The following is a 57,671-nucleotide window of genomic DNA, read 5'->3' on the forward strand; positions in this document are numbered from 1 at the left end:
CAACAACATCCTGACCTTTGCTCCGGCAAAAGATTATCAATCCGTTGTCATCAGCTCTCCAGACCTGAAAGAAGACGGCTCTTATGAGATCTACTCCGGCGGAACATCGTCTGGTACAGCCACAGATGGCCTATACACAGACGGTACGTACAGTGGCGGCACCAAAGTGGTTGCATTTCAATCCACTAGCAACGTTACCTGGGTGAATGAATCTGGTGTAACTACTGCAAATACCGGCATGGGTGGTCCTGGTGGAGGCCGTGGCCAAGGTGGTTTCGGAGGCGGACGAAACAGAACAGAGTCCGGTACAACGACAGACAGCACAAGTACCAACGCGACAGACTCCGAAAACTCCGCAAAATAAGTAATGATGCACGGAACGGAGCGGTATAAAACAAATCGCCTGTTCAGAATAACAATAGAAGGCGCCGAACTCACTGTAGAAGTGTGGGTTCGGCGCCTTCTTTCGTTCTCTTCAAAATGTGTAAACATAAACCTTCGTACGCAAAGCATCCTTGCACGTAATCGTTCGGAGAGGAACTTTGCCCGGAAGTGCGAAACATACACTGATAACCCGTGCCCCCGGTGGAAGCTCCCCGCTAAACTTGTCCACGAGCCGGGTCATGGCACCAGGAAATAGGTAACAGACCACACCGTCTGCGTGTTCATAGGAGCTCTTGTAGATATCGCCGCGTATGAACCGCAGCCGTCCCTTCATTGAATTCCGCTCGCCCTTGGCTTTCCTGAATCCAATCATCATGCTGGACATGACTTGAGAGAACCAGAAGGGAATGACCGAATTCTCAATGCCCGTAACACGCTTGCCCGGACAATGACGGATGATGTCCACGCCCAGCGTCCCCCAGCCGGAACCTGTCTCAATGATATCCCCATAACCCGGAATGCGATTAACTTCCTGAATGACCACCTGCCGGACCATTCTGGATGTGGGCATGGGCGAGATTCCATTTTTCCAGCTGACCAGCACAATCGATATTACGGCGATTAGCGTCACCACGGCAATCAGCCATGGAATGAATTGAATGATCAATATGGCCTCATCCCTTTGTTCATACAGACTGGTTACATCATGCCGCCCATAACACCAGGCACATGTGACTTCATGTATACACCCTTTTTGTAAACGGATTTGATCGTAAAATGGACACCCAACTTGCGATTGGTCCGATAGATCAGCGAGTTGATCTCATCGATTCCTACCGAATCGCTCTCCAGCATGCTTCGTTCAGGCCATACCTGGCTAATGATCTGCTCTCTCGTCACAAAATGATCCAATTGACTGTACAGCAGCTTGAACAGCTGGAACTCCTTCTTCGACAGCGGAATTTCCACCTCGCCAATCTGTACAGTCTGCAGATGATCATGCACCCGGACTCCCTCACCCAGCAGATCGGATATACGGTATTCGCGTGTTTCTTCGAGATCACCCTCCGTCCGAAGCTGGATCAAACCATTGACCATGGTCAGAATGTCTCCTTCGGCAAACGGGTATTTCTCATAGGGAACGAGCCGCTGTCCGTTCAATTCGGTGCCATTTTTGCTATCCAGATCCTCCACCCACAGCTGACGCTGTGCATCATAATGAATGCGGCAGTGCCGCTTCGATATCAACTGATTATACACGGACAAGTCCGATTCACCGCCGCCCGTATAACGTCCCACCGTGATGGAGCGTCCCTGGCTTACGTAAGCAAATGAACCGTCGCTCTCCTGCCCAGGTGTACGAATGACGATTTTTGCCGTCTCCCGCATGTTCATCTCCCACCTTCGATTTTCACTCTAGCTCTATACGTTTCATGAATAATGATAACTTCATCAGATTTGTTCCATTGTTTGCATCCCTGGCTATTTATATAGTGTATACAGGCAATGATGTATTCGTTTCTCTACTATACCAGACGTTGTGCTTTTTTTCTCATAACGGTCTTACATCCAGCCTAATCAACAAGAGAGGGTTATCATCATGAACAAAAAGAACATTTTCATATACGTACTGCTCGCCTTTGCTCTGTCCATCACACTTACTGTGCTATCACGCCAAACGGACGAACGGAGCGAATTATTGAACGGCACACCCGCATCTGAAACATCATGGCTACATCTGAACACACAGCCGTGAGCTTACTCTATTATAACGCGATCCATGTCATAAACGTTTCACCAATGTCATAATCACCGCTTGGACAGAACATAACTCCCTGCCCGCATAATTGCATAAGTTCACACGAAGAAGCCCCTTACACGCTGACATCACAGCGGGAAGAGGCCTGTTTGCTTTGCTTAGAAAAATGTACCATTGAAAATGTGATCTGACGATTGTTCATATTTTAAAAAGCACTTAACTTACTCAGACCGATCCGATTCTTCCACCTGTGGGGTCTTCTTGGCCTGAACTTCCTCCATCCGACTGGATACCTTCTGATACAGATAGGAAATGCCCAGCAATAACACACCGAAGCTAAAGTAGGCGATGATTTTGCTGCCCGTTGTCAGCAAACCGACATCGTAGAACACCATTTTCCCTGTGGAGAACAAGGTCAGACCGAGTCCGAGACGACGAATCATGACGTACCTTCTACGGAATCCGTACGCAATATAGAGAATCGCAAGCAGCAGATACATCAAGCTGAACATCAGACCGATGTCTCCCCATTGGAACTGCACCGTCAGGAAGACCGTGATGACACCCAGCAGGTAGATTCCCGCAATGACCGGGTACCACTCCACACTCTTGAACTGTCCGCGTATGCCCGCAATCAGCAAGTCTCTTCCAGCGAAAAACACGCCAATATTAAAGATAATCAGAACCAGCAGTCCCACAATCTCCGCAGCCGTATGCTGCTCCGCTCCCGGATCGAGTGCCGGCATGGACAACGTCACTGCAAGTGCAATACAGCAGCCTGCTGCATGCAGAAAGGTTGTGTAGTACTTCACCATCTGGTCATGAAATAACTTAGCTCGGCTTAAGCCATACGCCAGTGCCATGGTTAATGCAGCAAACATCAGCCATTTGTAGAACAAGTAGAGCAGGAAGGTCTCATCAACCGCTCGGGTATAGAGTTCATTAGACTCGTACAGAACATATATCCATAGGTTGCCGAGGGTAACGTACTTGAATATGTTCAGCGCGCCAAGCTCCAGCACACTATGATGAATTTTGGTTTTGGACCATATCCCTTTCCCGCTGCCAACCATGGCATAATACGATGTAATCAAAAGCGCACCCAGGGTAATGCAGGAGTATTTCAGCATAAAATAGGATTGCTCTCCCACCATGTACAGCACCAGCACATCATAATATACGAAAGTGAACACGCACAGGAGCACAACGCCCCAGCCCGCACGTTCTACCGACCTGAACTGTTTCAGGTGACCTAGGATAACAAGCAAAATCCCCTCAATTAGCCACCCCATGGACAGCCACTTCGCCCCAAACTGGAACGGAATCATCAGAATGGCAAAGGTTAAGGATGTGATATAGAACAGTAGTATGGTTTGTTTCTCCTGAACCATATTGCGCTGTACCCACCCGGCGAGTCCAACATACACTAGCGAGAATACAAGCGCCAGCAATCCCTGCGCATCCTCCCAGCCTTCTGCGTCAAAGAGTACATACAGCATCAGACAGCTGATGCTCGTATTCATGGCCAGCAGAGCGAAATCCCACCAGGTCAGCTTGACCCGATGTTTGAATGGATACGCGAGTGTAATTCCCAGATATAATGCAAACGTAGCAACCGAATACATCATGCCCACAATGTTGTTCGGCGATAGCCACAAGAGGATTAACATGGACGGTGTATTAAACAGAAAACTGATATAATGCACGATCGGCCAACGTTTGCCGAAGGATATAAGTACAATAATGCCATTAAGAAGCAGCAAATAGACCATGGCAACATACACGGAGTTCCCGCTGAGACCAAAATAGGCCATGTACGAGAACAGGGGCAGATAACCGCCCACCAGACCAAGCGAGCAGATCGTCCTCGACTGATATCTTAGCGATAGCAGGACGGACACCGCCGATACAAGGACAGAAAGTCCAAGACCCGTATATAGACCGATAATATGGAGCAGAAAATAACTGTAGAAAATAGAGCCAAACAGTACCGAGATTCCGCCTCCAAGCAATCCCATCGCAAACGTCTGACGTTTCCGCTGAAACAGCCACTCCCCTCCGGCAAGCATCAGCATGCCGAGCAGGAAGAATGCACCGCCCTTCATCTCATCATTGAACCACGTGGAATACGAATACTGGAACGCTGCACCAACGCCAAGAATAATAAGCAGGATGGCGACCTTGTTGATCCAGCTTAGCCCGATCTTCATCTCCATCCGGTTCTGACGAATCCGGCGCTGAATGGTTTCTTCACTCAATCCTTCCTCCGCCATATGCTCATAGCCAAGCTGCATCTGCTGACGAACTGCTTCTTCCCGTTCCTGCAGCGTTTGTCTATGCCGTTCGATGCGTTCCTTCACCTCTGCAGCTAGATAAGCAATCCTCTCCTTGAACTCCATCGCATCTTCCTGAAGCTCCTCCGAAGCCTTATTGAATAGAGCGTTCATGTTTATTTTGGTACGATGTTCGTGAGCTTCCAACCGGTCATTATGTACCCCTGTTTTTCCGCGAAAATATGTCTCCATTTTCTTCTGAGATACGCGAATAAGGTTCAGCTTCTCATCCAGCATCTGTTCGGACAACGCCATCCGAAGCCGGGCATTCTCCTCCTCCATCTTGCGTGCACGTGCCTCGATCTGACGCAGCTTCAGCTCGTGTGCATCCACCTGCTCACGAAGCTGTTCATTCTGCACAATCAGGTCATCGGACTGATAGTCCTGAAGCAGCGTGTTGTAGTCTTTCACCAGCTGCCTTTGATGTTCCTGGACCTGGCGAAGTCGGTCTTTGAAGTCCTTCATAAGGCTCCTCCATTGGTTGATGTTGATGTGTTTACCTATATTTTACTATACATATGCCATGAAATGATCCTATAGATTGTGATGGGTTGCAATAAATGCACAGCAAAAAACCCGGGAAGCAAGCTCGCTTCTCGGGGTTACACCATTTAAAATAAGACTACTTGATATACGCTTTATGCGGCATCTTTCTCTTCCCCATCTGCAGCTTCGGGTTCGATGATTTCGGTGGCATCCGGGTCCAGCCAATTGCTGAGCATGGTCCGTACATGCTGCAGATCATCCTCCGATAGATCATAATACCAAGTTCCACTGCGGGTTGCGCCTTCACCCTTCAGCATATAGTTGCTGATTGTTGGTGCGCTGTCTTTCATATATAACGACTCGGCAAAGTTCACGATGAAATCCGAGCTCATGTTGGTTGTAAAGTTCGATCCGGCAATCTTGATGACGTCCGGGATCTTGGTCAGATTTTTGACCTCCAATGCACGATTCATGAACGCGCTCAGGAAAATCCGGTGGCGCATCGTCCGGTTAAAATCGGAGTCCTCCCGGTATCTGACATAGCCAAGCGCTTCTTCGCCGCTATATATGGGTTTGTTTGCTTCCACAAACAGCTTCTCATGACTCTTGAGCTTGTTCTCGATATTTTTCTTGATCGGCAGTTCAACGCCGCCAACCGCATCGACAATATCCTTGAGTCCGTTAAAATTAATCGCGGCATAGAAGTCCACCTTGTTCCCCAGCAGATTCTCCACCGTATCCATAGCCATCTTGGCTTCGCCATGGGCATAGGCTGAATTAATCTTCGATTTCACATCCCGCCCGACAATCTCGGTATAGGAGTCTCGCGGAATGGACAGCAGCAGCACTTTATTGTCTTCCGGACGCACGACGGAATAGATGATCGTATCCGAACGGCTTGGTTCATTATCCCGTTGATCAATCCCCAGCAGCAGTAGCGAGAATGGGTCAGTGTGTTGTACCACAGGGACTTCTGCATTCTGATCTCCAACCGGCTTAAAGGAATCATCAAGCGCTTCCTTCACCGTACCTGAGGCAAATAGGTTAAATGCCAGCAGTACAAGTTGTTTTTGGTAGACATATCCGAGTCCTCCCAGCACGATCAGCACGCTTAGGGTAATGATTAGAGGTTTCTTCCATCTCTTCTTCGGTTTCTTCGGCTTCCGGCGGGTTAAATGTGCAGCACTGTTTTCCATCATATCTCCTTTAATAACGGGTTCTTAGAATCATTTAACTATATTAATAACACGTTTTCAATAGATTACGTTATAATCTGCTATACAAGAACTGACACAGAAGGAGCGATGATGAATGGAATATCGACGTTTGGGCAACAGCGGCTTGCGTGTATCCGCACTTGGGCTCGGCACGAATGCTTTTGGTAAACGTGCAGATGACGCGGCTTCAACCCGCATTATTCATGCAGCACTGGATCAGGGAATCAACTTTATCGATACCGCCAACATCTACGCCGGAACCGAATCGGAACGGATTATTGGACAGGCCCTCCAGGGTCGTAGGGAAAACGCTGTGCTTGCAACCAAGGCCGGACTTCCCCGGCATGATGGTCCGCATGGGCGGGGTTCCTCCCGCTATCATTTGCAGCAAGAACTGGAACAGAGCCTCCGGCGTCTGCAGACGGACTACGTGGATCTGTATCAGATCCACACGTTTGATCCGCACACTCCGCTGGAGGAAACCTTGCGAACGCTGGACGATATGGTGTCCTCCGGTAAAGTTCGCTATATCGGGGCCTCGAACTATGCGGCCTGGGAACTCATGAAGGCTCTCGGCATCAGTGAAATGAAAGGTCATGTGCGCTATATTTCCACTCAAACCAGCTACTCCCTGGCAGACCGCACACCAGAGCTGGAACTTGTCCCAATGTGTCTTGATCAAGGTGTCGGAATCATCCCCTACTTCCCACTTGCGGGTGGCATTTTGACTGGCAAATATAACGGACAAGCGGGTATTCCTTCGGGCTCCCGAGCGGATACAGATCCATCCTTCAACCGATTCCTGCTCGAGCACAATGTCAGACTAGGAGAGCAGGTAAGCGAGAAAGCAGCAGAATACGGCTGCTCTCCAAGTGTTCTGTCGCTTGCCTGGTTGCTGGCTCGTCCAGCTGTTTCTACCGTTATCGTTGGTGCCACGCGTACCGAGCAGCTGGAGCACAACCTGGACAGCTTGAATCTGAAGCTTACACCGGACATGATTACGGAGCTTGATCAACTTAGTGAATCGTTCCGTCATGGCGAGCCGTTCGCCTCGTACCGGCTCGAATAGAAGCTATTAAAAAACCTCCCGGCTCATGGTCTGGGAGGTTTTCAATATCTGTATGTAGAGAAGGCCAGGTGCCAACTCATCTTACGTTGCTTCGATGGGTATATCATCTATGAGTTCAATAAATTGTGGGATGCCCTAGAGCAACTATTCCGATTTATTTTTGATAAGCTTCCGCATAATGTCCATATACTCTTCCTTATGATCGCTTACCAGGTCAAAGAATTGTCTGTCAGCCTCTTCAACAAGCTGAATTCCCCGATTGGCCAGTTCTGTGCCTTCCGGCGTTGTAGCAATAATGTTCGCACGGGTATCGGTCTGATGGCGACTGCGATGGATCAACCCCCGCTTTTCAAGCGCTCGAAGAACCTGAGAGGTCACATTCACATCCACGTTGGCAAAATGCGCAAGCTGAACCTGCGTTACGCCTTTCCCTTCCGTATCTCTCTCATTCAGCCATAAGCAGCCATGCAGAAGTACAAATTGCGGCGGGGTTAATCCCAAGGGATCAAGCACCCTGCGCACTTCCTTCTGCCACATCGTTGTAACCTGCCACAGCAGGTGTCCTGGACTTTCATGTGCGTTTTTATACTGTGAACTCATCTCATTTATTCCTCCATCACTGATGCCTTGGGACTTGTTGTATGCCGTGCACTGTAGAGATAATCGGATGGCTGACTGATCGTCAGCGAGAAGGGATGAACTGCTTCACCCATTGTCCGAATCCCTGCGGATTGCGGCTCTGGATCAGGACTGTGCCCTCGCCTCTGAATCGGCATACCAGTCCTTCACCACTGGTCACACTGGATAACCAGCCCTGCGATGCTTTTTCGATATGATACTCCATATATTGAGGCCAGGCAACCAGGTGTGCGTTATCCACAATGACTTCTTCTCCAGCTGCCAGATGAACGGCGTGAATTGCACCATAAGAGGACAGGAATACCGTGCCTCTTCCGCTGATCTCAATAATGAAGAAACCCTCTCCCGAGAAGAGGCCTTTCTTCAGGTTTTGCATTTTACTATTTACCTGGATGCCTTCCGTCCCCGCCAAAAAGCCATCCTTCTGCACATACAGCGAATAGGAGCCATCCAGTTCAACAGCCTCAACACCGCCCATGGTGGAAGGTGACAACAAAATTTCTGCAGGCCCTCCGGCAGCGGTTAACTCTTGAAAGAAAAATTTCTCACCGCTGATCATTCTTCCAATGCCGGCAAACATACCGCCTTCCGCTGACCCCTTTAGCTGAACCGTTGGCGTCATGGATACCATGGCGCCGCTCTCAGCCTTGAATCGCTCTCCGCGCTGCAAACGAACCTTGAGCATGGCAAAAGCACCCTCATGCAAAATCTCGTAAATCATTGCTTGATCAGCTCCTTGTTCTCATCCGAATCAAAATGGTTCAGTCCATTGTCCTCGAGCATTGCTGATTTGTCTCCGTACTCCTTTACGATGTGCTGCTCTCCCCAATTGCATAGTGCATTCAGAATCGGCTCCAGACTCCAGCCATATTCACTGAGCTCATACTCTACCTTGGGCGGGACCTGATTATAGACAATCCGGTTCACGATTCCGTCATCCTCCAGCTCCCGGAGCTGTTGGGTTAACATCTTTTGGGTAATGGCGGGCATAATACGCTTAAGATCACTGGTGCGCTTTTTGCCATGCGTGAGATGACAGAGAATGACACACTTCCATTTGCCGCCGATCACCTCAAGCGTAGCCTCGACCGAGATATTGTATTTTTTTCTGTTCATTATATGCTTCCTCCCCTAATCATCTGATGAACTTACCAAGATTAGCTATATAGGCACCAAAAAGTACGTATGGTACTAAAAAGTACGTACTATTCATTTTATACCGAATAATTCATAATAGCATTTGCCGGTACGTAAATCTACATTCGGGGAGTTGAACAAGAAACATGGTACAAGATTCAAAACGCAGCACCTGGGCCCTACTCGCACTGGCCATTAGTGCATTTGCCATCGGCACCACTGAGTTTATCAGTGTTGGACTGCTGCCACTCATTGCGGGTGACCTGGGCATTTCCGTAACTACAGCGGGACTGACCGTTACTTTATATGCACTCGGTGTAACCTTCGGGGCGCCCATCCTGACCTCATTAACTTCAACCGTGTCACGCAAGACACTGTTGATGGCCATCATGGTTGTTTTCATTGCAGGCAATACGATGGCCGCGCTATCCAGTGGCATCACTATGCTGCTTATAGCCCGGATTATTTCAGCCCTGTCACATGGGGTGTTTATGTCCATCGGTTCCACTATTGCAGCTGATCTCGTGCCAGCAAACCGCCGGGCCAGTGCCATTGCCATCATGTTCTCGGGCCTGACCATCGCTACTGTGACCGGGGTGCCTCTGGGTACACTGATCGGTCAACACTTAGGCTGGCGTGCTGCTTTTATTCTCATTGTTATTGTCGGCATCATTGCCTTTATTGGTAATATGGTACTTGTTCCTTCCACCCTGCAGCGCGGAACACGCACAGCATTCCGTGACCAATTGAAGCTTGTAACGGGAGGAAGGCTGCTGCTGGCGTTTGCGATCACAGCGGTCGGGTATGGAGGGACTTTCGTCGTTTTCACGTACCTGTCTCCGCTTCTGCATGATATCAGCGGATATTCCGAGAAAACTGTGGCTGCCATTCTATTGTTATACGGGATCGCCATTGCGATCGGCAATATCATTGGGGGCAAAGCGGCCAACCGCAATCCGCTGAAGGCATTATTTTATATGTTTATCGTTCAGACCATCATTCTGGGCATACTGTACTTTACCGTACCGTTCAAGCTGGCAGCACTGCTCACCATTCTCGGCATGGGTCTGCTTGCCTTCATGAATGTACCCGGACTTCAGATGTATGTCGTCACGCTTGCAGAACGCTATGCACCACAAGCTAAAGATGTAGCTTCTGCATTCAACATCGCTGCCTTTAATGCGGGTATTGCCATAGGCGCATACCTGGGCGGGGTCATTACCGACTCCATTGGGCTCGTGCATACGACTTGGGTTGGAGCAATTATGGTTCTTGCCGCCGTTCTCCTGACAGGATGGGCCAGAGTCCTTGAACGCAGATCATCAGTTGCATAAGCATTCGATATGAGAACGGGCTACACCGAATAATTTCAATTCTCAGACGGATCACGTTCAGCGACTCAGGAAGCCTTTATTTAAAGGAACCGGTTTCGCATGGTATAGTATTATAGTACGTTGGACCCTATTTAATCTACCCTCATTTAATTTTGGGGGATCAGATTGAACGTTTTGAGAATTACTTTTTTTGAATTACGAACACACTTAGGAGGACATCACATGACAGCACAACACTTACAATCTACAGTAGCTTTGCATAACGGCGTTCAAATGCCTTGGTTTGGACTAGGGGTATTTAAGGTAGAAGAAGGCGCAGAATTGATCGAAGCGGTTAAAAAAGCAATTCAGCATGGCTACCGCAGCATTGATACTGCCGCAATATATGGTAACGAATCCGGTGTTGGACAGGCGATTGCCGAAGCATTGAAAGAAAACAACCTGAAGCGCGAAGAACTGTTCGTCACATCCAAAGCCTGGACTGCAGACCTTGGATATGAAGAGACTCTTGCAGCCTTCGATACAACTTTGAACAAGCTCGGTCTGGAATATCTGGATCTGTACCTGATTCACTGGCCAAAAGCAGGCAAATACAAAGGTGCATGGAAAGCGATGGAAGAGCTTTATGCTGCAGGACGTATCAAAGCGATTGGTGTAAGCAACTTCCAGATCCATCACCTTGAAGACCTGATGCAGGATGCCCAAGTGAAACCGATGGTTAACCAAGTCGAGTATCATCCTCGCCTTACTCAGGTTGAACTGAAAGCCTTCTGTGAGAAACATGGTATTCAGCTTGAAGCCTGGTCCCCGCTGATGCAGGGTCAACTGCTGGACAACACGGTACTTACTGAGATTGCTTCAGCCAAAGGCAAATCCGTGGCACAAGTCATCCTGCGCTGGGATCTGCAAAACGGTGTCATCACCATTCCGAAGTCCACTAAGGAAAATCGGATCATTGAGAACTCTTCCATCTTCGACTTTGAATTGTCCAACGACGAGATGGATCGAATCAGCGCCCTCAACGAAGATGTTCGTGTTGGACCAGACCCGGACAACTTTGATTTCTAATTTAAATGAAGCAAAAAGCCTCCATTCCCTCGCCCTATGCGAGGTATGGGGGCTTTTGTGTATTGCGGTTTGCAATCCTTCTCAAGGAAAAACCTTATCACATAGAGGACGCTCCGAGTTTATCAGGAGTGTCTCTTTTACAGGTATATTACGTTTGAAGCTGCCACAATGCAGCCACATTGGAAGGTTCCCACCCCGTTAAGGAGGTATGGGATTGCAGGCATTTATACGTTTTTCCATTATACGTAACCAGCTGCCCTACGACATAAGCCGTATTAGCCTGCCAAGCGGAAACGCCGGGATTCGTCGTACCCACTTCGGTTTTCACCGTCAAGGCACTGCTCGCAGCAGACACGTTGCCTGCCGCATCCTTCGCTTTTACTGTAAAAGTATAAGAGGTGTCTGCCGCCAGGCCTGTAACAGTTGCCGATGTTCCACTAACGGTTGTCACCAAAACGGTTCCGTTGTATACCTCATATCCGGTTACACCAACGTTGTCCGTGGAGGCTGCCCAGCTAAGGGTGACCGTGGATGATGTTTTTGCAGTTGATGTGAGGTTCGTCGGCACGGTTGGTGCTTGGGTATCTCCCCCCGGCTGAACCGTAGTGCTTACCGTAACGCTATTACTAGCTGCGGATAGATTACCTGCGGCATCCTTTGCTTTTACCGTGAAGGTATAGGAAGTACCTGGTGCAAGCCCGCTAATTGTTGCAGTTGTTCCAGTAACGGAAGTCACAAGAGTAGTGCCATTGTAAACGTTATAACCGGTAACGCCAACGTTATCCGTCGAAGCATTCCAGGCCAAGGTTACGGAATTTGCGGTTACTCCTGTCGAACGGGCATTACCCGGTACACTCGGTGCCGTCGTATCCGCAGGAGGCACTGTGCCTCCGGTTGACAGATCCGATTTCAACTTGTTTTGGAGTGTCTTGTTGCGGTCCCCACTGAGCTCCCAGAACATTGCTCCGCCAAGCCCTTTGCTCTTGATATATGCGGTTTTGTGTCCGATGGACTCCGCATCGTCATAGCTGATGAAGCGTTTGTTGGAGGCGTTATACAGAAACGGTACTTTGGCTGTATCGTTCCAATAGCGTGTGTATCCATTTTTATTAATGTAGTTCGCTTCCAGATCATAAAAGTCAAAGGAACCTGCCTCCCAAGTTCCTATAGAAGAACCACCCGAACACGTTTGATACTGGCCGTTATTCGCCTGTGCGCATCCATCCCAGCCCCGACCGTAAAATGGAACACCCAGCACCAGCTTGGCAGCCGGTACTCCTGCATTCAGATGCCCTTGTGCTCCGGCAGCCACATTAAATGTATTACTATCCGGTACTCCTGCACTTGCAGCGGCAGGATCCGCATTCAGTGGTGCATTGTGTGCACTGATTTTCTGCCAGGCTCCGTTAAAATCGTAGGTCATGATGTTAATCCAGTCTACGATGGAAGCGATGTTCGCAAGCTCCGTATTGGCAGCATAGGTTGGAGATGCTCCGCTTGCAATCGTAAGCAGATACTCTTTGCCGTCAGCGGCTTCCGCTGCATCCAGCTTCTCGCGGATTTTGCTTAGGAGAAGGGTATAATTTTGCTTATCTTCTGGACGTTTGCTGTTACCATCCAGCCCGCCTGATACCGGGTATTCCCAGTCGAGATCCACCCCGTCAAAGTTGTATTTCCGCAGAAAATCGACGGCAGAGTTGGCAAAGACCTCACGGGTAGCTGATGTTGCGGCTACATCAGAGAAACGGTTGGACCACGTCCATCCTCCAATGGAGATGATTGTTTTCAGATTCGGATTGACCTGCTTCAGCTTGTTGAGCTGATTGATATTCCCTGCATAGGGCTGATCCCATGTGTCCCCTGCAAATTGTTTGCCTGTGTCGATCCAGGGGTCTCCCAAAACAATCGTTCCATTCGGTACGTTGATTGTCTGGCTCTTCTCATTCTGGCAGCTCCAAGTCACCGGATTGGGGCCCGAAGGATCTGGATTTCCATGAATGCCGTTCCAGCAAATATCGGCAAAGGCATAGTTGATATGCGTCACCTTGGTGGGATCAATATCCGTTACATTGTAGTTTCGTCCGTATGCCGCCCAGGCAGGATAGTAACCAACAATTTTATAGGCATCCGCTGCTTCGGCCGTTCGGGATTGAAGTATAAATGAAGGGATGATGACAGATAAGAGCAGGACCAGACCGAGGAGAACCTTACCGACTTTTTTGAAATCCATGGGTTTGGCTTTATATGACATTAGTACACAACCTCCTTCGTCGTTTGCGTGCTGAGCCCGTTCAAATACGAACGATGTGCGTTTGAAAATTGATGGTTTGTATATGCATCCCAGTTAATGGACCAGGTCATAATGCCCTTAAGGCCCGGATATCCCGCGGGTTGGCGCAAGGTATAAGAACCGCCGTAGGATACACCCTTGATCAAGTAATTCAATGCCTTCTGCAGCTCGGCAGGTGTTGTATAGCCCCCACCGGCTGCCTGCTGGGATGCCGGTACACCGATCGCAATCTGATCCAGACGCAATGGACTGAAGAATGAACCCGAGCTTCCACCTACCTGAAAGCCCTGAAGCAGCATCTCGGCCATGGCTACGTGGAAATCTGCTGTCCCCTGAGCGTAGGAGCGTCCGTCCAGCCCGACCATGGAGCCACTATTGTAGTGCTGCACGTGGAGCAACGTCAGGTCGTTACGCAAGGCATGAATTACCGGCAGATATGCCCCCCAGGGACCGCCATAGGACAGATAACCACCTTGGACATAAGCCGTCTCCGGTGCTGCTGTAAGTATGAACTCACTGCCAAAATGTGACTTGACCGCCTTGACACCCTGGATGAGATTAACGATCTTGGGTGTCGTCGGATTACGGAAATCGGTATCCCCTGCATTCAGGGAGAGGGAGCTTCCTTCTAGGTCGATATCAAGACCATTGAAACCATAAGTCGAAATAATGGATTTAAGTGACTCCTCGAACTGCTGCCTCTTGCCTGCATCGGTAAGCTCAATCGTTCCATTGGCTCCTCCCATGGACAGCAGTACTTTTTTTCCCTGACTCTGAAGATAGGCAATATCCGATTTGAATTCGGCCGTCGTTGCGTTATACGGAGTAAAAGCGAGCGTGCCGCTGCCGTGCGAAACCGGTTCGGCAAATGAGACATTAATGATGTCGTAAGCTGTGGACACGTTGCGAAGTCTAATATTGGTAGAGCCATTATCGAAGTTGTGCCAGTAGCCGATCAGCCATTTGTTACCGATTGGCCCTGGATTCGGAGTTCCGGTGGAAGTCGTAACACTAAGGGGATTGCTTGCAGCAGACACATTGCCTGCAGCATCTTTTGCTTTTACTGTAAAAACATAAGCAGTGCCGCTGGTTAGCCCACTTATTGTCGTTGTTACAGCTGAGGTGCTCTTCACGAGAGCCCCATTTTGGTACACGTCATATCCGGTCACTCCCACATTATCCGTGGATGCATTCCAGGTAAGCTGGACTGAGGTTCCCGTGATCGAAGATGAGGTTAAGCCTGCAGGAATGGAGGGTGGGGTTGTATCCGGAACAGGTGTCTCTCCTCCCTCCCCGGGACCATCCCCAACATACGTCCACAGTGCAGGAACTAGAGGAGGCTCCCAGCCGTTCAAAGCCGTATGGGACTGAATGCATTCATAATTTTTGTTTTGATATGTTACGAGGTCTCCTTTCTTGTATGCGGTGCCGGCCTGCCACTGGGCAGCGGCGTCTGCTCTTGGTGCAAACCAAGAAATGATCAGAAGAAATGCCAAAGCGACTATGATAACCGGGCGGACTCGAACAGCTTGATTCAAGCAAAATCCCTCCTGTACTCAGCTTGTGTTCACCTTGCAAAAGCTTCTCCGTACACTGGCATGTGATCTGCAACGATAGGGCTTAATTCGTGATCCAGATTTACGTTTGTAACCTCCTCCTCTCTTCGACATCGGATCTTCCCTCAATTTACGTTTGAAATTAATGACATCCAGATTTTACAGGGAATTTACAGATCCTCAATTGTATTTAATCAGTAAACTGCAAATGAGATAAGGGATAAATTATTCTTTTGGAGGGCGAAAATTGAATATGCTGCAAAAAAAAGGCTGTCTGCCAAGCCCCTAACGGACTTGAAAGACAGCCTTTTATAAGCTCCTGCAACAGGTAGTAAAACGTTACCTCCTGAGGAACTAGCTATTATTAAGCTTCACAAAGGGTGCCCAATCATCCTCTCCGGATAGCACCCTAGATAATGAATATTCCCCTGCCTGCTGCTCATTCAAAATGGTTGCCCACGGCTTCTCGATATGCAGCTTCTCAACATAGACACCTGGTCTAATACGAACAACAAACTTACCGCTATTTTGGTCCGGTATGGCGTCAATCGCAGCCTGAATCGTAGCAAAATCACCGCTCCCCTCCGCAGCAACTAGGTAACCATTCATATGCAGATCCATTTCCTGTACGTATTCCAATTCTACATCTGGTTCCGATACTCCATCGGTGTTACACCCTTTATTCGCTGAAACACTCTATAGAACTGACTGACATTGGAGAATCCCAGCCGAAAGCTAATTGTGGTCACTGAATCTGTCGTAAGACGCAGTCGTCTGGTTGCTTCCTCCACACGCAAATGCAGCACATACTGATACGGTGTTGAACCTGTCAATGCTTTGAAGGAGCGCATAAAATGATATCTGCTCTGATGCGCTATTGCCGCCATGGAATCAATGTCCATCGAACTTGTATAGTCACTGTGTATATACTCCAGCACGCGCCGGAGATGGGGGTCAATGAACGCGCTTCCGTTGCTGGTTGTTCGCTCAAACCAATTCTGAAGTTGCTCGCAAACCAGATTCGACCCAGCACCCCCAGTGGCATCAATTCCTGCAGTTGCTACCGTCAGGCTACCTCTATTCTGTTGTCCACCAGACAGCACTTGTGAAAGATATGCCTCTACGGCTAGTTCGATTTCCTGTATTTGCAACGATTCAGGCGCGTCATCCAGCAAAAGGGCGCTCCAACCTCGGAAAAGTCTGCTGATTTCAGAAGGGTCGAAGATTTGTGTGGGCCGAAATTCGGTCTGCGCCCTTCTTCGATCTAAATCCCCCAAGCCACCTCTTGGTGGATTACGGAACTTGATAACGATAACTGCTGAATCTGAACCAATCTCGAAAAAGTGCTCCATCTGGGGATGGGCAATTATGCCCTGTCCTGCTTGCAGAGGATAAGCCTGCTGTTCCTGCACCAGATGACACTCGCCTCTTACTGGCAACGTAACCTGATACCAGTCATCATGCACATGGGGTTCATTGGAGAAACCACCTGAAGCCTTCCACAATTCCAATCCATTCAACGTCATGTTTAATTCCATCGTTTCCTCACCTGCAGACATTATAGCAAATCGTGCTCACTTTCCAAGCACTTTTCGCAAAGACAATAGCTGCCTGGATCTTTTATCATGGTAAAAAAATAATTCGAGGTGATCTCCCGTGGCTCAAGCCGCTGTAAGCAAAATGCAAATCAATCACTCCGCCAACTGGGCGCTTGCCGGAGTCAGCTTCGCCCATTTGCTGAATGATGCGATGCAGACCGTTGTTCCGTCTGCCTTCCCGCTGTTCCAGCAAACCATGCAGCTCAGTTTCGCTCAAATGGGCTGGATTGCCTTCACATTGAACATTACCGCATCTGTTCTACAACCGCTGATCGGTTATATGTCTGATCGCAAGCCGATGCCGATCCTGCTTCCCGGAGGCATGTTATTCTCCCTGATTGGTGTTCTCGGCTTCGCCTTGTCTTCCGAGTTATGGATGCTGCTTGTTTCCGCAGCATTGATTGGCATAGGCTCGTCCATTCTCCATCCCGAGTCCTCACGTGTCGCCCATCTGGCAGCTGGTCGCGGACGCGGAATGGCACAGTCCATCTTCCAGGTCGGTGGCAACACGGGTCAAGCCCTCGCGCCATTGCTCGTTGCCTTTATTCTGCTGCCACACGGGCAGCTTAGTTTCTTATGGTTGATGGGTTTTGCCCTCATCGGGATTGTTATCCAGTCTTCCGTTAGCCGTTGGTACAGAGACAAGCTGGGAGAAAAACACACCCTTCAGCAGCAGCCTGTACAGTCCAATCGCATCGGGCAGCCTACTTCCCAGCCTGCAAGTAGGGGATTTATCGCTTTTACAATGGGGATCCTCATCCTGCTGCTGTTTTCCAAATTTGTATATATTGCCGGCATGAGCGGGTACTATGCCTTTTATTACGCGGATGCGTACAACCTGCCTCTTTCGCAGGCACAGATCTGTCTGTTCATTCTACAATTTGCGGGGATGATCGGAACCTTGCTCGGCGGCCCGCTGGCTGATCGTTACGGACGTAAACCGATGATCTGGTTCTCCATCGCGGGTACCGCACCATTTTCATTACTGCTGCCATATGCCGGACCTGCTCTATCCATGGTATTATGCGGCATCATTGGACTAATTCTCATGTCAGGCTTCAGCGTCATTATTGTGTATGCGCAGGAACTACTGCCACGTCATATCGGAACGGTGTCCGGATTGTTCTTCGGCTTGTCGTTCGGCATGGCGGGACTTGGGTCTGTTGTGCTCGGTTCGCTGATTGATGTGACCAGCATTTCATTCGTCATCAAGCTATGTTCCTTCTTGCCCCTACTCGGGGTGTGTGCTGTATTCCTGCGCCGAGATCGACCAAAAACGGCCTAATACATTGAAACGTCAGTAATTTTGTGACTACAATAAGGTCAGGATAATCGAGACAGAGGTTAAACAGAAGGAAGGAATACGACATGATTATTGATGTACAGCACGTGACTTGGAAAAGGGGACCGATCACCCTGCTGAATGATGTCAGCTGGCAGGTTAATGATGGAGAACACTGGGCACTGCTCGGCCTCAACGGCTCTGGCAAGACCACGCTGCTTAACATGATCACGGGTTATCTCTGGCCTACCGAAGGCACGATTTCGGTGCTTGGACATCCCTATGGAGAGGTCGACCTGCGTGAACTGCGTAAAACCATCGGCTGGGTTAGCTCCTCGCTCCAGGAAAAATTACATGGAACGGACCGAACCCAATATGTCGTCATTAGCGGCAAGCATGCCACAATTGGTCTCTATGACAAGCTATCCGATGAGGATCTGGATCAGGCCCGGGAACTGATGACCACTCTTGGCTGTCAGCACTTGTGGGATCGAGAATATCGAACCTGTTCACAGGGCGAGAAGCAGAAGCTTCTTATTGCCAGAGCCCTGATGGCGAATCCGCGCATTCTTATTTTGGACGAGCCCTGCAATGGGCTTGATCTATTCTCCCGTGAGCGGCTGCTGGAGAGTATCGGCGAATTATCGCAGAGACCAGACTCTCCTTCCCTGATCTACGTGACCCACCATACCGAAGAGATTCTGCCCATATTTAGTCATAGTCTCCTGCTTCGGCGAGGTGAGGTTGTGAGCAGCGGGTTAACCTCTGAGGTGATGAACACCGAAGTGTTGAGTAACTTTTTTGAAGCGCCTGTAGATGTAGATCAGCATGGAGATCGTGTCTATGTGAGAGCAGCCGTTAATAAATAGCTCCTCTGCACACAGCCTGAGTTCCTAAACAGCCAAAAAACTTATCCACATGTGGATAGGTTTCTTGGCTGCTTCAGGTTATTCCATCTATCCACAGCATGCTGTGTGTTATTTGCTTGCAGAGAGAGGAACAAAAACAGCGGAATTCGCTGTCTGCGCAGATAGGTTTCCTCATTCAAGAAATATTGGCGCTGCCATAAAAATCGGATCCATGTTCGCTCACTACGCAGCCCTCCATTCGTATTCTCCGAAAGATTATACCTATTGTGCACGTGTTCTTCCATAAAAAAAGGACTGCCTCTGAACAGGTCAGAAACAGCCTTTGTTTTAACATGAATGAACTCAGCCGAATCGCTGCGTTTTATACCATTTGGTTTCTCTGCGGAACAGCTTGTCCCCAATGAGAGAGACAAATGCCTTAACAGAGATAACCAGAAACAACTGGGCATATGTGAAGTAGGAAAGGCAAGCCACAATGAAGTTTTGGGTATTGCTCTGTCCAATATCCGCGGAGAGCGCCAGATTAATTTGCAGTACATAAATGTAATACATAAGTGCCCAAGCGATAACCAGATATACGTATACGTCTCCGGAGAACTGGAATGGAGAAATAACGTTGGGATTAAACAGTGCGATAACTTGGTATACAAGGTTAGAAACAAAGATAATATCCGAAACAATAATGGCAATCATAAACCAGAAATAACTCGCAGCATAGTACAGGACATGGAGTTTAATTCTCCAGCTTGTACGGTCGAACAGATGCTTAATATTATCAATAACGACCTGATAGTTTCCCTTGGACCAGCGCTGGCGCTGTTTCATATACACTTTCAGCTGCTCTGGCTCCTGCTGATAGGCTTCCGCTTGCGGCGCTAATGCAATAAGCTGACCACGGGTAAGAATATCAAATGAAACTGCCGTATCTTCTGTAATGGCGTCGGGATCCCATCCGCCAATTTCGCGAATCAGATTGGCCTTAATGATATAGTTGGTGCCTGGAATCGTCCCGAGTTTGAATAACTCCCATAGCCCGGTGTGGTGAACGCGCTGAACGGTTACAAGCTCCAGATTAATACAGCGGGAGAGAAAATTCTGCCCCCGGTTACGAGCCTTATTACGTCCAAATACAGCACCATGCTTCTCTGGATTCTCCAGCGCTTTCTGTGTCAGAAACATTAATGCATTTCGTTCCGGTGCCGCATCTGCATCATAAATGCAGATCCATTCGCCCCAGGCAAGTTCTAGACCATCATTCAGGGCCCCGGATTTCCCTCCTGTTCCTTTCCGCTCCAGAATCGTGAAATCCCGGTCTGCATAGCTGCTCTTAGCTTTAAGCGTCTTCAGCCGTTCAGCTGTATCATCCGTGCAATTATCTGCGATGACGATGACCTGAACTTTATGTTCGGGATAGTTCAGACGCAGAATATGCTCAACCGTGGAAACGATAACTACACCTTCGTTATGTGCAGGCACCATAACCGTTACCGTTGGATAGTCATCCATGTTCTCCGGGATTTGAATTCCCTTTTTCTCTTGTTTATTGATGAATCGAATAGCCCCGGCCATAATGACAATAGATTCAGTGACCGATATCCAGATACTAAGAATGGACATCAGCAGCAGGAAATCAGCCATTCAACTTCCTCCGATCATATTTCCTGTTAATCTTCCCTCGAAAACGCAGCGTTGCAACGGTTAAAATAAGTATGGTAATCATGAAAAAGCTGCTGACGATAATGCAGAGCGGAACAAACCATGTTAAATAATTCACCGGACTATGCCTCCTCCTGCATCTAGATGTATTCTCCAATGAGATCTGTCTCTGTATTCCGTTCTAGTGCAGCAATTACAGCATCGATATCCTCGTATTTACTGAACTGTTCCTTCTGAAAAACAAGGGCACCGGAGCGAATAACCGTCTGCAGCTCGTTTCCCTTTTTATCGATAAATTGCAGATCCATCATAGCCTTTTTGATCCTTGCTGTAAGCACAGGCAAATATTCTACATTGGTCATCGGACAGAGAATGACGAACCGTCCCCGGTCTACAAAAAATTTATAATCTTCGAACCGAATTTGCTTCTGAATGGTGTTCGACAGCTCAAGCAGAAACTGTGCATACCGGACGGATCCGAGTGATTCAAGGACCAGCGGCAGAAATTCAATCTTGAACATGGCCATGCTGAATCCATACTGCTCCGAGTATCTTCTTGCCAGGTTACTCTGCTTGATAACCGTATCTGCAAGGGCCTCCTTATTGCCGAGGGTGGTATCCAGATCCAGCTCAGGATTGCGATCCTGCAGTTCCTGCAGTCGCTCCATCACACGTGCGCTTCGAACCAGACTGGCTTTAATGAAGGCAGCAACTGCCACATTGGCCGGAATCAGCAGCCACCATGAGAACGTCAGTACATCCACGTTCGCGTAGGTCACAAGCCATACAAAATAAGAAACCAGGTATACAAACCCGGCAACAACAGACACTCCGACAGGTATCACAAAACCAAGGACCAGCGCGCCAAGCGACACAATGCTGAATATGACATCAAGCGTGGTAAAACTCTGATTCATGTAGATTTTGAGATAAATGACGAGCTGCTGAATAACAGCTAATCCAATCAGACTGGCATATCCCCATGCGATACGCTGGATAGGTGCTTTGTTTCTCATAGTTTCCTTCTCTCCGATGGTTTAAGTTATGTCTTCTAGTAATCCGCCAATTTATGACATCATTAGACAATGGTATCCTATCATATCTATACCCAAATAAGAATACAAATCTATTACTTTTTAAGGAACTTCTGTAATTCAGTCTCTCCAAGCAAAGGGAACAGATTATCAAACATATGGGTGTTCCCATCAAACACATATCCTCCCGGATAAGCCCCATCCTGACCACGCATCGTGATCATATGGTTATACAGCTGTTTGGCCCATTTTGGATCACCAGTGCGCACGGCAAGCAAGATGGCCAGTCCATATACGGAAGGCGATTCATAGTTTACCGCAGGTGCACGATTGTTACGAACATACTGTCCGGGCAGCTGATGACGGACTTTAAATTCCTTTTTCAAAAAAGAAATCAACTTATCCGGTTCCCGGCTGGTCTGGGCCAGGTGGTTCGCTACGATGAGCTGATCGATCAGGTTTACCTTGTCATCATAAGTATACTCCTCGGTTACAACGTTGAATGTTTTGGGATAGAATACTCCGTCATCGGGCATGTTTCGAAGCAAATTCTCATACTTGGCGTATGTCCCAGGCTGCAGCATCTCGTGTTTCTCCATCTGCTCGAGAGCCGGTAAGTCCACATATACCAAGCTCAACGTATCCGGGGAATACCCTCCTGCAAAGTCATGAAAATCAACAAAGTATCCTTCATTCTGTACGGATTGGCTCAAGGTACGAGAGATCTCGGCAGCCGTGGTCAACTTCGCATCTCTGCCCTGTTCCCATTGATCCGCAGCCTTTAATAATGCGTCTATAATTCGAAAATCATCACCCAGTGCATTCGTCGTTACGTGGGACTTGCCTTCCTTGTCCAGTTTCCAGGCAATATACTTTTGAGGCATTAGAAAATAAGTCGTGAGCAGTTCATAGCTCTGTTCAAACAATGACTGATCGTTCTTGGCCACCGCATATTGCATCCACAAACCCAGTGATTCCGACAACGCCTCCCTGCCGGCAACAATGTCTGCCTGCTCTGAAGCAGCATCCTGCAAATAGGAAGCCAGCGTGCCATTCGGATTGGTCATATGGTTCTGGACAAATGCCACCGTCGGGGACACCTCGTTCATCACAAACCTCTCCTTCATGTACAGAAACGACAAGGCTATAATACTGACTGCAATAACGGATAGTGCCACCAGCCACGTCAGTCTTCTACGCTTGATGCTCTTCATGATTGCCTCCTGTGCGATTAATCCTGTGGAATATTGATTCTTTTCCTTGAAATAAGCTCGGCTATGGTCTGGGATGCAGGAATCAAGGATAGGGGCTCTGCTCATTCGGACTCGTTCATGTAGGCCCGGCGGCCGCCTTTTTTGACAAACTTCCAATCGACTTCAATATTATGACGCATCCGCCGCAGAAGGTTGACCGCCAGCTCAATCTCTTCCTCTGTCAGTCCTTCCAGCGTAACCTGGTCGGAGTGCACTCCCTCTTTTTGAATAAAAGCCCAGGCATCCAGTCCGGCCTCTGTTGGATATAATTGCTTGTTCTTTTTATTACCCAATGCCGACTTCTTGACGATAAACCCGTCTGCCTCCAACTTGCTGATCGCTCTGGCTGCCGTGGTGCGGTCCACTTTGATCATCTCAGCCAGCTGGTTAGGAATGATGCCAGGGTTCTCGCATATGCGATACAGATACAAATACTGTCCACGAGAGAGGTTCAAATGTTGAAATTCAACATTGCTGATGGAATCCAAACAACGTGCGATCATGCCGATCTCGCGCAGCACTTCTTTTTTCTCAGTCATTGTACGCACACCCTCTTATTATTTTGTTGCATACGCAACATAATTAGTGATATAACTAAAATTAACTCATCTTAAAAGTGAACGATGGAATTTTGCTCTTTTGAGGATCGCATTTTGCTTTTGTATCAGTTTACCATGTCAGAATGACATTACTATCGGTTAAAGGAGAAACATTCATGAATACCACTATTGTAGAAGTTGATAATCAGGAACTGCTCGATGCCTGCTTCGCCATTCGTACCGCTATCTTTGTAGAAGAGCAAGGGGTTTCTGCAGAAGAGGAATTCGACGCCTATGATGCACTCGGTACTGAAGCCCGTCATATTCTCCTCTACGTAGACGGCGTACCTGCCGCTTCCTCCAGATTGCGTATTGTGGAGAATGTCGCGAAGCTGGAACGGATCTGTGTGATGATGGATTACCGCAAACATGGCCTCGGCCGGGTGCTGATCGATAAACTCGAGCAAATGGCACTGGATCAAGGGCTGAAAAGGGCCAAACTGCATGCTCAGGTTCAAGCTTCCGGGTTCTACGAACGTCTTGGATATGCCGCAGCCTCCGATGTGTTCATGGAAGATGGCATTCCCCATCTGTTAATGACCAAACAGCTCCAATAGATATTAAAAAACGCCTCTGTACTCACTTTTTCAGTGAGATACGGAGGCGTTTTGCCTACGTGCACTATAACGATGCCGCACCAATCATCTCATGGGAAGTTACCCCATAGCCAGACGGTCTGGCTGTGATTCAGCCGCATTATTTTTCATCTGTTTACTGCGCAGTTGACCGCAGGCAGCATCGATGTCGGTACCGTGTTCCATACGTACCGTGGAGTTGATGTTATTTTTCTTAAGTGTGTCATAGAAGCCCAGAATTGATTCTTCGGTACTCCGCTGATATTGACTATGCTCGTCAACCGGATTGTATGGAATCAGATTGACGCTGACCATGCTCTTACGACTGGACAACAGTTCAGCCAGCTCGGCTGCATGCTCCCGTTGATCGTTAACATCCCGAAGCAAAATATACTCAAACATGATGCGTTTGTTCGTGGTAGCCAAATAATAATCCACTGCATCCATCAGCTGTTCAATCGGGAAGGCCCGGTTGATCTTCATGATGTGTGTACGCAGTTCGTTATTCGGTGCATGCAAGGAGATTGCCAGATTAACCTGCAGACTGCTGTCTGCAAATTCTTTGATCTTGTCAGGCAGTCCACTTGTGGATACAGTGATACGTTTGGCAGCAAGGGCCAGCCCCTTACGATCCTTGATCACTTCAATGAAGTTGCTCATATTCTCGAAATTATCAAACGGTTCGCCAATGCCCATCACGACAACGTTGGTTACCCGCTCGCCTTGACCCGCTGCATCCAGGTGCCGCTGTACATGCATGATCTGTTCCACAATTTCTCCTGCGGACAGGTCACGGCTTTTCTTAATCAATCCGCTCGCGCAGAAGCTGCAGCCAATATTACAACCCACTTGGGTTGTAACACAGACGGTAAGACCGTATTTTTGACGCATCAATACCGTCTCAATCAGGTTGCCGTCCTGCATCCGCAGCAGAAACTTCACCGTACCGTCTGCAGACTCCTGCTTCACGTGTTCACTCATCGAGTTCATCGTGAAGTGTTCAGAGAGAACATCCAGACATTCCTGACGCACATCGTTCATCTCGGGAAAATCATGTACGCGCTCTTGATATAACCATTCCCAGATCCGGGAAGCACGGGATTTCTTCTGCCCATGCTCCGGTAACCAGGAACGAAGTTGCTCTAATGTTAATCCATAAATGGATGATTTGTTCATTGTATAGTCCTCTTTTCGCAAAAAGCATATGGCTTATCGGTCCTACCAAAAAACCTCTACTCTGTATTGTCCCAAAATTATCGAGGGAACACAAGGGCTTTTGCATTTCTTCCAAGAGGTTTTAGCTATGGCAAATCTGCACAATGCACATCGTTTCCTCTTACCCGGTCTTCACGGTTAGAAGTGAATGATACCAGATGTGTGCAGCAGCACGAGAACGACGAGAATAGGTGCCACATAACGCAGCATGAACAACCAAATCCGGAACCAGCCTGCATTCAGGCCTGAAGCCTCTGCAGCCTTTTTCCAGAAGTAACCCGCAAAGATCGTCACAAGCAATCCGCCGATTGGCAGCAGAATGTTGGACGCTACAAAATCCATCCAGTCGAATACACTCTTCGAACCAATGGTCCATTCAGGCAGCAAGCCTAGAGACAATACAGAAGGCAAGCCAACGATGAAAACAGCCAGTGAGATCACCCATACGGCACGGTTTCTGCTCCAGGACAACCGTTCCATGAAGTATTTCACCGGAACTTCAAGCAAGGATACGGCTGATGTCAGTGCAGCGATTGCCAGCAGGATGAAGAACAGTCCACCAAACAGAAATCCAAGCGGCATAGCCGAGAACGCAGCTGGAAGAGCCACGAAAATGAGTGAAGGTCCTTGGTCCGGTGCAATTCCAAACGAAAATGTCGTTGGGAAGATGATCAGACCAGCAATAAATGCATAGATCAGGTCACCCGCGCCGACAGCGACAGTTGCCGCACCCAGCGATTGATTTTTATCTACGTAGGAACCATAAGTCACCAGGATACCCATCCCGAGCGACAGGGAGAAAAAGGCATGTCCTAGTGCAACCAGCGCTGATTCAGTCGTAAGCTGCGAGAAATCGGGATTCAGGAAAAAAGAAACTCCCGCACCCGCTCCAGGCAGAGTCACTGCCCGAATCATCAGGATAATGAGCAGAACCAGCATGGCTGGGATCAGGACCTTGTTGAATTTCTCGATCCCGTTGGAAACCCCTTTGGCTACTATCCAGCCCGTAATCAATACTGCAAGCAGTTGCCACATGATCGGTAGATATCCGCCTACAAAGGAACCAAACTGCCCGGCATAATCCGGATTGTCGAACAACCTACCGCTAAATGTGGTCACAGCATAGTGCAGCGTCCACCCTGCGATAATAACGTAGAAGGAAAGAATGATAAATGGTGTCAGTACTTGCAGTAAACCTGCCGCAAGCCAGCCCTTATGTCCACCAGCCTTGATAAATGCCGTAGCGGCGCTGCCTCTGCCACTGCGTCCGATGGCAAGCTCTGCAAGCAGAACCGGCAGACCAATAAGCAATAAACAGACGATGAAGAGCAGGAAAAACGCAGCTCCCCCATTTTCCCCTGTAATATAAGGGAATTTCCACATGTTGCCCAGACCAACCGAACTACCGATGGCGGCTAGGATAAACCCGGCGCGTGAGAAGCGCTCACCTTTGCCAGTATTGTCTTGCTCCAGGTTTGACTTACTAAAATTCATCGTATCTACTCCATCACTTTAAAGTTTTCCCGTAATTATATAACACTCCTCGTGTCAGGTCATTCGAAAATCGAAATTTATCGAAATGTTATTTATTTACATTCGAGCGAAAGGTTATTTTTATTAATATTCCCCTACATTTCAGTATGGGTTAAATTCAGACACTCCAACCCCTTGCATTATATTACACATAATCAAGACTTCCGATAACCTTCCAAATGACTGTTTTTGGTTACAAAAAAGGATTACGCACGCCACCCCATGGCAGCAACGTAATCCTTACTGGATCTGTAGTTAATTCGATCTGATCTCAAGCAACTCATATTTGATGACACCCATCGGTGCATTGACATGAATGACGCTGCCTACTTCTTTGCCCATAATCTCCTTGCCGAGTGGGCTTTCGTAGGAAATTTTGTTATTCGCTACATCGGCCTCAGCTGGGCCAACCAGTTGATATTCAATCTTTTCAGCAAATTCAATATCATTCAGCATCACGATTGAGCCAATGCTCACCTTGTTGGAGTCGATATTATCCGAACTAATCACTCTTGCTTTGGTCAGCATCTTCTCCAGAATCAAAATGCGGGTTTCCATAAATGCCTGATCATCTTTGGCTGAATGATACTCACTATTTTCCTTCAGGTCACCGTAACTGATCGCAAGCTTCAGACGCTCAGCCAACTCTTTACGCTTCACCGTCTTCAATTCCCTCAGTTCGTCCTCCAGCTTTTCCAAGCCTTCCTGTGTCAAAATTACTTCATCATTAGCCATTTTTCCATCTCCTAATCCTGCTTTCTATCTATATTCTAACCTATATCCACTCCAAACGGTTAACATACCCCCGAAAAAAGAATTTCATCCCTCCACGATATAGATGCTGTCTCAATTGTACCGGTACAATCCGTGTAAACGTGAGTATCCCTTTTCACTTGTCACTTTTACAATAAAATCATGGCCTTTTTGCTTCCTTGTAAGAATGGCCGACTAATCGATTTGAGGTGATTCCGCTTGAACACATTGACAGATTCAGAACTGAAGTCCTATCTGAAACGAATCCACATTGATGATATTAAACCGCCAACATTGGAATTTTTGTCAGAACTTCATCGTGCACATGTACAATTCCTTTCATGGCAAACGATAGATATCTTTACAGGACGCCCGGAAGCAATCGATCTTGCCAATTCAGTCCGACTTGTCCTACAAGGACGCAGCGGGTACTGCTTCCATCTCAATGGCGCATTCAGTGTCCTGCTTCGTTCTCTCGGCTATGAAGTACAGTGGCATCGTGCCGGAGTCCAGCCCCATGGTGAGCAGCCGCGTGTAAATTCGTTCCATCTTGGGCTGTCAGTCCTCCTACCTGAAGCTGGTCCTGAGACCGAACGCTGGATCGTCGATGTTGGCCTGGGTGGCATGCCCTTCGATCCTCTGCCGCTTCGTTATGAGGTTTATGGAGAGGCTCCTTTCACCTACAACCTAACCTCATCCAGCGTTGCTTCTGAGGGATGGCGGCTTGAATACGAACCTCATGGACCCAGTGAGGGCGTAGACTACGCTCCGGAGGTGCTCCTTACCCTGGATGAGTTTATCCCCAAACATCATTTCTACAGTCAATCGGTGGAATCGCCATGGCATCATGTTTTCCTGCTTCGCCAGAGGGATGCTGTGGCCAGCAACGAGCTGCGTGGATGCATGCTGCGAACCCATACTGCTGAAGGCACTCATAAAACCGAAATACAGAGCTATACCGATTGGAGAGAGTTGTTGGACGGAGTCTTTCATGAACCGTTGGTACGCTACAGTGAACTGGAGCGCGTGGCGATGTGGGAACGCATTCGAGCCGGGCATGAGGAGTGGAAGAGAAAGCAACAGGTGTAAAAGTGGGCAAAAACGCAGTGGAGAACTAAGGAATATAAAGGGGATTTCGCTGAACATGCCGAATATTTCGTCAGGTGATAAATCATGATAAACATTCAAGTTCTGCGCATTCCAGCAGAAATCCCCAATGAAGTTTGGCATTGGCTCCTCGCGCTCGTCTCGGCTGAGCGGCGACAGCAAGCGGCACGATTTGTCCATCAGGCCGATGCGTATCGTTCGGTGCTTGGGGAGGCGCTGGCTCGTGTGATGTTGGGCAAGTGGTCTGGTTCGAGACCGGGCGATCTTGTCTTTATCCGCAATACATACGGTAAGCCTTCACTTATCAGCCACCCTGACCTGCCCTTCAATGTATCCCATTCCGGTGATTGGGTTGCAGTAATTTCAGGAGGTGAAGCTCCACTCGGTGTGGACGTAGAGAAAATATCCCCCATCGACATGACGATTGCCGAACGTTTCTTCACTCCGTTGGAGAGCCAAAACCTGGCAGCCGAGTCTGCGGAACAGCAGCTGGAAACCTTCTATCAGCTGTGGACGCTGAAAGAAAGTTATATCAAGGCCATCGGTATGGGGTTATCCATGCCGCTTAACTCCTTCTCCATGCTGCGTGGCATGGACGGACACTGGTATTGTCCCGAAGCACCGACGTATCAATTCCTCAGCCAGCGTCTGGATGAGGGGCATATGCTGGCTGCCACCGGTTCTGTGGCAATGGAACTGCCAACCCAGCCTGATGTGATTACTATTGAGGAGTTATATTCATTACTACTGTGAAGGAGGGAATTTTCATTCCTTCCTTCTTTTTTTATTTTCACCTTTAAACACATAATTTTTCAAAAAAATGATTACATCCTGTCCAATTAATGGTACTATAGAACCACTTGGACGAGAAATAGGAAAAACAGATCAGGCTTTTATAACTAGATTATACCTTACATACTTTTGTCGATCCCCGATTCTCTCTCCGATTCATTATTTTAGAAGGAAGTGGACAAATGCATATCTTTTTGCAAAACAGTGCCGGTGTAACCAAAAACGTCAAAGTTGGTTTCAGTTGGACAACATTCTTTTTCGGATTTCTCCCTGCTCTGTTCCGGGGTGATTTGAAATGGGCTGTTATTATGTTTTTAATCGCAGCAGCTATCGGAGCCTTCACTTTTGGTATCGGGGCTTGGGTTAGCGGAATCGTATTCTCGTTCGTCTACAACAAAATTTATATCAAAGAATTGCTCGAAAAAGGCTACCGCCCTGCAAATGCTGAATCTCAAGCCGTTCTTGAGAGAACTCAAATTGTTGCCCCAGCAGCATAATCTATCCTTTAAAAGAAGCTTAGCAATACTGTTTTTCTAGATTCAACTTGTAGATAGTAAATAGTAAATATGTAGAAACACCAAAATCCCTGGCAAATTAGCCAGGGATTTTCGATATTTATTTTATACTGACAATGGCCTTGGGATGCAGCCTGAGTCTCATCCGCCAGCCTCTTGGACCACACCGGGCATCCCCGTTTCATCACAGAGGCTTAGTGGCTTCAGGTCTGTCCACTGCTCCGCAATGTAATCAAGACACACCCGGCGTTTTGCCTTGCCCAGCATCTGGGTCCAGCCTGCAGGGAATGGAATGGATGCAGGCCAGAGCGAATACTGCCCTTCCTCATTAATTAATACCAGATAATTGCTGTCTTCCTGTTCAAAAGGGTTGCTCATCGGCTTATCCTCCTATTTAAGATGAACTTGGCGCTGATTCAGCTTCTCCAGCTTGGCCGTCAGCGTCTGGCATATTTCAGCCAGTGGTCCAGGCTGGCAGAGATCCTTATGGCGGCAGGCAATATCATGCCTTTCCATTTGGCCTCCAATATAGGCATTCCACATTTCAGGTTCAATGGGGTCAAACCAGTCCGGAATGACGGTAGAACGAAAGAATATCAGATCCCCTTCGAATCGGGAAGGCGTGTACGCCCCCAGAATGCGCACGGAATTTTCATACGTTTTCCGCAGTTTCATGATCGTCTCCTCATCCAGACTGGCTAGCGCACTTCCTTCACTGCGAAGAATACGCATGGCTGCAGCCATATCCAGCGGACCTTCCCCAATACTGTCTGGATCATATCCACCAAGGGCAAGCAAGGCGGTCAGCGCCTCTTCCTCATCCGGTTCCCCGCGAATCGGAAGATAATGACTCGGATAAGCGTCCAGCATGGCAAGAAACTCTACCTCTTCCCCTTCCGACTGTAGCTGTACAGCCATGGCCTGAGCTACATTGCCTCCAAGAGACCAGCCCAACAATCGGTAAGGTCCCTCAGGCTGTACCGAGCGAATATGACGGATATAATCTGCTGTCATATCCTCCAGCGTAGCCGGAAGATCCTCGTACTGGGCAATGCCGCGAGCCTGTAATCCATAAATCGGGTATTCCATACCCAGATGTTTCATCAATCCGGCATAACACCAGCTTAATCCTCCGGCAGGATGAACACAGAATAGCGGGAGGTGGGCGCCGTGAGTCCGAAGAGGCAGCAGTACTTGCAGCGAACCTGTTCCTGTATCGGAATCCATTTCAAGCCGTTCGGCCAGTCCGGCAACCGTTGCCGTTTCAAACAAGATACCAATCCCCGGTTCTTTGCCCATGGCCTCCCGGATTCGGCTCATCAAACGAACAGCGAGCAGGGAATGTCCACCAAGGTCAAAGAACCCATCATCGATACTGACACTTCGCAATCCCAGCACTTCGGCAAACAGATCACACAAAATCTGCTCTTGCGGATTACGCGGTGCCCGGCCACCGGAAGTCAGCTGCATTTCCGGTACAGGCAAAGCTTTGCGGTCCAGCTTGCCGTTGGCAGTGAGCGGTATAGCCTCCATGGTGACCACCGCTGATGGCACCATGTAATCAGGCAGACTCGCTGATGCATGACGACGAAGCATAGCCGATTCTGGTTCGGGCCCCATCTTCGAGTTTGGCACGATATACGCCACGAGGCGTTTATCTCCCGGCTGGTCTTCGCGGACGATGACCGCAGCTTGTGCAATCTCGGGATGTCTGGCCAGCACCGCTTCGATCTCGCCAAGCTCGATGCGGAAACCGCGAATTTTCACCTGCTGATCCGCCCGGCCCAAGTAATCAAGTGACCCATCATGAAGTCTTTTGGCCAAATCTCCCGTCCGGTACATTCGTGTTCCTGCAGGACCGTATGGATCTGCGACGAAACGCTCTGCCGTCAGATCCGGTCTGCCCCAATACCCGCGGGCAAGGCCTGCCCCGGCCACATACATCTCACCTGTCACACCTGCAGGCACAGGCTGGAGATGATCATCCAGCACGTATACGCGCAGATCCGGAATGGCGCAGCCGATCCAGCTGCTGGCTCCTTCTGCAGCACTGCCCGCATACAGTTCCTGATAGCTGACATGGACGGTGGTCTCTGTAATGCCATACATATTAATCAGTTTTGGTGCATCATCTGGATGGCGACCATACCAATCTTCCAACCGACCGAGTTCCAGTGCCTCGCCTCCAAAGATCACGTAGCGGAGTCCAAGCTTCTGCCCCCACTCTGGATGCTCCCGATCTGCCTGCATCAGCTGGTAGAATGCTGACGGCGTCTGATTTAACACCGTTACCTCTTGCTCGGCAAGCAGCTGCAGGAAGGCACCTGGAGAGCGACTAATCTCATGCGGCACAACGACCAGCCGACCCCCGTGCAGCAATGGTCCCCAGATCTCCCAGACCGAGAAATCAAATGCGTAAGAATGGAATAACGTCCATACATCACTCGCATTAAATTGGTACCAGTGCTGTGTAGCCTCAAATAACCGGATCACATTGGCATGGGGAATAACCACTCCCTTTGGTTTGCCTGTGGAACCCGAGGTATAGATCATATAAGCCGGACTGAGATGAGACACGCGTCCATTGCGTTCACCATCTGCGGGATTTCGTTCATCCTGAGCAGACAGCCGCTGAATGGTTTGAAAATCGTCCAGGTTCAACCATTGTACGGATTCGATCTGAGGCAGCAGTAATGCTACTTCCTCGTTGGTAATCATCACGCCCGGAGCTGCATCTGTCAGCATATGCGTCAATCGGTCCGAGGGATAGTTCGGATCAAGCGGAAGATAGGCCGCCCCTGCTTTTAACACAGCCAGAATACCGACCACCATCTCAGTGGAACGCGGCAGTGCAAGAGCAACCATCTGCTCTGGGCCAACACCTTCTGCAATCAACAATCTTGCCAGCCTGTTGGCTCTTGCATTGAGCTCTTGATAGTTAATGACCGTGTCTCCCAAGCTCACAGCCGGTGCATCGGGGGTAGCTACTGCCTGAATTTCAAAGCGTTCAACAATGGTCATTCCAGGTAATGAAGCTTCATCCGCTGCGGCAAAGCACTGCTGCTCCAAGAGCGCAGTTTCCTTGGGAGTTACCACGTTAAAGCAGCTAATGTGTTCGTCCGTATGTTGGACGGCATCCTCCAGCACCTGGATCAATCGGACCACAAGTTCTGCTGCCGTTGATTCCCGGAAAAGATCCGTACTGTACTCCAGCACGCCTTCAACTCCCGCTGGTGAGCCATTGTGTTCACGTTGTTCCGTGAGCTCCACAGTCAGGTCGAATTTGGACGAGCCCACGCCCTGCATACTCGTTCGGGATACCATACCTGGCAGATCCAGCTGAACGTCCGGCGTATTTTGCAGGACCAGCATCACCTGAAAGAGTGGATGCTTGGAGCGGGACCTGGACGGATTCAGCACTTCAACCAAACGCTCAAAAGGCAGATCCTGATGTTCGTAAGCAGCCAGGTCCACTTCCCGCACACGTGCCAGCAGTTCACGGAACGTCGGATCCCCGGAAGTGTCTGTACGCAGCACAAGGGTATTGATGAACATGCCCACCACTTCGTCCAGTGCATCGTCGATCCTGCCGGCAATTGGGGTCCCAATCGCAATATCCGTACCCGCTCCCATGCGTGTAAGCAGTACCGATAATACCGCATGTAAAACCATGAAGAGACTGACCTTGTTCTCTCGGGCCACAGCCAAGAGCTGTTCATGCAGTTTCTGACTAATGGTAAAGGGGATCGTTCCGCCCCGGTAGCTGGAGACCACCGGACGCGGATAATCGGCTGGAAACGTCACTTGTTCCGGCAAACCTTCCAGTTGACGGCTCCAGAACTCAAGCTGCCTTGCAATCAGGCTGTCCGGTTGGCCTTCGTCTCCAAGCAGTCGATCCTGCCACACCGCGTAATCGGCATATTGAACGCGCAGGGGTTTCCATGAAGGCGCCGTTCCCTGAACACGTGCCCTGTATGCTTGGGACAAGTCCCGCATCAAAGGCGACAGGGACCAACCATCTCCCGCTATATGATGAAGCAGTAACAACAGAACATGCTCGTCCGGACCGGTAGTAAACAGCTCCGTACGGATACCCGGCTCGCTTGAGAGCTCGAAGCTGTACCGGGAAGCTTCGGTCAGAAGTTCCGCCAGCTCATCCTCTGCAGCGTAGCTCACATGTAAGTTCACATGAACGTCTTCGGCACCCAAAATGGTCTGGCTTGCAGAACCAAGCTCTGGCGGATATAACGTTCTCAACGTCTCATGGCGATCAACAATGTCCTGAACGGCCGCTTGAAGCGCAGGTATATCAAGTTTGCCGGTTAACCGCACCACAAGCGGAATATTATACGTAGGACTCGGTCCTTCCAGACAATACAGGAACCAGAGCCGCCGCTGAGCAAAGGAGAGAGGAATCTCACCATGACGGGCAGCAGGCTCTATTACTGGTCGGACTGACCCCACCTGATCCAATCTCTTGGCGAGGCCTGCTGCCGTTGGTGATTCGAATACACTGCCAATATTCAGCTCTGCTCCAAACACATCCCGAATCCGGGCTGTTATACGGCCTGCAAGCAGAGAATGACCACCAAGTTCGAAGAAATCATCGTCGATCCCTACATGAGCGACACCCAGAATCTCAGCGAATAAACTGCACAGCATCTCCTCCTGAGGTGTTCTGGCCTCACGTCCGCTGGCATGGGACTGTACGGAAGGGACAGGCAGCTGCTTGCGATCGATTTTTTTATTGGGAGTCAGCGGCATTTCGTCAAGGTTCATGAAGGCAGCTGGCACCATGTAATCCGGCAGTTCATCCGCCACATATGCCCGAAGCAGCCACAGATCCAGGCCTAACGAGTATTCAGAGGTTGCTACCACATATGCGGCCAGACGCAGATTGCCAGGTTGGTCCTCGCGTGCCATAACCGTAACCTGGGCTACACCAGGATATCTGGAAATGACGGATTCAATCTCACCCAATTCGATGCGGAATCCTCTAATTTTGATCTGGTGGTCTGCCCTGCCCAAATAGTCAATCGACCCGTCAGGCAGCCACTTCGCCAAGTCTCCTGTACGATACATACGGCTGCCTGCTTGTCCGAAGGGATTCGCAACAAACCGCTCGGCGGTCAGGTCGGGTCTTCCCAAATAACCTCGTGCCAGCCCATCTCCCGCAATATATAATTCTCCGACAACACCCGGAGGGACTGGATTCAGACTCCCATCCAACACGAATAGCTGCGTATTTCGAACCGGTCCGCCAATAGAGGGTTTACCCGTTGATTCAGCCACCATCGCAGCAGCCGTTGAATAAATTGTGGTCTCCGTCGGTCCATATTGGTTATGAACGTGACATCCCATCTCCTGCAAGCAAAGCTTCAGTTCCTCAGAGAGGGCTTCACCGCCGGTAATGACCGTCAGACCGTCAAATGTCCCAGGCTTGCTGGTCACCAGAGACTGCCACAACGTTGGTGTGGCTTGCATAATCGTTGTCCCCTGCCGTCTCATCTGTGCAGCCAGAGCCACCGGATCAAGAATGGTTTCTTTGCGAGCTATATCCAGCCTTGCTCCGGTCGTAAGAGGCAGGAATACCTCAAGAACTGAAATGTCAAAAGCTATTGTAGTGACCGATAACCAGCGATCCTGCGGACCGACCTTCAGTCTCAGCTTCATATCTTCAAGAAGATTGGACAGGCCGAGATGGGTAACGGCAACCCCCTTCGGTTTACCTGTTGATCCGGAGGTATAGATGATATAAGAGGGATTCAGCTGCGAGGCAGCTTTTATAAGATCCTCTGGTTCAGGATTGCTCCCGGACTGCCGGCCTATCCTCGCCGCAACCTTCGGTTCATCCAAGTCCAACATGGGGACATCGGACATGTGCTGCAAATGGGGCAAATTGTGCTTCACCGTAATCAGACATGCCGGTCTGGCATCCTCTAGCATGTAGGTTAGTCTCTCTTCAGGGTAATCCGGGTCCAGCGGTAGGTAAGCTGCTCCCGTCTTATGAACAGCCAGAATGGCAACCACGACCTCCAGAGATCGCGGCATAGCAATAGCTACGATCTGCTCCGGTCCCACCTTATAATGCTGGATCAGCTCGTGAGCCAGACGGTTTGAACGCTCGTTAAGCTCGGCATATGTCAGTGATTCGGCTTCAAACGTTGCCGCCATGGCAGACGGGGTGCGCCGAACCTGCTGTTCGAACATGGCTGCCGAGTTTCGCTCAGGAGCCTTGTGCTGTGTCTGATTCCACCCGTTCAGGACCCGGTCACGTTCTTCAGGTAACAGCACTTCCATTTGACCTACGTACTGCTCTTCGATTCCTTCCTGCATCATTGAATTCAGCAGCTGTATATAACGGAGCTGATGACTCAGCAAATCCGATTCGCTGTACACAGAAGGATTGGCGTCAAAATCAATCCGAAGTCCATGACCGTGCCCTTGGTCCACGACATGGATGGACAGGTCATCGACCGGACCTGTAGACAAGTTATGGATCATCCCGCGCTGACCCGCAAAATTCAGCTCATGGTGGAATGGCATGACATTGATCATCGGCCCGAATAGTCGGCGATTCTCCCCCAGCAGCTTCAGATCACGCCGCAGATCCTGGTGCCGGTAACGTTGATGCTTGCGAACAGCCCGGATCTCCCGCACAATCTGTTCGGCCAGGGCAGATATACGCATATCAGACTCCACTTTCAAACGCAGCGGGAGCACGTTCATAACCATGCCTGGCACACGCAAGGCTGTCGATCCCAGCCTGCACATGACAGGCAAAGCCAGTATCACATCTCGCGTGCCGGTGATCCGGTGCACATAAATGGCTGCTGCTGCAATAAACAGATCAGGCCAGGTCACCCCGTACCGGGCCGCCGCATCCTGAAGGCGATCCCGATCGGACTGTGCAAGTTCAAACCTCTGCCGCAGGAAATGATCCGCTGTCCGTGAAGCCTTTTCGCCCAAACTTACAACGTCCGGTTCATCCGCATAACGCTCCAGCCAAAATGTGCGATCCTGCTCCCTTGCAGCAGACTCATGATAAGCCTCATCCTCCTGAATGACAGAGGACAGCGGTCCAAATGCTCGTGTTTCCAAGACACTCTCAGCTGATCCACCCTTAACCCTGGCAGTATACAGACTTGCTACCCTACGGGTAATTAGCGATACGCCGTATCCGTCAATTGCAATATGATGCACGCGCTGGTACCAGTAGCAGCGCCCTTCGCTCACTTGGAACAGGGCTTCTGTAAATACCGGTCCAGTTGCAAGATTGACGGGGCTGGCGAGATCCTGATGCATCCAGGCCATAGCCGCCGCATGGGGATCCTGTTCGCCGCGAACATCCAGTATATGAAACGTCCAATGATCGCCCTCCTGGTTGAGGGTTTGGTAAGGACCGTGTTCATTTTCACCATAAACCATGTTTAAGGTTTCGGCCTCCGCGACGGTTTGACGAACACTCTGTTCAAACTGTTGTACATCAACATGCCCGTGAATAACCACGTATTCACCTGTGTTGTACATGGGGTTGTCCGGATTCAGCTGATGAGCAAACCAGATCCCGGACTGCGCAGCCGACATGGGCCACGTTCCATTCCGACGCTGCGACAAGTTCACCGCCCCGTTCAAAAGTAATCTCCGTTCGGCATGACCCGATGAGGCTGTGCACTTAACAGCACCGCCCACGAGGCTAGCGTTGGCTGCTCGGCCAGATCGACAAAGGTTACCTCTGCTCCTTCCACCCGAAAACGCTCCGCCAGGCTCATAATGCGTATGGAATCGAGCCCCCAGATCTCAATGAGGTCATCGTGCTCCCCGATCCGGGATGGTTGCTCCTGAAGCAGTTCGGCGACCTGTACTCGCAGCACGTCCAGTCTCGCCTGAGCACTGCTGCCAGTACTCGTCTCAGCAGACTCCATCGCTGCAGCAGTGTGTGATTTTGCCTCCGGGAAGTTTGCCCCGACCGAATCGCTTCCTTTAGCAGAGACATCGAGTGATTCGAGCAATCGCCCGGTGGTTAGCGTTACTGCGCAGCGCTCCGACGCATAGGTAAGTGCCATACGGTGCTTCTCGGCTGAAAAGTCAGCCACCGCGTCGGCAACCAGGAAGGCCTGAATATCCTTCATAAATGCCTCACAGGAGGTCATCAGACAACCAATATGAGCATAGATGCCGCATACGATCAGCTGATCCCGCCCCTGCTCCTGCATCAATTCAAGCAGTTCCGTCTTCTGGAAGGCGCTGTATCGCCATTTGGTCATAAACGTATCCTGAGGAGCAGGTGTCAGTGGTTCAATGATTTGCTTTTGCGTAGGTCCCCCATTAATGCCCGCTCCCCAGAAGTCCAGCTGCAGTCCGCGCTGCTCCGGTGTCTGTCCACCTGGCTGGGCAGAATACACCACAGGTATGCCCAGTTCATGACACTTTGCACGAAGTTGTCCAATATGATCAATCAGCTCCACTACAGGTGATTCCCCGGCCGTAAAAGCATCCATGAAATATTGCTGCATATCGTGAATGAGTAGTACTGCACGCTTCGCATCCGGCGTCCACGCTACCTTATTGACCGGAAGCTCCGACTCTGCAGGCATTGCATATGACTTAATCACTGGAAGTGCCATCCCTATCCCTCTTTTCAGCGTTATTTATTTCAAACCGTTTCAGTGTAGCCCTGCATCATGATCGTTATATGGGCTTCTTCATCGTCAGCATCTCGCGAAGTGCCTTCTTGCTAACCTTGCCGACGCCCGTCTTCGGAAAAGATTGGACAAACTCAACTCGATCCGGGATTTTGTAGCTCGCCAGGCCGCGACTGCGCAGATAGGACTTGATTTCGGCAGCAGCAGGAGGCTCGCCGCTGGGTACGATAAACGCACAGGAGCGCTCGCCTAAATATTCATCCGGCATGGACACCAGTGCTGCATCATGAACCCCCGGATGAGCCAGCAGATGGTTTTCCACTTCCTCGGCAGCCACCTTGTCTCCGCCACGGTTGATCTGATCCTTCGCCCGGCCCTCCACAATGAGGTAACCCTCGGGTGTTAAGCTCGCAATATCTCCAGTACGATAGAACCCATCTGTGGTGAAGGATCTTGCGTTGTGCTCTTCGGCCTTGAAATAACCACGAATGGTATAGGGGCCACGGGTCAGGAGATGCCCGGATTGCCCCAACTCCACTTCAATATCCTCGTCATCCACAATTCTTACCTCGTCGTAGGGGGACATCGGTTTGCCCTGTGTGTTAATCATGATGTGATCGGGATCATCCAAACGGGTGTAGTTCACCAGCCCCTCGGCCATGCCAAAAACTTGCTGTAGTGTGCAGCCCAGGACAGGTCTGACGCGTCCAGCCACCTCCGCACTGAATTTGGCTCCACCAACCTGGAGAACCTTCAGTGATGTCAGCTTGGTTCCTCTCGCAGCGGCCGCGTTCAGCCAGATCAGGGCGAGCGGCGGCACCAGCGCCGTGATGGTCACCTGATGCTCCTTCATGAGCGGGAAAGCTTCATCCGGGCTTGACCCTCGTGACAGCACAACTGTACCTCCTGCATAGAGCGTGCCTAGTATTCCTGGTGAACTTAGAGGGTAATTATGTGCTACAGGCAGAACAGCCAGGTATACACTTTCCGGGCTGAGTCCGCAGACCTCGACGCTTCTCCGCAGACTGTAGATATAGTCATCATGGGTGCGCGGGATCATCTTGGACAGTCCGGTGCTTCCACCAGACAACTGAAGAAAGGCTACATCCGAAGAGACAGGTTGATCATCCTGCAGCTGAACGGGATCAATATACAAATCCTCAAGCTTAGTAAATGCACCGGCCTCTCCCGCCACGATGATATGTCTAAGGCTCGGCACCTCTGCCTGAACTTCTGCTGCAAGTTTGCGATAATCAAATCCTCCATCATGATCCGGGATCAGATAAGCAACAGCCTCAGAGAAGCGGGCGAAGTACTCGATTTCACTTTTCCGATGCAAAGGAAGTGCAAACACCGGTAGTGCTCCCAGACGGAACAGGGCAAAGATCACTTCAACAAAAGCGGGCATGTTCGGCAGCTGCACTATAACACGGTCATATTTCCGTATTCCCTCGGCATACAACCCTGCCGCCAATCGGTCGACTCGTATGTCCAACTCTGTATAGGTTAGTTGCTCTCCACCGCTAATAATGGCAGTACGATTGCCATAACCATCCGCACGCTGCCGGAGCATTTCTCCAAATGTAATGCCCTCCCAGCAACCTTCCTGACGATAAAACTCTGCAAACTCTTCAGGCCAAGCCTGATATCCTGGCAGCATCTTTTTATTCCTCCTTCAAACGGGATACGGTGGAGTCCAGACCCATAGCAAGCAGCATTGTTCTGAATTTGGCGGAGGTCTCTGCCAGTTCCGCTTCCGGTGTGGAGCCCGCTACAATGCCTGCCCCAGCGAATAATCGAAGTTCATTGCCCTCCACTTCCGCACAGCGGATGGTTACAGCCCATTCCCCGTCGCCCTCGCTGTCGCACCAGCCAACCATGCCGGTGAACAGTCCGCGATCAAACGGTTCCTGTGATCCAATGGCCTCTCTGGCCGTTAATACAGGCGTTCCGCAGATAGCCGGGGTCGGATGGAGAGCAAAGGCCACCTCCAGTGACGAAATATCTCTATTCAGCAATTCTCCATGGATCTCGGTAGACAGGTGCCACATCGTGCTTGTCTGGATCAAGGAGGGCTCTGCCGGAACGATCAGTTGTTTGCAAAGAGGTCGGAGTGCGGCAGCAACAGCACCAATGACGACAGCATGCTCATGCCGATCTTTGGCTGAAGCCAGCAGCGCTTCTGCGCGGCGGCGATCCTCAGCAGGGTCATCACTACGAGCAGCGGAGCCAGCCAGCGGATTCGCCCGTATGATGGTGCCTTTTCGAGTAACCAACAGCTCCGGACTTGCGCCAATAAACGTACGTGTTCCTTGGTGATTGACTTCATCACCGTCGCTTTTTAACGTTGTTATAGTACTTTCCGTTTCGGAAACTTTCCTCATGGGAACCGCAAACGTATACCCGTGTGCATTATCCCTGAACAAATTACGCAGAAGCTGATGTATATCCACGAGATCTTCTGAGACCACACGCAGTGTGCGGGATAACACAACTTTGTCGAGTTCTCCCTGCTCCATCTGCCTCAGCACATGATTGACACTTCTTTGATACGTCTCGGCCCCAGGCACTTCCTCAATCTCACAGCCAGTAGCCGCTGGGCGTCTCTCATATGATCCGTTCAGAGCATGGCTTGGAGGTTCTGCCCATTGTACCGTTTCCGGGATTAACAGCTCGGCAGAGGACTGATTCGGATCAAAAGGTATCGCTCCCACCACAATCGGTTTCCGAAGGCCCGTTTGCTGCGCTTCCTGAATCATGTTTCGAACCTGTTCGATAACAAAATGTACTCCTTCCACGTGTTTACCAGGGGCATGATCGATGTTTCCTGAGGAATCAGATTCCACCTGCTGCTGAACAGCGGAGACAGGAAACCTCAATCGTTCACCCTGAGCGAGCAACGTGTGTTGCGGTGAAGACCAAAAAAAGGACGTTCCCTCCCGATATTGTTCCAGAAGGTGTAAGGCGGAGGTTGCTGCGATTGCACCCGCTTTTGACATATTCATCATCTCCTTATCTTGATTCAGACGCCGAGTGTGGCGCCTCCATCCACACACAAATCATGCATGGTAATATGCCTCGCCTGGTCTGAAGCCAAAAAGAGTACGGCATCCGCGATATCGGATGGCAATGCCAGCCTGTTCAGAGGAATGCCGAGACGGTACGCCTGCTGCGATCCTGTAATCACGGCCTGCGCGCCATGATCATCCTGCCATAATGCCCGCTGCATGGGAGTGTCCGTCGACCCTGGAGATACAATATTGCAGCGGATATGCTGCTCCGCATATTCAAGCGCAAGACATCTGGTAAACATGGTGGACGCCGCCTTGGAGGCTGCATAAGCCGACATGTGCATCCGGGGTACGCCCGAGGCGTTCGAACCCACAGTAACCACCGTTCCCGATTGGCGCTTCGCCATATTTCGCACAACTGCACGTGACATATAAAATACACCGTGGGTATTCACATCGAACGTTCTTGTCCATTCCTCGTCACTCAGGGATGCCACTGTACCTGTATGCAGCACACCAGCCGCATTGATCAAAATGCCAATCGGTCCAAGTGTTGCCTCGATTCGCTGTACGGTATCGTCCACCGATTGGCGATTCGCAATGTCAGCAGGATAAGCAGCTGCCTGATAGCCTAGATGATGTAGGTCCACAGCCAGCTGTTCAAGCTGCTCTTCCCGAATATCTACTGCCGCTACAACTGCACCCTGTTCAGCCAAAGCTCTGGCAACCGCTTCGCCGATTCCCTGTGCTGCACCGGTGACCAGAGCCACTTTTCCATGAATTCCTGTATAGCTCACCCTGTGTACCTCCCCTGGCTTACTGCCTGTTGAACGTTGATTCATTGTTGAACTCGATTGGATCATCCATGTTATCTCAGCTAATCCGAAACCTATCCCACACCTTAATCAAACAAACATCTATTCTTCCACCCACCTACGCTTCAGGACTGCAGGCCAAACGTATCGTACGACTGATCAGAAACGGCAGCACCGAGACATGATTCTCTTCCTCGAACTCGGTGTATTGGATATCGAGCCCCGGCTGTTTCAGTGCAGTTAGACGTTCCGTTAAAGCCGATGCCTTGTCATTGTTGCGGGCAGGATGATTCTTCTCCTGTTCGCCCATGCCAATCCAGACCTTAACGTTGACCGGATGCTGCTCCAGACCTGCGATGAACTCCTGTTCCTCGGCCAGCATCACCTTCTGGTTCCAATGAAGCGAAGGGCTTCCGGCAATGTAGTAACGGAAAGCGTCCGGCTTGGTAAAAAGAGTGTGCAGAACGAACAACCCGCCAAGAGAATGGCCAAAAATGGCCTGTCTGTTCCGATCTATGTTGAACTGCTGCTCCATGTCGGGCTTCAGTTCCTCTTCAATGAATTGCAGAAAAGCATCCGCTCCCCCCTGCTCAGGCAGAATTGTTCCATCCGACTTGTGGGTATATTCCGTCGTGGCCTGTGGAGTAAAATCGTAATACCGATGAGGCGAGAACGCAGCGGCAGTCGGGTACCCGATTCCAACGATGATGGCCGGGAGTGCCCCGGTCTTCTCTGGTCTGCGTCCCTGTATGCGAGCCGCTTCCACCATCGTGCCGAAGACAGAGTTAGCGTCGAGCAGGTAGATCACAGGATATCCAGACGGTGGGGCGGCCTCTGCGGGTTGATATACCATGATCTGATAAGCATGATTCCCCGCTCTCGATTTCATCGTCCACTGTTCTGAACGGGGAATGGGAACAGCACTACGTGTCATCTGCTCAAGGGTACCTGAGACTGATTGATTGGGCTGAAACGTCATTACGGATAGATCCTCCTCGTTGTTCAACTCGCATGGCTATGTGTATATAGATCATATTGTTTTATATGAGATTGATTCTCATTACCAATTATAAAAGAGTGATTTCAGCTGTCCCATGGACGATATCCAGAATTCATTTTGATTATCTCCATATTTACATATTTTTCTTGATTTATTTATCCCTTTAAAAAACAACAGCTCCTCCCCGTGACACCTCGAACACAGAAATAATATCCGGTTCCGGGCCCTCCGAGAAGGAGCTGATTCATCGCTATTATGGGGTCAATGCCTTCAATGTATCGTCAATGACATGACCATAGGCAATCAGTCCGCCGCCCAGCCATGGTGCTGGCTCGACAGCATATACATTTCCCGCTTTAACAGCAGGCATGCTCTGCCACACTTTGGTATCCGTCATCTCTTTCATGCTGCCTGGCCCCTGTTCAACGGTGAAAATATAATCCGCGTCAATCTCGGGCAGCACTTCGGTGGAGACAATCGCGCTGTTCTCCGTCTCGACGAGCGCAGGCTTGCCGAGTCCCAACTGTTCGTATACGACATAGCCGCTGAAGTAGTTTCCGCCCATCATGCTGATTCCGCGGGGAGCAAAGCGGATAATGGCCGCTTTCTTGCCGTCCGCTACCTTGGCGATCTCTGCTTTCGCAGCGTCTACCTTGGCGTGGTATGTCTCGATGGCTTGCTCTGCCTCAGCTGTTTTGCCAAGCAGATCGCCAATGACCTCCAGTGACTTCTCCACATCACCCGATGCATTGTTAAATACATAGGTTGGTGCAATCTTCGAATAACTCTCATATACACCGTTCTCAGCATAATTCGACGTGTGCAGGATAATAAAATCCGGGTTGTAAGCCATCAACGCTTCAGGCGAAGGCAGCCCACTTGAGAAATCGAGTGTAGGTACATCACTTAGCTGATCCTGTAAGTAAACATGCCCTTGGGTGCCGCTGGCCCATTGAGCAACGGGCTTGACGCCAAGTGTAAGCAGGGAATCCTCGAGATAAGGTGCAAATACTCGCTCCACTTTGGCAGGAACCACCACATCATGTCCCATTTCGTCTTTTACAGTCCGTTCGCCAGCCGCAGTTTCTGCTGCCTCTTCTTCTTGTACGGCCGTTTCTGATGAGGCTGTTGTGGAGGCCTCGGCTGTCTTCTGCTCCTGCTGCGCTGCTCCTTCATGTTCTGATGTGGAGCCACAGGCAGCCATTAATCCAACCATTAATACGAGTACAATCAAGGCTGACAGCCGATGATTAATCCACCTTCTTGGAGCGAAACGTTGCCCGTTCTCTTTTTGCTGCTGATGCATGATAGTTCCCCCTTGATAAACATTCTCATTTAGATAGATGGATTATATGTCATGTCGCTCGTGAATCACCATGGACGTTATCCAGATATATATTTGGACAATATCCCGTGAAAATGAGCAAAGCCTCATCCAGCATCCGCATAACGCCCACTGCAGAGTAATCGAACCAAGGATCCCCAGTGATCAGGTGCGTCTGATACTGACGCACAGCGTTCAGCTGTCTCCATACTGGCGAGTGCTGCAGACTGAGCCAGTAAGCCCGCGATACGGCCTCGGGACATACCATGATCAGGATCCGGTCCGGATTCATTACATTTAATTGTTCCAGCGTCAGCGGTGTATTGGTGCTGGCATCGGGAAAAGTCTCCAGCTGCAATGCACCATAGAGCACCTCCTCAATCCCCGGATTGCTATAGAGATAGAGGCGCTGTCCATATACCCGGATCACAACCACCTTCTCGCATCCCACTTCCTTCTGCACGGATTGCCGCGCTTTCTCTACCCGCTTGTTATATAGATCAATCCACTGTTCTGCCTGTTCCTCCCGTTCCAGGAACGCAGCTATCATGCGCAGCTGTTCACGCCAATCAGTCTGATGCTTGGGTACAAAACAGCAAGGCGCAATCTCGGCAAGTCCAGCTTGGTCTTCTTCACTGAGTTGATCGGTACCAATGATGGCGTCCGGCCGTATGTGCACAAGCCGCTCCACGTTCGCTTCGAATCTCCAGCTGGTATAAGGATCTGTAAGTTTAAGATGGGACTGGATTTCCGTGCGATGCGCGTTATAATAATACGCTGTCCATTTCGGATCGATGGGCGCAGCAATGGGCATGACATTGAGGGCCAGCAGCTGTCCGATGACGCTGGAGGAGCAGGTGGCAATGCGTTTTCTGGCGTTCTTGGCATAATCGGAAGGAGAAACGCCGACTTCCTTTTTGAATTTGCGGCTGAAATAATATTCATCGCTGTATCCGACTCTGAGCGCAATATCACGCAGTTTATATCCGGATTCCTTCAGATAACGCTTGGCCCGGTTAATGCGGAGATCTGTCAGATACTCCATCGCGCTGAGACCGTAGGTTTTTTTGAATAGATCAACAAAATACTTCGGACTGATATTTGCTCTCTGAGCAAGATCGGCAATAGACAATGCTTCATTGTAATGCTCGTCCATATAGGTTTTTACTCCAGCAAGGTCCGTCTTGGGGCTGCGACTCATAACGGGGGCTCGCACAGCACGGTGCAATTCATTCTCCAGTAACATGAGGCCACTCCTCTCGATCTGTTTGATCATCTTAATATGAAGCGTACAGCGTACGTTGAGGTCAGTTTGACTGATTCATCATTTATCGACAATGATAATCATTATCAATTAAAATATCATATTCTTTTCCTCTCAGTCAATCCATATATGGAAATATGTGCACCCGTTTTAGTTCGAATGATCATCGTCATCCATATGTATAAAAAAAAAGCCAACGACGTGACGATGCACGCGTTAGCTCTTGGATTTGATCCGTTATCTCAATTGTTTTTATTCGTTCCTAATCCCGGCTCCGCAGCTTGCTGAGCAGACGTAAAATCTCAATATACAGCCATACCAGGGTAACCATAAGCCCAAATGCGCCGTACCACTCCATATATTTTGGAGCACCCTGTTCAGCACCACTCTCAATAAAGTCAAAATCAAGCACCAGATTCAGTGCCGCCACGATAACGATTACGACAGAAATCCCAATTCCAATCAGACTATTGTCATGCAGATAGGGAACGGTAATACTGAACAATCCCAGCACGAAACTAAGCAGATACATGATCATAATGCCACCGGTTGCCGCTACCACTCCCAGCTTGAAGTTCTCCGTAGCTTTGATCAGTCTCGACTTGTAAGCTACCAGCAGGGCGATGAACACTGCCATGGTCAGCAGAGCAGCCTGCAAGGTGATTCCATTGTACAATGACTCGTAGGTTGCGGAGAGTGCGCCGAGGAACATGCCTTCCGCGATGGCATAGACGGGAACCAGATAGGGTGCTGCCACAGGTTTGAACGAGATAATCAATGCCAGAATAAATCCGACGATGGCACCTCCGATGGCGAGAGGAAGCACTTCCTGACCGTTAAAAAACATCATCCATGTCGCAAATGCACTGCCGAGCAGGATCACCAGCGTAATGAATGATTTGTTCACTGTGCCGTTAATCGTCATGTAACGCTGGTACCGGTCATCTCCATAACCACCGGCATTTTCAAATGTACTGTCCTTGAGTGTGGGGTTACCACTGCGTCCGATCAAAACAATCACCTCTTCTATGTATTGGGTCAATCTTTAAAACCAATCTTTACGTTCTTCATGTTCTACTACATTTCCAGTGATCTGCTATTCATATCTTTTATCTTTCTATGTTCAAGTACAGACTTGGATGCAATCGGTCGATCACATCCTTATCCAACGTTACAACCCTGTAGGACATATGTCCCAGGGGTAAAACCTTTTTTTAGCTTGATACAGGCAAATGCTAGTTGTTGCTGTAGTGACTAGGCAGAAGACTTAGTTGTAGAACACTTTGTCTACATTGTATTTCGCACGCATCGTATTAATGATATAGGTCTCATAAATTTCACGGTCTACGGCATCTTCCACCAGACAAACTTCAATGGTCGCCACTTCTTCCCGGTGGTTCTTCATTGGAGAAACGGTATCCTCAAAATGCTTCTTGATCCGCGGTCTCAATTTTCGTGCTTTCCCGACAAATAACAGCTCACCATCGGCATTGTAAAACATGAAGATTCCACCCTTTTCACGCGTGATCAGGTGAAAATCGGTGAAACCGTAGATGTGGCTAAGCTGCGGGTTTTCCTGCTTGGTGATGGTTACATCCGGTGTTGGTACGGTAATCTGAATCATTAGGTTCACTTCCTCATTATCTATAGGCTTACATCCTATCATACATTATTACAGGAAACCATTTCATTCTATAAGATGCACAATTCACGCTATTTTCAACTATTACGACAATAATTTCAAAAAAAAGGTTAACTTCCCTGATTCAAAGTGGTACTATAGGGGTATGAGGAAGAAATTGGGCACTAAGACATATGTCTTTATATCTACTTCAGTCTATTGTACCCTATGAATCATGATCTTTTTCATACTGTATTCTGTAATGTGCGCACCACAACAAGAGGACAGTTAGCACGTATTGCAAGTCTGTAGCTTTAGGATTCATCATCAATACGACCCTTGCAGCAAGCAAAAGTAGAAAGAGATTCATTGTAGATTGTAACGTAGAAAGAGAAGTAGATGTAGAAGTACGAAGTGGATTTGAATTAGAAAGCCTGCAATTCCAGTCAGCAAGGAACAACTAGATCCACATAGAAGAACCGATAGCTATCGATCCTAGAAAAGAGAAGAATGGTCATGCCATGCAATCTTAGTAAGTCATAACTTCATAACAGCAGATCTATATAGAATTGGATCAAGCTACACCCACAGCCCGGCACGAAGCCAGGGCTTTTTTACGTTGTCCTCCTTAAACCATGTATAACAACCTCCGTATACTCGACCCAAACCTCATTGAGTCTTGAGTTCGCAGTATATTTAAAAGGAAAAAAAAGAGACGCCGACCAAGCGGCACCTCTTAAACTGTTCCAGAAAAATTCATATATACGAGACGATAGCAGAGAGCCCCAGATTCCCTTACAAATGGGCTTTCTCCCTCCCCCGACTCAAATATATCATTAAAAACACAAACGCAGCAGCAAAAGAAGCCGTAATGATCCAGATCGGAATCCGTGGATCGAGCGCATACGCCCAGCCTCCCACGATACCGGCCGGGGAAGTAAGCAGCAGGATCACGACGGAAAGCATCGAGAATACCTTCGCTCTTTTTTCGTCATCGATCGCATTCTGGACGGCCGCTTCGAGGTACGGCGAGCTGATCATCAATCCGACGGCGGCAAGCACGGTACTCAAACCAATCCAGACCAGATTCGACGTTGGCCACAGCACCAGCATTACGTTCGAAAGCATGGACAGCGCGAAGCCCGCCATCATGGAGCGCGTTTCGCCTTCGGCCGGAATCTTCGGCATGATAAGCCACAGCGCGAGCAGCATAATAATAGAAGAAACGGCGGGAACGAGCGAGATCAGTCCGCTATCCACTTTCAGATAGTCAGCCAGATACAACGAAAGATAGGTCGTTTTAAGCGTCATTTGGAAGTTGAACAGGATATAAACAACGAAGATGAGCATCAGGCTGCGGCTGGCGAACAGGTCTCGGATCGCGCCGCTGTAATCGATCAAACTCTTTTTGAGCCCGAGTTCCTTCGTCTCTTTCATTTTCCGATAGCCCATTTCCGTTTCCTTCGTGGTCAGGTGCCGCCCGATGAACTGGAAGGTCATCAGCACCGAACACAGCACATACATGATCCGTGTGCCGTCCACCAGTCCATAATAATCGACCAGCAGACCGCCGAGTGGAGCGAACAAACCGCCGACGACGCCGATGATTTGAAGCAGCGTGAAAACGTAAGTCCGATCCTTTTTCGGGGTATCCTCGACAATCAAGCAATAAAAGGCTACATGCGGAACCCGCTGAAGCCCGTTGATGAATGTCGCAATGACGAAGAACCAGATGTTTTGCGAAAAGGCAAAGATCAGCATCGCTACGCTCCAACTAAGCACGTCGAAGATGAGGATGGCGCGCTTGCGTCCCATTCGGTCGGTCAGATACCCGCTCATGAATGATGACAGCACCTGCACGATTAGCCCGAGCGTGGTAATCCAGCCAATATTGGTCTCGGTAACGCCCAGCTCATACATGTACAGCGTAGCGTAAGTCGCCATCATGCTGTACGGAATCAGGAAAAACGGTTCGAAAGCGAGGCAGCCTCGGCTGTTGCCGCGAAGTCTCGGGAAAAGCATTCTTGCCATGCGGGATATCCTCCGGTGTCGTCATAGTAAATTTAAAGCGTTTTCGGTCATACTAAAATATAGGTTACTATAGAAAAAGCAAGAAAAATAGAGCCATTGAAAAAGAAATTAACGGGATGATAAGCGGCCGGGAAACACTCCTTCCGTCGAAGCCTTACTTTGCGACTCGTCACGAAAAACGTCTCGCCGGATCGGTGACGTCCTCATTCGGCGGAAATAGGTCATCGGAAAGCTCATACGCTTTGATGCTTTTTTACATTTGCATGGATATATAACCACCTCGTGACGGAATCAGAGGTATCGTGGTTCTTTCTGTGAGGTTTATAATATGGCAAGATAGCAAACAGAGGGAGTGATGGGATGTATTCCGATCTGCAACTGACGGAGGACCGCCCTGTATATATACAAGTCAAAGATTATATGAAGCGATTGATGCTCAAAGGCGGACTGCAGGCAAAGCAAAAGCTGCCTTCCACACGTGAACTCAGTACACTGATGAAGGTTAGCCGCAGCACCGTCCTGCTTGCTTATGCCGAGCTTGAAGAAGAAGGTCTGATCTATGCGGTGAAAGGCAAAGGGAACTACGTCAGCCCCATGATTGAAACGCCTGAGCCAACCAATGGCTGGCAGTTGGATTGGAAGAGCCGCGTAAGCGACTATGCGATCCAGGCGGAACAATACGACCTGATGAAACATGGTTCCGGTGCAGAACGTGGCGAGATCTCGTTTACCAGTATTGCCCCGGATGAAAAGCTGTTTGATCTGCATAATGTGAAACGGGCATTCCTTGATCGCATGTCTCTCGAAGGCGAAGTGCTGCTGAACTACGGATATGCACAAGGCTACCGTCCTTTGATGAACTATCTGCTCCGGTACATGGAGAACAAGGGCGTTGACCTGACCGGCAAGGATATTCTTATTACCAACGGATTCACGGAAGGCTTCGATCTGGTGCTTGGTGCCTTGCGCAGACAAAGCGGCAGAGCTCTATGCGAGAACCCTACCCATCATACGGCAATCAAAAATCTGAAGCTTCATGAGTTCAACCTCACAGGCGTGGACATGGAGCCGGACGGACTCAATCTGCAGCAGTTGGAACATGAACTGGTCACAAGTTCGTATGATCTGGCCTATTTGGTACCTTCTTATCACAATCCAACCGGAACGGTGACTTCTCCTGCCAAACGTGCAGAGATTATCCGGTTAATGAATCAATACGAAGTGCCTATTATTGAGGACGGGTTCAATGAGGAACTGCGTTATTCCGGTTCCCACGTCTCCCCTCTCATCGCTAGTGCGGGCAAGGGCAATGGACTGGTCTATCTGGGCAGCTTCTCCAAAGTACTCTTTCCCGGGCTGCGGGTAGGCTGGGTCATTGCAGATGCAGCACTGATTGATTATTTGGAAAGCATGAAACGGGCCCGCAGCATTCACACCTCAACACTGGACCAATCCCTGCTCTACCAATACTTGAGCAACGGTAATTTTGAGAAGTATCTGAAGCGGGCCCGCACGGAATATAAGCGGAAATATGAACTGGTCGTGCGCTGCTTGCGCAAGCATCTGCCCATGTGCCAGATCTCCGGCGAGGGCGGTTTGCATTTGTTTGTGCAATTTCCTCCGGGATACCGAACCCGGGAATTGCTGGCTGCCTGCAAGGCGAAGGGTGTGACCTTCACGCCAGGCGATACTTTTTATCTGGAACCAGGTCAGGGGTTAAATACGATGCGCTTGGGCTTCTCCAGGGTCAGCGATGAGAATATTCGCAAAGGTATCCGTATCATTGGTGAGACCGCGACTCAGTTGAGCTGAAACGGCCGAATAACAACATGGGAGGATTACACATGAAGGTTGGCGTGATTATGGGCGGTACATCTTCCGAGCGGGATATTTCCCTGCTCACCGGACAGGAGATGATTGCCCATCTGGACAGAGATAAATATGAGGTCATTCCGATTGAGCTAAGCAGCAAACGGGATCTGATCGACAAATCAGCGGGTATTGATGTGGCCTTACTCGCGCTGCATGGCAAATACGGCGAAGACGGTACAGTTCAAGGGACCCTGGAGTCGCTTGGCATTCCATACACCGGTTGCGGCGTCTTGTCCAGCAGTGTATGTATGGATAAGGATATGTCCAAACAGCTCATGCACCATGCGGGCATACCTACTGGAGCGTGGGTGCAGGTGAACCATCTGGAAGAACTGTCATCTACGGCGGTGCAGCAGTTGATGTATCCCGTCGTTGTGAAGCCCAACTCAGGCGGCTCCAGCATTGGCACCCAGGTTGTTCAAGAGCCTTCATCTCTTCAAGCTGCGGTTGAAGCCGCACTTAAATGGGATGACACGGTCATGATTGAACAATATATCGCAGGGGATGAAATTACCTGTGCCATTGTAGATGGCAGGATGCTCCCGATCATCTCCATTCGTTCAAGCGCCGAGTTCTTCGATTACAGTTCCAAATATAATGACGGCGGTGCCGAAGAACAGGTGATTCAGCTCCCTGCCGACATCCACAAGCGCGTGGAAGATGCCGCACTTGCCTGTTACCGTGTGCTGAAATGCAGCGTCTATGCCCGCGTAGATATGATCATCCGTGATGGCATGCCTTATGTGCTCGAAGTCAACACGCTTCCAGGTCTTACCCGTAACAGTCTGCTGCCCAAAAGTGCAGCTGCTGCAGGCATTTCCTTTACGGAGCTGCTGGATACCATCATTGAACTCTCACTGAAGGAACGAAATAAGGAGGCACAGCTATCATGAGCCAGGATGTAACAATACGCAGCAGTTCAACGGAAGATCTGCAGGATATGGTCATTCTCATGGACCAACTGGGCTATCCCACGACGTATGCTGAAATGCAGGAGCGTTATGCCCACATTGCGGCTGATGCAAATTTTAATACGTTCGTCGCCGAAGTTCGTGGACGTGTGGTCGGATTGATTGGCATGCAGACCTCTTACCTGTATGAGAAAAACGGTCAGCACTGCCGCATCCTGGCACTCATCGTGCATGACCAGTTCAGAGGCACCGGGATAGGCCGTCAGCTGATTCTGGCAGCAGAGCAATGGGCCGCCAGCCAAGGCATAGACTCGCTCTCCTTGAACAGCGGTAACCGTCCCGACCGTGAAGCAGCTCATGAGTTCTATCGGCAGATGGGCTTTACCGCAGGGAGCACTGGATTCAGCAAAAAGCCGCAGGCTCTTCAGCATGCCTAATATTCGATCATACTAATAAAAGCGCCTGTCCCCAACAACTTGCTGGGAACAGGCGCTTTCTGATGACGGAGATTGCACTTCATATTGGGCAGACTGTGCATCCGACATAAGCGATCTGGTTTGGCACGGCATGAATGCCGCCTACAAAGGAAGTGTTAACAATGTAGCCTTCTCCCTTTTTTTCATCACAGGTAGTAATGCTTCAATCCGTAAAATACACCTGATATCGATAACCTTGGCAATGATTCACCTTTCTTCTTTCAGGGAATCGTAGGCTGCAAACAGGTCTTCTATGGCAACTCCATTGATTTTCATCCCTTCGACTTGACACTGTTCCAGCCGAACCCCTGTAAGATCGCAATGGAGGAAGCGGCTACCCCCAAGATCGCAGTGCGCCCAGTTCATGGGCACTTTATTCACCCCAAGATGGGTATCACGAAATTGCACACCATCCATAGCCACAAATTCAACGCTACTATTGGTTAATCTCAGATCGGCAAGCAGCACTTCAGTCATATTGAGATTGGTAAATTTGCTGCGAGTCATATTACAGTCTGTTATTCTGCTATCAGCCAGATTGCTGGAACTGAATCTCGTCCCTTCCAGGTTTGCCTGATAGAATTCAGCTTTCAGCTCATCTGTACCAACCTGCGGAGATCCAGCCAGATAGGGCTGAGTACTCGTCTTGGATAATCTTTTCTCGTATCCGTACTCATCAGTCGATGCATACGTACGGACATAACCAGCTTTTTCGTAAAAGTGATGATTACCAGGCTGCCTCCCCGAGGTCTCCAGCTTCCATACTTCAATCTGGGGATACTCGGCTTCAATGAGCTCTAGGACCTGAGATCCTAAGCCAAGTCCCTGGCTAACCGGGTCGATGAATATTTTGTCCAGTCTTGCATGTTTATGTCCAAGCACATTAATGCTAACTCCTCCAATGGGGCATCCGTTCAATTCCACAACATAATAATCCCACTCACGAAGGACGTAATTGTGGAGACGGATTGAAGAATAATTAGGCGGACACAGGTTGCTGTCCAAATCTCCCTCTCCCTTGGACCAAATCCTCATCGCATGCTCGAACGCACGCTTGCAGATTTCAGCGAGTACAGTATCATCCTCTTGTCTCGCACGGCGGAGCCGAATCACGAATTGATTTTTCATTAAATTTGCCTGCTCAGTTTGTTCCTTATTTTTGAACCGTTCAAAATAATCATAGTCTGCTCCGTCAGTAAGTCTCCTGCGGGTAACATAACGAAATCCTTTACGCTCAAGCACCTTGCGAGATGGCACGTTGAACGGCTTCACAATGCCAACAATTCGATTCAGCTGGGTATGCTCGAACAAATACGTCGTCAGGGCGTGCACGGCTTCCGTAATGTACCCTCTATTCCGGTAACCCTTGGAGAGGGCGTAGGCCATTTCACGGTCACTGCTGTCCAGCATGTCATTCGGGAAAACGCCACACCAGCCGATAATACGCTGATCCTCGTTATGCTCAACAGCCAACATAATACGTACATCTGCCGGGTTAAATCGCTCGTAGCTGCCCACGACAAACTGCAGGAAATCACGCAATTGTTCCTCGTTCATCTTCCAATCAGGAAGGATATCTGTAATCTCAGGTTGCTGGGTAAACATACGTAATACGGCCTGGTCTTCCAGCGAGAATGGACGCAGGGTAATGTTCTGGCATTGGATGATAAGTTGACTTTTCATATATAACACCTCTGGGGATTTATTGGGGATGACACGACAAAAAGGAGCACCTCCAATAGAGGCACTCCCCGATTCGTTTCATCATTTCAGAAACGCCGAAGCTCCTCGTAATGGGTAAAAAAGGACACACGTATCCCGTAAACGTTCTAACGGATTTTTACGCGCTGTACTCTTCTCAACCATTACAAGGAATCTGGCATACTCTGAAATCCCCTCTCGCACATACAAATGTCGTACAGATGTTATAACTTATGGCCGATCGATAAAGATCCAGCCGGTTTCTTTTTCCTTATCCACGGTTGCGCCAAGAGACTCTGCCATGAAGCGCAGTGGAACGTAAGTCTTACCGTTTTTGCCCACATAGGCGGATTCAACCATGGTTACTTCCTTGCCTGCCACCGTTGCATTCTTGGAACCCACAGTCAGGACAATTTCATTGCCCGTAATATCGTCAGTAACAACGATGGTATCTGATCCCTTGGTCCATTTCACTTCAGCATCCAATTCCTCGGACAGGTAACGAAGAGGAACGAATGTTGTGTTTTTCACTGTAATGGCACCGTAGACCTCATCTTCCGGATACAGCATAATGCTCTTCCGAGTGATACCGGCTTCGTCTTTCAGCAGCTGGTACACGACGGAATTCGAATCAAAGTTGCGAAGCATCTGTCCAGGAGTGATGTCTTGCTTCATCAGATCGATTACGCCACCTGTTGTATCAACCGCATCCACGGTTACCGCCCCACCGATATTCCACTGCTCGCTGTCTGCGTATAGAGTCACGGATTGCAAAGGCAGATCCTCGGAGGCAGGCAGTGCCACTTTCAACTCAGCATTTTGCTTACGGATGTTCAGCGCACTGTCGAGATAGAAATCGAGTTTAAACGTTGTATCTGTGCCAAATACCGTCTTCAGCTCAGGTACCTCATTCAACAATTCGTTCAGCCCTTGATCATAGTTAACCAGAAGCTCGTCGAGTCCTGCCTTGATCATCGGGTACATGGTGGCAACAGCTGCCTCTTTGGATTCTGGCATCAAGGAGGTCATGGCTCCTGCGTCCACTTCTTCCACCTGATTCATTGCTGTCAGCAGTGGATAGAACACCTCATATAGATCGCCGATCAGATCCTTGAGTCCTTGCTCATCTTGGGCAACACTTGTCAGGAACGGTTTAACCATGGCAAGAATCTCTTCTCCAGTGATCTCCATATGGAGCTTGGAGAGGCTGAGGGACTCACCGTTCACCGATTCCTGTACAGGCGTAACAGAGATATTTTTCGGATTGGACAGATGCTTCAGGACAAAGGAAAGCAATTTGGGAGAGAGCTCCTCGATCTGCTTTTCCAGAGCCTTGGTGTCCATCATCGGAAGTGTTTGCGCGCCTTCCAGAGCCTCAAGTGATATGTACAGCGGCTTCTGCGCACCGTCCAGGTCGATCACCATTTGGGTTTCATCCATGGAAAGGTGGAAAGGAAGTTTGGTTCCTTGGAAACTCACCGAGCCTTGGATTGATGCCGTTTGGGCATCCTTCACTTTGGCATTCTCAATGTCCAGCGATACGGAATTAATAAGTTCAATCATTTCGTTGTCTTTCTCGGTAGCGAATTCTTTAGCCGGCTCTATGTTAATGTGCATGGATTGTTTAGATTCACCGGATTTTACGTTTGTACTGTTGGCCATGGCTTTACCAATATCCACCCCACCAACAGCCTGACATCCCGTAAGCGCCACCATCATCAAAACGAGTGGTACGGCGATCCACTTGGCTAACCTTCGATTTTTGATACGATCTCCTCCTTAGGAAAAATGTGGTTCATTCCTATTATGAGGCCATCAGGTAAATGTTGTAAACCACTGGATCGTAAAAACGCCAAAAAAGGCCGGAAATGTGTCCGACCTTTGGATAAGAATTTATTTTAGACGACCTCGTACATTACTCTTTGGTTTCCTCTTCAACCTCTTCAGTCGGTTCATTGTCCTCTGTCGTTACAGGGGTTTCAAATGGATCCGGCTCGTCGTCTTGAATGGCTTTGTTCTCTTCATTCTGGTCCTGTGTCATACCGCAATCCCTCTCTTCTACCGGATTTCGTGATAATCATCATCAAGGCAATCGCCTTATTTTTATCAATAACCCGAACCGAAGCAGCTTAAACATGAAGGAGCGTCACCTTTACGAACCATTTCAGAAAATATAAAAGACAATTCCATTCCCGGCGGCTGCTGTTGCCTGATATAGAGCCTGAACGTCATTCATTGTTTGAACGATCTCTGTGAACGTCTCATCTGCATTCCAGCCTTCCATGACCGGATAGACGCCTTTCGTAATCATTTGGTCCAGGTCAAAACGTACCTTCAGTTCATCGGGGTCTAGCTGCTCCAGAGCCATATAGGCTTCCAGCACCTGTTCGTTGGAGAGCAGAAACAGATCCATGTCCGAATAATTCCCCAAATATTGTTCCCCTGACATCGGCACCACATATCCGAGAGGCGGCTCTCCGTCCACCAGGTTACCAGTTAAGGTGAACTGAAGCATCTGCCACGTTTTATCAATATCCAGATCAACGGAACAGTCATGCACACTTATTTCGCCTGACTTGATCGATTCAATCAACTCGTCTGTCACCACAAGATATCTGCCGGACATTCCCATATCATGATCCCTCCTATGGTTTTACTCCTCTGTCCCCCATTAACCGTGTATGTTCCAAAAGAATCGGGGTAAAAAGAGGTAGAAGTTATATTACTATTACAGAATTCCATGTTCAAGCATGGCAATACCATACATGTTATCTCAAGGAGGGACCACACCGATGAAAAAGTTCGATTACACCTTGAATTACGAAGAGCTCGATTTGCGCAAACATCCAGAGCTATATACCGTCGGACGGGGGGAGCAGGGGGTGCTGATGGTGGAACCCTACAAGAGCGAGATTCTGCCCTATTGGCGTTTTAAAACACCCGAGAT

51 protein-coding genes (2 of these 51 running past the window's edge) are annotated in these 57,671 nt (G+C 49.4%); 15 read left to right on the forward strand and 36 right to left on the reverse strand.

Translation table 11 applies throughout. From position 1 onward, the window contains the following. A protein-coding gene (locus tag CHH60_RS16885; protein WP_095360210.1) for a carbohydrate-binding domain-containing protein crosses the window boundary here: on the forward strand, positions 1-364 show its end. The gene continues 1,964 nt to the left of window position 1, outside the view; the window shows 364 of its 2,328 coding nt (coding positions 1,965-2,328); its start codon lies beyond the left edge, outside the window; it ends in the stop codon at positions 362-364. Positions 365-475: 111 nt separating this feature from the next. On the opposite strand, the gene CHH60_RS16890 is transcribed toward CHH60_RS16885, so the two are convergent. Next, a complete protein-coding gene (locus CHH60_RS16890) occupies positions 476-1,051 on the reverse strand; it encodes a class I SAM-dependent methyltransferase (RefSeq protein ID WP_255247965.1) in 576 nt (191 codons plus the stop codon). A 32-nt stretch (positions 1,052-1,083) separates the two neighbouring features. Further along, positions 1,084-1,773 carry an FHA domain-containing protein gene (locus CHH60_RS16895; RefSeq protein WP_095360212.1) on the reverse strand — a complete coding sequence of 230 codons (690 nt, stop codon included), beginning with the start codon at positions 1,771-1,773 and terminating at the stop codon, positions 1,084-1,086. Positions 1,774-1,984: 211 nt separating this feature from the next. On the opposite strand from CHH60_RS16895, the gene CHH60_RS29825 reads away from it, so the two are divergent. After that, on the forward strand, positions 1,985-2,140 hold the full coding sequence (locus tag CHH60_RS29825) for a hypothetical protein (RefSeq protein ID WP_176476095.1): 156 nt from the start codon (positions 1,985-1,987) through the stop codon (positions 2,138-2,140). 224 nt (positions 2,141-2,364) lie between these two features. Here the strand turns inward: CHH60_RS29825 and CHH60_RS16900 are convergent, their stop codons facing one another. Together CHH60_RS16900 and CHH60_RS16905 are read right to left on the reverse strand one after the other, a co-directional pair. Then, the gene (locus tag CHH60_RS16900) at positions 2,365-4,941 is read right to left on the reverse strand and encodes a DUF2339 domain-containing protein (RefSeq protein WP_095360213.1); all 2,577 of its coding nucleotides are present in this window, start codon (positions 4,939-4,941) and stop codon (positions 2,365-2,367) included. A gap of 173 nt (positions 4,942-5,114) precedes the next feature. After that, positions 5,115-6,161 carry an LCP family protein gene (locus tag CHH60_RS16905; protein WP_369680185.1) on the reverse strand — a complete coding sequence of 349 codons (1,047 nt, stop codon included), beginning with the start codon at positions 6,159-6,161 and terminating at the stop codon, positions 5,115-5,117. Between the two features lie 112 nt (positions 6,162-6,273). Between CHH60_RS16905 and CHH60_RS16910 the strand changes: the two genes are divergently transcribed. Next, positions 6,274-7,248, forward strand: coding sequence for an aldo/keto reductase (locus CHH60_RS16910; RefSeq protein ID WP_095360215.1), 975 nt, complete (start codon positions 6,274-6,276; stop codon positions 7,246-7,248). Positions 7,249-7,392: 144 nt separating this feature from the next. Here CHH60_RS16910 and CHH60_RS16915 read toward each other — a convergent pair whose 3' ends face one another. The 3 genes from CHH60_RS16915 to CHH60_RS16925 form a co-directional block, all read right to left on the reverse strand. Beyond that, positions 7,393-7,848, reverse strand: a complete 456-nt coding sequence (locus tag CHH60_RS16915; protein ID WP_095360216.1) for a MarR family winged helix-turn-helix transcriptional regulator — start codon at positions 7,846-7,848, stop codon at positions 7,393-7,395. Between the two features lie 82 nt (positions 7,849-7,930). Continuing rightward, positions 7,931-8,608 (reverse strand): TIGR00266 family protein, encoded by a 678-nt coding sequence (locus CHH60_RS16920; RefSeq protein ID WP_095360217.1) that lies wholly within the window; start codon positions 8,606-8,608, stop codon positions 7,931-7,933. Beyond that, positions 8,605-9,003 carry a winged helix-turn-helix transcriptional regulator gene (locus CHH60_RS16925; RefSeq protein ID WP_095290738.1) on the reverse strand — a complete coding sequence of 133 codons (399 nt, stop codon included), beginning with the start codon at positions 9,001-9,003 and terminating at the stop codon, positions 8,605-8,607. Before CHH60_RS16925 ends, CHH60_RS16920 begins: the two co-directional genes overlap by 4 nt. A 167-nt stretch (positions 9,004-9,170) precedes the next feature. Here CHH60_RS16925 and CHH60_RS16930 point away from each other — a divergent pair, with 167 nt between their 5' ends. Together CHH60_RS16930 and CHH60_RS16935 are read left to right on the forward strand one after the other, a co-directional pair. Beyond that, positions 9,171-10,358 carry an MFS transporter gene (locus CHH60_RS16930; RefSeq protein WP_095360218.1) on the forward strand — a complete coding sequence of 396 codons (1,188 nt, stop codon included), beginning with the start codon at positions 9,171-9,173 and terminating at the stop codon, positions 10,356-10,358. A gap of 222 nt (positions 10,359-10,580) precedes the next feature. Further along, entirely contained in the window at positions 10,581-11,426 is an 846-nt protein-coding gene (locus tag CHH60_RS16935; protein ID WP_095360219.1) for an aldo/keto reductase, read from the forward strand. Positions 11,427-11,574: 148 nt separating this feature from the next. Here CHH60_RS16935 and CHH60_RS16940 read toward each other — a convergent pair whose 3' ends face one another. The 4 genes from CHH60_RS16940 to CHH60_RS16955 all read right to left on the reverse strand — a co-directional run bounded on the left by CHH60_RS16940 (position 11,575) and on the right by CHH60_RS16955 (position 16,810). Continuing rightward, entirely contained in the window at positions 11,575-13,677 is a 2,103-nt protein-coding gene (locus CHH60_RS16940) for a glycosyl hydrolase family 18 protein (RefSeq protein WP_095360220.1), read from the reverse strand. Beyond that, entirely contained in the window at positions 13,677-15,254 is a 1,578-nt protein-coding gene (locus CHH60_RS16945) for a chitinase (RefSeq protein ID WP_095360221.1), read from the reverse strand. Before CHH60_RS16945 ends, CHH60_RS16940 begins: the two co-directional genes overlap by 1 nt. A gap of 372 nt (positions 15,255-15,626) precedes the next feature. Next, positions 15,627-15,911, reverse strand: a complete 285-nt coding sequence (locus CHH60_RS16950; protein ID WP_095360222.1) for a pectinesterase family protein — start codon at positions 15,909-15,911, stop codon at positions 15,627-15,629. A 2-nt stretch (positions 15,912-15,913) separates the two neighbouring features. Beyond that, a complete protein-coding gene (locus CHH60_RS16955; protein ID WP_217989994.1) occupies positions 15,914-16,810 on the reverse strand; it encodes a helix-turn-helix domain-containing protein in 897 nt (298 codons plus the stop codon). Between the two features lie 118 nt (positions 16,811-16,928). On the opposite strand from CHH60_RS16955, the gene CHH60_RS16960 reads away from it, so the two are divergent. Both CHH60_RS16960 and CHH60_RS16965 read left to right on the forward strand, forming a co-directional pair. Further along, on the forward strand, positions 16,929-18,155 hold the full coding sequence (locus CHH60_RS16960; RefSeq protein WP_095360224.1) for an MFS transporter: 1,227 nt from the start codon (positions 16,929-16,931) through the stop codon (positions 18,153-18,155). Between the two features lie 83 nt (positions 18,156-18,238). Further along, the gene (locus CHH60_RS16965; RefSeq protein ID WP_095360225.1) at positions 18,239-19,021 is read left to right on the forward strand and encodes an ABC transporter ATP-binding protein; all 783 of its coding nucleotides are present in this window, start codon (positions 18,239-18,241) and stop codon (positions 19,019-19,021) included. Between the two features lie 41 nt (positions 19,022-19,062). Here CHH60_RS16965 and CHH60_RS29830 read toward each other — a convergent pair whose 3' ends face one another. The 6 genes from CHH60_RS29830 to CHH60_RS16985 all read right to left on the reverse strand — a co-directional run bounded on the left by CHH60_RS29830 (position 19,063) and on the right by CHH60_RS16985 (position 23,503). Continuing rightward, positions 19,063-19,305, reverse strand: a complete 243-nt coding sequence (locus CHH60_RS29830; protein ID WP_176476097.1) for a hypothetical protein — start codon at positions 19,303-19,305, stop codon at positions 19,063-19,065. 58 nt (positions 19,306-19,363) lie between these two features. Then, positions 19,364-20,659, reverse strand: coding sequence for a glycosyltransferase family 2 protein (locus CHH60_RS16970; protein ID WP_095360226.1), 1,296 nt, complete (start codon positions 20,657-20,659; stop codon positions 19,364-19,366). Then, positions 20,652-20,795 carry a hypothetical protein gene (locus CHH60_RS29835; RefSeq protein ID WP_164764216.1) on the reverse strand — a complete coding sequence of 48 codons (144 nt, stop codon included), beginning with the start codon at positions 20,793-20,795 and terminating at the stop codon, positions 20,652-20,654. Before CHH60_RS29835 ends, CHH60_RS16970 begins: the two co-directional genes overlap by 8 nt. Before the next feature lie 22 nt (positions 20,796-20,817). Beyond that, entirely contained in the window at positions 20,818-21,693 is an 876-nt protein-coding gene (locus CHH60_RS16975) for a diguanylate cyclase domain-containing protein (protein ID WP_095360227.1), read from the reverse strand. A 113-nt stretch (positions 21,694-21,806) separates the two neighbouring features. Next, complete coding sequence (locus CHH60_RS16980) at positions 21,807-22,925, reverse strand: glycosyl hydrolase family 8 (RefSeq protein WP_095360228.1); 1,119 nt, start codon at positions 22,923-22,925, stop codon at positions 21,807-21,809. A 101-nt stretch (positions 22,926-23,026) separates the two neighbouring features. Beyond that, positions 23,027-23,503, reverse strand: coding sequence for a MarR family winged helix-turn-helix transcriptional regulator (locus tag CHH60_RS16985; protein WP_095360229.1), 477 nt, complete (start codon positions 23,501-23,503; stop codon positions 23,027-23,029). Positions 23,504-23,679: 176 nt separating this feature from the next. Here CHH60_RS16985 and CHH60_RS16990 point away from each other — a divergent pair, with 176 nt between their 5' ends. Continuing rightward, positions 23,680-24,120: a GNAT family N-acetyltransferase gene (locus tag CHH60_RS16990; protein WP_095360230.1), complete on the forward strand. Its 441-nt coding sequence runs from the start codon at positions 23,680-23,682 to the stop codon at positions 24,118-24,120. Positions 24,121-24,219: 99 nt separating this feature from the next. On the opposite strand, the gene rlmN is transcribed toward CHH60_RS16990, so the two are convergent. From rlmN to greA, 3 genes are all read right to left on the reverse strand, one after another. Then, positions 24,220-25,314, reverse strand: coding sequence for a 23S rRNA (adenine(2503)-C(2))-methyltransferase RlmN (rlmN, locus tag CHH60_RS16995; RefSeq protein WP_095360231.1), 1,095 nt, complete (start codon positions 25,312-25,314; stop codon positions 24,220-24,222). A 177-nt stretch (positions 25,315-25,491) separates the two neighbouring features. Beyond that, positions 25,492-26,847: a sodium-dependent transporter gene (locus tag CHH60_RS17000; RefSeq protein WP_095360232.1), complete on the reverse strand. Its 1,356-nt coding sequence runs from the start codon at positions 26,845-26,847 to the stop codon at positions 25,492-25,494. A gap of 294 nt (positions 26,848-27,141) precedes the next feature. Then, on the reverse strand, positions 27,142-27,621 hold the full coding sequence (greA, locus tag CHH60_RS17005) for a transcription elongation factor GreA (RefSeq protein ID WP_095360233.1): 480 nt from the start codon (positions 27,619-27,621) through the stop codon (positions 27,142-27,144). A 237-nt stretch (positions 27,622-27,858) separates the two neighbouring features. On the opposite strand from greA, the gene CHH60_RS17010 reads away from it, so the two are divergent. From CHH60_RS17010 to CHH60_RS17020, 3 genes are all read left to right on the forward strand, one after another. Next, positions 27,859-28,728 (forward strand): arylamine N-acetyltransferase family protein, encoded by an 870-nt coding sequence (locus CHH60_RS17010; protein WP_095360234.1) that lies wholly within the window; start codon positions 27,859-27,861, stop codon positions 28,726-28,728. 84 nt (positions 28,729-28,812) lie between these two features. Then, a complete protein-coding gene (locus CHH60_RS17015; protein WP_095360235.1) occupies positions 28,813-29,499 on the forward strand; it encodes a 4'-phosphopantetheinyl transferase family protein in 687 nt (228 codons plus the stop codon). Positions 29,500-29,720: 221 nt separating this feature from the next. Further along, a complete protein-coding gene (locus CHH60_RS17020; RefSeq protein ID WP_095360236.1) occupies positions 29,721-30,035 on the forward strand; it encodes a hypothetical protein in 315 nt (104 codons plus the stop codon). A gap of 159 nt (positions 30,036-30,194) precedes the next feature. Here the strand turns inward: CHH60_RS17020 and CHH60_RS17025 are convergent, their stop codons facing one another. The 12 genes from CHH60_RS17025 to CHH60_RS17080 form a co-directional block, all read right to left on the reverse strand. After that, positions 30,195-30,431 (reverse strand): MbtH family protein, encoded by a 237-nt coding sequence (locus CHH60_RS17025; protein WP_095360237.1) that lies wholly within the window; start codon positions 30,429-30,431, stop codon positions 30,195-30,197. A 12-nt stretch (positions 30,432-30,443) separates the two neighbouring features. Then, positions 30,444-37,670, reverse strand: a complete 7,227-nt coding sequence (locus CHH60_RS17030; RefSeq protein ID WP_141236964.1) for a non-ribosomal peptide synthetase — start codon at positions 37,668-37,670, stop codon at positions 30,444-30,446. Positions 37,671-37,684: 14 nt separating this feature from the next. Next, on the reverse strand, positions 37,685-38,680 hold the full coding sequence (locus CHH60_RS17035; RefSeq protein ID WP_095360238.1) for an isochorismatase family protein: 996 nt from the start codon (positions 38,678-38,680) through the stop codon (positions 37,685-37,687). 64 nt (positions 38,681-38,744) lie between these two features. Next, a complete protein-coding gene (locus CHH60_RS17040; RefSeq protein WP_095360239.1) occupies positions 38,745-40,358 on the reverse strand; it encodes a (2,3-dihydroxybenzoyl)adenylate synthase in 1,614 nt (537 codons plus the stop codon). Between the two features lie 4 nt (positions 40,359-40,362). Beyond that, on the reverse strand, positions 40,363-41,697 hold the full coding sequence (gene dhbC, locus CHH60_RS17045; protein ID WP_095360240.1) for an isochorismate synthase DhbC: 1,335 nt from the start codon (positions 41,695-41,697) through the stop codon (positions 40,363-40,365). A 23-nt stretch (positions 41,698-41,720) separates the two neighbouring features. After that, complete coding sequence (locus CHH60_RS17050; protein ID WP_095360241.1) at positions 41,721-42,506, reverse strand: 2,3-dihydro-2,3-dihydroxybenzoate dehydrogenase; 786 nt, start codon at positions 42,504-42,506, stop codon at positions 41,721-41,723. Between the two features lie 136 nt (positions 42,507-42,642). Continuing rightward, the gene (locus CHH60_RS17055; protein WP_095360242.1) at positions 42,643-43,503 is read right to left on the reverse strand and encodes an alpha/beta hydrolase; all 861 of its coding nucleotides are present in this window, start codon (positions 43,501-43,503) and stop codon (positions 42,643-42,645) included. Positions 43,504-43,777: 274 nt separating this feature from the next. Then, complete coding sequence (locus CHH60_RS17060) at positions 43,778-44,830, reverse strand: ABC transporter substrate-binding protein (RefSeq protein ID WP_095360243.1); 1,053 nt, start codon at positions 44,828-44,830, stop codon at positions 43,778-43,780. Between the two features lie 49 nt (positions 44,831-44,879). Continuing rightward, a complete protein-coding gene (locus tag CHH60_RS17065; RefSeq protein ID WP_095360244.1) occupies positions 44,880-46,094 on the reverse strand; it encodes an AraC family transcriptional regulator in 1,215 nt (404 codons plus the stop codon). Positions 46,095-46,374: 280 nt separating this feature from the next. After that, the gene (locus tag CHH60_RS17070; RefSeq protein ID WP_095360245.1) at positions 46,375-47,124 is read right to left on the reverse strand and encodes a Bax inhibitor-1/YccA family protein; all 750 of its coding nucleotides are present in this window, start codon (positions 47,122-47,124) and stop codon (positions 46,375-46,377) included. 255 nt (positions 47,125-47,379) lie between these two features. Further along, a complete protein-coding gene (locus CHH60_RS17075; RefSeq protein WP_095360246.1) occupies positions 47,380-47,736 on the reverse strand; it encodes a nucleotide excision repair endonuclease in 357 nt (118 codons plus the stop codon). Positions 47,737-48,528: 792 nt separating this feature from the next. After that, positions 48,529-49,764 carry an MFS transporter gene (locus CHH60_RS17080; protein ID WP_095360247.1) on the reverse strand — a complete coding sequence of 412 codons (1,236 nt, stop codon included), beginning with the start codon at positions 49,762-49,764 and terminating at the stop codon, positions 48,529-48,531. A 360-nt stretch (positions 49,765-50,124) separates the two neighbouring features. Here CHH60_RS17080 and pdxR point away from each other — a divergent pair, with 360 nt between their 5' ends. Genes pdxR through CHH60_RS17095 form a run of 3 tightly spaced genes read left to right on the forward strand, consistent with a single transcriptional unit; the run spans position 50,125 to position 52,984 of the window. After that, positions 50,125-51,576 (forward strand): MocR-like pyridoxine biosynthesis transcription factor PdxR, encoded by a 1,452-nt coding sequence (pdxR, locus tag CHH60_RS17085; protein ID WP_095360248.1) that lies wholly within the window; start codon positions 50,125-50,127, stop codon positions 51,574-51,576. Between the two features lie 32 nt (positions 51,577-51,608). Then, on the forward strand, positions 51,609-52,529 hold the full coding sequence (locus CHH60_RS17090; protein WP_095360249.1) for a D-alanine--D-alanine ligase: 921 nt from the start codon (positions 51,609-51,611) through the stop codon (positions 52,527-52,529). Beyond that, positions 52,526-52,984: a GNAT family N-acetyltransferase gene (locus CHH60_RS17095; protein WP_255247966.1), complete on the forward strand. Its 459-nt coding sequence runs from the start codon at positions 52,526-52,528 to the stop codon at positions 52,982-52,984. Before CHH60_RS17090 ends, CHH60_RS17095 begins: the two co-directional genes overlap by 4 nt. Before the next feature lie 246 nt (positions 52,985-53,230). Here CHH60_RS17095 and CHH60_RS17100 read toward each other — a convergent pair whose 3' ends face one another. From CHH60_RS17100 to CHH60_RS17110, 4 genes are all read right to left on the reverse strand, one after another. Beyond that, positions 53,231-54,706 carry a GNAT family N-acetyltransferase gene (locus tag CHH60_RS17100; RefSeq protein WP_095360250.1) on the reverse strand — a complete coding sequence of 492 codons (1,476 nt, stop codon included), beginning with the start codon at positions 54,704-54,706 and terminating at the stop codon, positions 53,231-53,233. Positions 54,707-54,955: 249 nt separating this feature from the next. Beyond that, complete coding sequence (locus CHH60_RS17105; protein ID WP_095360251.1) at positions 54,956-56,443, reverse strand: copper amine oxidase N-terminal domain-containing protein; 1,488 nt, start codon at positions 56,441-56,443, stop codon at positions 54,956-54,958. A gap of 196 nt (positions 56,444-56,639) precedes the next feature. Continuing rightward, positions 56,640-56,765, reverse strand: a complete 126-nt coding sequence (locus CHH60_RS30275) for a hypothetical protein (protein ID WP_255247967.1) — start codon at positions 56,763-56,765, stop codon at positions 56,640-56,642. A gap of 123 nt (positions 56,766-56,888) precedes the next feature. Beyond that, on the reverse strand, positions 56,889-57,356 hold the full coding sequence (locus CHH60_RS17110) for a YfbM family protein (protein WP_095360252.1): 468 nt from the start codon (positions 57,354-57,356) through the stop codon (positions 56,889-56,891). 160 nt (positions 57,357-57,516) lie between these two features. Between CHH60_RS17110 and CHH60_RS17115 the strand changes: the two genes are divergently transcribed. Continuing rightward, positions 57,517-57,671, forward strand: partial view of a DUF4385 domain-containing protein gene (locus tag CHH60_RS17115; protein ID WP_095360253.1) — the 5' end (the start) only. Its footprint extends 310 nt past the window's final position; only the first 155 of its 465 coding nucleotides appear in the window; its start codon is at positions 57,517-57,519; the stop codon falls past the right edge of the window.

This window comes from Paenibacillus sp. 7523-1 (genome assembly GCF_002276415.1).
Taxonomy (GTDB): domain Bacteria; phylum Bacillota; class Bacilli; order Paenibacillales; family Paenibacillaceae; genus Paenibacillus; species Paenibacillus illinoisensis_A.

What these genes read in the sequence shown, in the direction of transcription:
- CHH60_RS17095 (WP_255247966.1), top strand. Translation starts at nt 52,526, where the DNA reads ATGAGCCAGGATGTAACAATACGCAGCAGTTCAACGGAAGATCTGCAG.
- CHH60_RS16910 (WP_095360215.1), top strand. Translation starts at nt 6,274, where the DNA reads ATGGAATATCGACGTTTGGGCAACAGCGGCTTGCGTGTATCCGCACTT.
- CHH60_RS17060 (WP_095360243.1), bottom strand. Translation starts at nt 44,830, where the DNA reads ATGCATCAGCAGCAAAAAGAGAACGGGCAACGTTTCGCTCCAAGAAGG.
- CHH60_RS16985 (WP_095360229.1), bottom strand. Translation starts at nt 23,503, where the DNA reads ATGACTGAGAAAAAAGAAGTGCTGCGCGAGATCGGCATGATCGCACGT.
- CHH60_RS17055 (WP_095360242.1), bottom strand. Translation starts at nt 43,503, where the DNA reads ATGACGTTTCAGCCCAATCAATCAGTCTCAGGTACCCTTGAGCAGATG.
- CHH60_RS16925 (WP_095290738.1), bottom strand. Translation starts at nt 9,003, where the DNA reads ATGAACAGAAAAAAATACAATATCTCGGTCGAGGCTACGCTTGAGGTG.
- CHH60_RS16905 (WP_369680185.1), bottom strand. Translation starts at nt 6,161, where the DNA reads ATGATGGAAAACAGTGCTGCACATTTAACCCGCCGGAAGCCGAAGAAA.
- CHH60_RS17080 (WP_095360247.1), bottom strand. Translation starts at nt 49,764, where the DNA reads ATGGCAAGAATGCTTTTCCCGAGACTTCGCGGCAACAGCCGAGGCTGC.
- CHH60_RS16930 (WP_095360218.1), top strand. Translation starts at nt 9,171, where the DNA reads ATGGTACAAGATTCAAAACGCAGCACCTGGGCCCTACTCGCACTGGCC.
- CHH60_RS16935 (WP_095360219.1), top strand. Translation starts at nt 10,581, where the DNA reads ATGACAGCACAACACTTACAATCTACAGTAGCTTTGCATAACGGCGTT.
- CHH60_RS17000 (WP_095360232.1), bottom strand. Translation starts at nt 26,847, where the DNA reads ATGAATTTTAGTAAGTCAAACCTGGAGCAAGACAATACTGGCAAAGGT.
- CHH60_RS16900 (WP_095360213.1), bottom strand. Translation starts at nt 4,941, where the DNA reads ATGAAGGACTTCAAAGACCGACTTCGCCAGGTCCAGGAACATCAAAGG.
- rlmN (WP_095360231.1), bottom strand. Translation starts at nt 25,314, where the DNA reads ATGAACAAATCATCCATTTATGGATTAACATTAGAGCAACTTCGTTCC.
- CHH60_RS17105 (WP_095360251.1), bottom strand. Translation starts at nt 56,443, where the DNA reads ATGATGGTGGCGCTTACGGGATGTCAGGCTGTTGGTGGGGTGGATATT.
- CHH60_RS17090 (WP_095360249.1), top strand. Translation starts at nt 51,609, where the DNA reads ATGAAGGTTGGCGTGATTATGGGCGGTACATCTTCCGAGCGGGATATT.
- CHH60_RS16955 (WP_217989994.1), bottom strand. Translation starts at nt 16,810, where the DNA reads ATGGAATTAAACATGACGTTGAATGGATTGGAATTGTGGAAGGCTTCA.
- CHH60_RS16970 (WP_095360226.1), bottom strand. Translation starts at nt 20,659, where the DNA reads ATGGCTGATTTCCTGCTGCTGATGTCCATTCTTAGTATCTGGATATCG.
- CHH60_RS16990 (WP_095360230.1), top strand. Translation starts at nt 23,680, where the DNA reads ATGAATACCACTATTGTAGAAGTTGATAATCAGGAACTGCTCGATGCC.
- CHH60_RS16965 (WP_095360225.1), top strand. Translation starts at nt 18,239, where the DNA reads ATGATTATTGATGTACAGCACGTGACTTGGAAAAGGGGACCGATCACC.
- CHH60_RS16980 (WP_095360228.1), bottom strand. Translation starts at nt 22,925, where the DNA reads ATGAAGAGCATCAAGCGTAGAAGACTGACGTGGCTGGTGGCACTATCC.
- CHH60_RS16940 (WP_095360220.1), bottom strand. Translation starts at nt 13,677, where the DNA reads ATGTCATATAAAGCCAAACCCATGGATTTCAAAAAAGTCGGTAAGGTT.
- CHH60_RS17040 (WP_095360239.1), bottom strand. Translation starts at nt 40,358, where the DNA reads ATGCTGCCAGGATATCAGGCTTGGCCTGAAGAGTTTGCAGAGTTTTAT.
- CHH60_RS29830 (WP_176476097.1), bottom strand. Translation starts at nt 19,305, where the DNA reads ATGGAAGAACACGTGCACAATAGGTATAATCTTTCGGAGAATACGAAT.
- CHH60_RS16895 (WP_095360212.1), bottom strand. Translation starts at nt 1,773, where the DNA reads ATGCGGGAGACGGCAAAAATCGTCATTCGTACACCTGGGCAGGAGAGC.
- CHH60_RS17100 (WP_095360250.1), bottom strand. Translation starts at nt 54,706, where the DNA reads ATGAAAAGTCAACTTATCATCCAATGCCAGAACATTACCCTGCGTCCA.
- CHH60_RS16920 (WP_095360217.1), bottom strand. Translation starts at nt 8,608, where the DNA reads ATGATTTACGAGATTTTGCATGAGGGTGCTTTTGCCATGCTCAAGGTT.
- CHH60_RS16915 (WP_095360216.1), bottom strand. Translation starts at nt 7,848, where the DNA reads ATGAGTTCACAGTATAAAAACGCACATGAAAGTCCAGGACACCTGCTG.
- CHH60_RS17020 (WP_095360236.1), top strand. Translation starts at nt 29,721, where the DNA reads ATGCATATCTTTTTGCAAAACAGTGCCGGTGTAACCAAAAACGTCAAA.
- CHH60_RS17025 (WP_095360237.1), bottom strand. Translation starts at nt 30,431, where the DNA reads ATGAGCAACCCTTTTGAACAGGAAGACAGCAATTATCTGGTATTAATT.
- CHH60_RS30275 (WP_255247967.1), bottom strand. Translation starts at nt 56,765, where the DNA reads ATGACACAGGACCAGAATGAAGAGAACAAAGCCATTCAAGACGACGAG.
- CHH60_RS29825 (WP_176476095.1), top strand. Translation starts at nt 1,985, where the DNA reads ATGAACAAAAAGAACATTTTCATATACGTACTGCTCGCCTTTGCTCTG.
- greA (WP_095360233.1), bottom strand. Translation starts at nt 27,621, where the DNA reads ATGGCTAATGATGAAGTAATTTTGACACAGGAAGGCTTGGAAAAGCTG.
- CHH60_RS17035 (WP_095360238.1), bottom strand. Translation starts at nt 38,680, where the DNA reads ATGGCACTTCCAGTGATTAAGTCATATGCAATGCCTGCAGAGTCGGAG.
- CHH60_RS16975 (WP_095360227.1), bottom strand. Translation starts at nt 21,693, where the DNA reads ATGAGAAACAAAGCACCTATCCAGCGTATCGCATGGGGATATGCCAGT.
- CHH60_RS17110 (WP_095360252.1), bottom strand. Translation starts at nt 57,356, where the DNA reads ATGGGAATGTCCGGCAGATATCTTGTGGTGACAGACGAGTTGATTGAA.
- dhbC (WP_095360240.1), bottom strand. Translation starts at nt 41,697, where the DNA reads ATGTCAAAAGCGGGTGCAATCGCAGCAACCTCCGCCTTACACCTTCTG.
- CHH60_RS17075 (WP_095360246.1), bottom strand. Translation starts at nt 47,736, where the DNA reads ATGATTCAGATTACCGTACCAACACCGGATGTAACCATCACCAAGCAG.
- pdxR (WP_095360248.1), top strand. Translation starts at nt 50,125, where the DNA reads ATGTATTCCGATCTGCAACTGACGGAGGACCGCCCTGTATATATACAA.
- CHH60_RS17065 (WP_095360244.1), bottom strand. Translation starts at nt 46,094, where the DNA reads ATGTTACTGGAGAATGAATTGCACCGTGCTGTGCGAGCCCCCGTTATG.
- CHH60_RS17015 (WP_095360235.1), top strand. Translation starts at nt 28,813, where the DNA reads ATGATAAACATTCAAGTTCTGCGCATTCCAGCAGAAATCCCCAATGAA.